The sequence below is a fragment of the Streptomyces sp. NPDC028991 genome, from assembly GCF_055564775.1.
On record NZ_JBVHVP010000003.1, the window covers coordinates 502,992 to 549,437 of the forward strand.

Below are 46,446 nucleotides of genomic sequence, written 5' to 3' on the forward strand. Positions count from 1 at the left end.
ACGTTGATGTCCTTGATCCGGTCTATCGAGTGCTTGACGGCCTGGGCGTCCAGCGCGTCCCCGTTGGAGAAGGTCAGGCCCTCGCGCAGCTCGCAGCGGTACACCTGGTTCGTGGAATCGGTGAACGCGCACTGCTCCGCGGCGTCGGGCTCGGGCGCGGTCGCGCCGTTGGGGTAGCTGAGCAGCGTCTGGTAGACGTTGCGGAACAGCTCCCACGAACCGTCCCAGGAAGCGGCGGGATCCAGCGTGCTGGGAGGGCTGGTCGTCCCCACCACGATCGGCCCCTCGTCGTCCGAACTGTCGGACGACAGGATGCCGCATCCGGTGACCAGCGACGATATGGACACGATGGCCGCCACCCGCCGCAGGCCTCGGTTCCGGTTGAACACGCGCACGCTCCTCGATCCGCCGTACCAAGGGTCGGCAGACCATACCGCAGCGCCACGCCACCTGAACCCCCTTCTGAACAGGGGTTTTGATCATTTGGCGATGACTACGTTGTCATCACCCCGTGGTCTCGAAACGCGGACACGGGTGCCGATTTCGTGGGCGGCACCCGTGCCCGGGATCGGCCTCGAGGGCCGGCGACAGGCGGTATCAGGCCACGCCGGCGTTCAGGAAGATGCCGCCGTCGACGACGAGCGTCTGACCGGTGACCCAGCCGGACTGCTCCGAGGTGAGGAACGCGGCGGCGCCGCCGATGTCGGAGGGCACGCCGAGCCGGCCCAGCGGGTAGGCCGCGGCGGCCTCCTCCTCGCGGCCCTCGTACAGGGCGGCGGCGAACTTTGTCTTCACGACGGCCGGGGCGATCGCGTTGACCCGCACCCCCGGCGCGAACTCGTGCGCCAGCTGCGCGGTCAGGTTGATCAGTGCGGCCTTGCTGACGCCGTAGGCGGCGATGAAGGGCGAGGGCGACAGGCCCGCGACGGAGGCGATGTTGACGATCGCGCCGCCGTTGTCCTTCTGCCAGGCGTGCCAGGTGCGCTGGGCGAAACCGAGCGCCGAGATCACGTTGGTCTCGAAGACCTTGCGCGCGACGTTCAGGTCGAGGTCGGCGATCGGCCCGAACACCGGGTTGGTGCCGGCGTTGTTCACCAGGAAGTCGACGCGGCCGAAGGCCTCCATCGTGCGCTCGACGGCGACGGCCTGGTGGGCCTCGTCGTGCGCCTTGCCGGCGACACCGATGACCCGGTCGGCGCCGAGCTTGTCGACGGCCTCCTTCAGGGCGTCCTCGTTGCGGCCGGTGATGCAGACGCGGTCGCCGCGCGCGACGAGCGCCTCGGCGACGCCGTAGCCGATGCCCCGGCTGGCGCCCGTGACGAGCGCGACCTTGCCGGAGAGTCCGGGGAGTTCAGTCATTTCAGTGGTCCCTAGTCCCAGTGTTCCCTAGTCTCCGTGTTCCCTAGTCTCCGTGTCCCCTAGTCGAGCGGTCCGCCGGCCACGTACAGCACCTGGCCGGAGACGAAGCCGGCCGCCTCGCCGGTGAAGAAGGCGATGGCGTTGGCGATGTCGTCGGGCTCGCCGACGCGTGCGACCGGGATCTGGGTGGCGGCGGCGGCCTTGAAGTCGTCGAAGCCCATGCCCACGCGGTCGGCGGTGGCCTTGGTCATCTCGGTGGCGATGAAGCCGGGGGCGACGGAGTTGGCGGTGACGCCGAACTTCCCGAGCTCCTTGGCGAGGGTCTTGGTGAAGCCCTGCAGACCGGCCTTGGCGGCGGAGTAGTTGACCTGGCCGCGGTTGCCGAGCGCGGAGGACGAGGACAGGTTGACGATACGGCCGAAGCCGGCGTCCACCATGTGCTTCTGGCAGGCCTTCGACATCAGGAAGGCGCCGCGCAGGTGCACGTTCATGACCGTGTCCCAGTCGGCGGCGCTCATCTTGAACAGCAGGTTGTCGCGCAGCACGCCCGCGTTGTTGACGAGGATCGTCGGCGCGCCCAGTTCCTCGGCGATCCGGGCGATCGCCGCCTCGACCTGCGCCTCGTCGGAGACGTCGCAGCCGACCGCGAGCGCCTTGCCGCCGGCCGCGGTGATCTTCTCGACGGTGTCCTTGCAGGCCGCCTCGTCGAGGTCGATGACGGCGACGGCACGGCCCTCGGCGGCCAGTCGTACGGCGGTGGCGGCACCGATGCCGCGCGCGGCTCCGGTGACTACGGCGACCCGCTGCTCAGTGGTGGACATTGCTGCTTCTCCTCGTCCTGGGGATGCGGCCCATGCGGAGCGACGCGGGGCGCCCGGTGGTGAGCGACCGCTTAGTACCTTCCGCAGACGTGACGCTAGAAGCCCTGGCACCCGGTGTCAACGGGACACCGGGCCGGTGTGATCCATTACCCGGGCCCCGTGGTGCGTCACCACGCCCGGCCCACCCGATCGGCCCAGCGCTGCGGGCCCCCGGGCCACCGGCGCCCTAGCGTTCGAAGCGCGAGCCACTCGTGGCCGGAGAGGAGGCGTCCATGCGCCGTCGTACCGGTGCCGCAGGCATAGCCGTCGCGATCGCCGCGATCGTGCCGCTGGCCTACCCCGCACATCCCCAGGAACCGGGCTCCTGGAATCTCACCCACCCGAAGGCGTCCCAGTCCGTCTTCGACAGCGAACCGGTCGACCCGGACCCGTTCGCACCTGACTACCTCGCCCCTGATCCGGACGCACCGGACTATCTCGCCCCTGATCTGGACGCACTTGCCGAAGACGTGTCGGACGGGGGCCGCCCCGAAGACGGCCTCGCCGAGGAAGGCAGGCTGGAACAGGGTGCAGTCGACGCGGGCCGACTCGACGAGTTCCGGCCTGACGAGGGCGGAGTCGACTCGGGTCGACCCGAACAGGGCGGAATCGGCCAGGGCCGGCCCGACGAGGGCCGACTCGACGAGGGCCGGCTCGATCAGGGCCGGCTCGACCAGGGCGGCCTCGGCCACGGCGGGATCGACGCCGCCGGGAAGGCGGACGGAGTCGCCGTCGGCGGGGCGCCGCCGAGGGGGGACTCGCTCCCGACCATCTCCGCGACTTCCATGCCGCGTCCCACCTCGACCCCGCCGGCCACGCCGGCCCCGGTCGCCACCACCCCGGTTCCCGCCGCCTCCCCCACCGTCGCGCCGACGCGTGGCACTCAGGGCGGCCTGGGCGGCGCCTCGGGTACCGGGCCGAGCGGCTGGGACATCGGCATCGGGCTGAGCTGCGTGACGAGTGCCGTGCTCGCGGCGGGCTACGCGATCAGGCGCCGCCGGCGCGCCTGAGGCGAGGGCAGGCGGGCACCGCTACCGCACCAGAGGGCACGCGGGCACCGCTACCGCACCAGCAGATCGAGGAGCCGTTCCGTCTCGGCCGCCGGGTCGGCCGTGAGTCCGGTGTGGACGGGGCCGGGCTGGACGATCGTGGAGCGGGGGGCGATCAGCCAGCGGAAACGCCGGCCGGGGTCGTCGCCGGCCGCCTGGCCCGCCGCCTCGCCGCCCGCACAGACGCCCTCCACGGCACCGAGGGCCGCACGCACGCCGGGCAGGTCCACGTGTGGGTCCAGGGCCAGCAGCCTGCTCTCGTCGAGGTGGGTGCGGGCGCCTACGTAGGACTTGCCCCGGCAGTACACGAGCACCCCCGCGTTGACGCACTCCCCGCGCTCGACGCGGGGTACGACGCGCAGCAGCGCGTACTCGAAGACGTGGCGGTCGCTCACCGGCCCCCCTCGATGCGGTCGTGGATCGTCGCGGCCCGCGCGAGCAGCGGCCGGGCGTAGGCGCGCCGGAGGTCGTCCGGTGTGGCGAAGCCGGGCTCGTCCAGCAGCCAGGCGTCCGGGATCTCGGCGGTGACCTCGGCGAGGAGTTCCTCGGTGACCAGGGGCGCGAGTGCGGCGGCGGCCGCGCGGACGTCCGGCGCGAAGCGCACGAGGGCGTGGTCGGAGGCGTCGTAGGAGCGGGCGGCGGAAGTCTCGGCGCCGGGCCAGTTGTGGTGCCAGATCATGGTCGCGCCGTGGTCGATGAGCCACACCTCGCCCCGCCACCGCAGCAGGTTGGGGTTGCGCCAGGACCGGTCGACGTTGTTCACCAGCGCGTCGAACCACACGATCCGCCCGGCCTCCTCGGGGCTCACCTCGAAGGCGAGCGGGTCGAAGCCGAGCGCGCCGGAGAGGAAGTCCATGCCGAGGTTGGTGCCGCCGCTCGACTTGAGCAGTACCTGCACCTGCTGGTCGGGCTCACCGAGCCCGAGCACCGGATCGAGGCCGACCGTCACCAGGCGCGGCACCCGGAAACCCAGCCGGCGGGCGAGTTCGCCGCAGACCACCTCGGCGACGAGCGTCTTGCGCCCCTGTCCCGCGCCGGTGAACTTCAGCACGTAGGTCCCGAGGTCGTCTGCCTCGATCAGTCCCGGCAGCGAACCGCCTTCGTACAGGGGGGTGCTGTAGCGGGTGGCGGTGACATGTTTCAGCATTCCCGAAGTCAACCTGCTTGTTTGCCCTTGTTTTCCATGGTCGCCCGCTGGGGAGTTCGGACCGGCATGCTGACCTCCCTGCCTCCCTGCCTCCCTGCCTCCCAGCAGCACATCGATGGCGGTCCGCCCCTTGCTTCCGGCTTCTGGCTTCTGGCTTCTGGCTTCTGGCTTCTGGCTTCTGGCACGAAGTGTGCATAGTAACCGAGTGTGATCGTCGGTGAGGCGCGTCCAGGCCACCGGCCACGGCGGGACTCGGCCCCGACACGGCACCCCGCCGGAGACCACGGCCGGGACCGAGCACGACGCCTGTCCGGTTCCGCGGGCCGATGACGTCGGGAGGCGGACACCCCGGCATCCATGGACACGGCCTCGGTCGCCGAGGAGGCGCGGTCGGCACCGGCCGCCGGTCATCAACTGCTGCGTGTCGAGGCCCGGTGCCCGTTCAGGATCTCGATGACCTCGTCGTCGCCGACTTGGTCGAAGTCGTCGTACCAGAGGCCGACCGCCTGGAAGGGCGAGGGCTGCCGGAGGCAAACGACGTCGTCGGCTTCCGAGCGCATCTCCGCGGCGGTCTCCGGGGCGCCGACGGGAACAGCGAGGATGAGCCGGGCAGGCCGCAGTCGCCGCAGATGGCGGAGGGCGGCGCGTGCGGTGGCACCGGTGGCCAGCCCGTCGTCGACGAGGACCACGGTGCGGTCCTCGACGTCGGGTGCGGAACGGTCGCCCCGGTAGAGCAGGGCGCGGCGTTTGAGTTCCTCGCGTTCCCGGGCCACGTCCTGGACGAGGCGGTCCTCGCTCAGGCCCAGCATCTGAAGGGCCCGTTGGTCGAACAGCGGCGGATCGTCGCCCACGACTGCGCCGATGCCTGTCTCCGGCCTGCCGGGGAGCCCGATCTTCCGTGCCACCAGCACGTCCAGGGGGGCGCTGAGAGCCAAGGCGACTTCGGCGGCCACCGGCACGCCGCCGCGGGGCAGCGCGAGGACGGCAGGGTGGGGAAGCCGGCCGTCGGCTGCCCACTCGGTGAGTCGCAGACCGAGTTCCTGCCCGGCTGCCCGGCGGTTGTGGAATCGCATGATGTCGTGTCCGCCTCTCTGCGTCGCCGATCCGTTCCGGCAACGGGCCGAGCGACCTGGGGGCGGTCGGCTCGGGGGCCGTCCTCGCGCACGGCTCGCTGCTCGTCCGGGCCCGGCGTGCTCTCAGCCCGGACGCTCATCGTCCGCTCCCTCCCTGACATGGTCGCGGAACCAGTCGGCAGCGGCTTCGGTGACGTTTTCCAGGGCCCCGGGTTCGGAGAAGAGATGCGTGGCGCCCGGTACGACGTGGATCCGGTGGAAGGCCGAGAGCCGTCCTGCGGCCTCACGGTTGAGACCGAGGACCGGCAGGTCGCCGCCCCCGACGACGAGCAGGACCGGTGCGGCGACCAACGGGAGCGCGTCGCCCGCCAGGTCCGGTCTGCCTCCCCGGGACACCACCGCGGACACCCTTGCGGGTCGTCGCGCCGCCGCGATCAGGGCGGCCCCCGCTCCCGTGCTCGCCCCGAACAGGCCCACGGGCAGGTCGGCGGTGTCCGGGCGCCGCTCCAGCCAGTCGACGACGTCCACCAGACGCCGGGCCAGCAAGGCGATGTCGAAGCGAAGTCGCCCCGTGACGGTGTCCTCGCGTGCCTCGTCCTCGGTCAGCAGGTCCAGCAGCAGCGTTCCCATTCCGGCCCGGCGCAGGCCGGCGGCGACAGCCCGGTTGCGTGGGCTGAGACGTGAGCTGCCGCTGCCGTGCGCGAACAGAACCATGCCGCGCGGCCCGGCGGGAGTGTCCAGGTCCCCCGTCAGGGCCACGTCTCCCGAGGGGACACGTACGGTTTCGCAGACCATGGGCGCTCACTTCCCTGAGCCTGTCCGCTGCCTGGGTCGGGTACCCGGGCGGACGACTCGACACGCCCCACTGGTCCGCCCGGGGGTTCTGGCTCGTGGCCGGCCTGGGATTCCTGTCATGAGCACGAAAGCGCCCGGGCGCCGCCGGAGAAGGCCCACCCCGCTGCCCGGGCCCGACTTCCGGGCCGGGGCGGGCAGTGGCACCACGACGCCGACGAGGAGTTCACCGACGGCACCGGATACCGGAGCTCTCCGTGCGTGGAACCGTGGCCGGTGCCCGGCCGACAGCGAAACGACAGGCGTGTTTTACGCCCGCCCGACCGGCGGCACGACAGCATCACGGCACGGTCTGAACAGCACGTGCCCCGGGGCCGTACCTCTCGGCAGATCATCACGCATCCACCCCGGAAGGGAACCCCAGCATGACCAGCGCATCGTTTCACCCCGCAGCGGGACCGGCCCGTCGTACCGTCATGGCGGCGGCCGGAGCGGCGGGGCTCACCGTCGCGCTGACCGCGTGCGGCGGCTCGGACGACGACGCGTCGAGCGACACCGGCGCCGCCGGCTCGGCTCCCGCCTCCGAATCGGCGGGCGGCGACGGTTCGGACGGCGGTGAGAACGCCGGAGCGGCGCTCGCGGCGACCGCCGACATCCCCGAGGGCGGCGGGAAGGTCTTCGCCGACCAGAAGGTGGTGGTCACCCAGCCCGCGGCGGGCGAGTTCAAGGCGTTCTCCGCCACCTGCACCCACCAGGGGTGCGCGGTGAAGAGCGTGTCCGACGGTGTCATCAACTGCCCCTGTCACAACAGCAACTTCTCGATCACCGACGGCAGCGTGCAGAGCGGTCCGGCACCCAAGCCGCTGCCCGCCGTGCAGATCACGGTCAGCGGGGACTCGATCCAGTTGGCCGGATGACCGTCACCCAGCGCCGGGGCCGGAAGATCATGATGACGTCCGGCGAACTGGACGCGTTCCTCACCACCCAGCGCACCTGCCGGGTCGCCACCGTCTCGGCCGACGGCGCACCGCACGTGAGCACGCTCTGGTTCGCCTGGGACGGCTCCTCGATGTGGCTCTACTCGGTCGTGCGCAGCCGGCGCTGGACGGACCTGCGGCGCGACCCCCGGTTGGCGATCGTGGTGGACACCGGTGAGGAGTACGACGAGTTGCGGGGCGCGGAGCTGTCCGGCCGGGTGGAGTTCGTGGGCGAGGCACCACGCACCGGCGAGCTGTACGCCGAACTCGACTTCCCGGAGACACTGTTCGCCCGGAAGAACTTCGGCCTGGAGGAGATGCCGCACGACGGCCGGCACGCCTGGCTGCGGCTGACGCCCGAGAAGGTCGTCTCCTGGGACTTCCGCAAGCTGGCGCCGCCGCAACCGGATCAGCCCACCCGACCGCCCACCCGACCGCTCACCTGACCCACCTCCTCGACCTCCCTCGCCGTCGCCCGCAACGCCTCCACCGCCGCCCGGATCGACGGGCGGCGGTCGGCGTCCGCGCGCCAGACGACGTACACGTGCCGACGCACCCGCTGCCTCAGCGGGGCGGTGACGACCCCTTCGGGCATCGGATGGCGCCCGAGCAGCGGCGCGATGCACACGCCGAGCCCCGCGGCCACCAGGCCGAGCTGGGTATGGGTCTCGGCGGCGCGATGGCCGATGATGGGCTCGACGCCCTTCGAGCGCAGGGTGAACATCAGCCACTCGTGGCAGAACTCGCCCTCGCCCCACGTGATCCACTCGTCCTCGGCGAACTCGGCGAGGTCCACCTCGTCCCGGCCCGCGAGCCGGTGGCCGACCGGCAGGGCCACGTCGGCGGGGTCGTCCAGGAGTCTCGCCTTGACCAGGCCGTCGGGCAGCGGCATGGGCTTGTTGTACCAGTCGAGTACGACGGCCACGTCGAGGTCGCCGCGCACCACGCCGTTGACGCCGCGTTCCGGCTCCAGCTCGCAGGAGCGGATGCGCAGCGCGGGATGCTCGGCGCGCAGAGCGGCCAGCGCGGCGGGGAAGAGCCCGCGGGCGGCCGTCGGGAACGCCGACAGCCTCAGTTCGCCCGCCACCTGCCCGCGCTGCGCCTCCAGTTCGGCCTGGGCCAGCTCGACCTGGGAGAGGATGCGGGCCGCGTGTTCGGCGAGCAGCCGGCCCGCGTCCGTGAGCCGCACCCCCCGCCCGTTCTTGGCCAGCAGCCGCTGCCCCGCCTCCCGCTCCAGCTTGGCCATCTGCTGGGAGACGGCCGAGGTGGTGATGTGCAGGCCGGCGGCGGCACCGCTCACCGACCCGTGCCGGGCGAGGGCGTCGAGGGTGCGCAGGCGCTCCAGATTCAACATGTAAGCAATACTACGAGATATTGCTTGCAGAATTTCGATTGTGCTACGAGGACGACTCCCTCATCGTTGCCTGCATGAGCAGCAGCGTCACGTCCTCCCCCGCAGCCCGCCGTGTCTTCGACTGGCGGCTCCGCTTCGGGCTCCTCTCCCTCGTCTGGGGTTTCAGTTTCCTCTTCATGAAGGTGGGGACGGAGAGTTTCGCCCCGTTCCAGGTCACGCTGGGACGGCTGGTGTTCGGTACGGCCGTGGTCGCCGTGGCGATGGCGGTGAAGCGGGAGCGGCTGCCGCGCGGGGCGTGGACCTGGGTGCATCTGGCCGTCGCCGGGTTCCTCCTCAACGCGCTGCCGTTCTCCCTGTTCGCCTTCTCCGAGCTGACGATCCCGTCGTCGCTCGCGGGCATCTGCAACGCGACCTCGCCGCTGTGGGGCATGGCCCTGTCGCTGGTCGCCCTGTCCGAGGACCGGCCCACGCGCCGACGAGTGGCCGGCCTCGGCATCGGCTTCCTCGGTGTCCTGACGGTGCTGGGTGTCTGGCAGGGCTTCCACGGCCTGGACGTCACGGGCACGGCACTGGCCCTGCTGGCCTCGCTCAGCTATCCGATCGGCTGGATCTACGTCCGCCGCACACTGGCCGGCTCCAGCCACTCCCACCTCTCGCTCACCGGCGCCCAGCTGGGGCTCGCCACGCTGCAACTGGCCGTCGTGACGCCGCTCTTCACCTCGATGCCGACCGGTTTCCCGGCCGTGCCCCTGCTGGCGGTCGCGGCGCTGGGCACCCTCGGCACCGGACTCGCCTTCCTGATCCAGTACGACCTGGTGGCCGAGGTCGGCCCGACGACGGCCCAGATGGTCACGTACTTCACCCCGGTCATCGCCACCGCCGCGGGCGTCGCGCTGCTCGGCGAGTCGCTGTCCTGGTCGACGCCGGTCGGCGCGGTGATCGTCCTCGCCGGTGCGGCACTGACCCAGTCCCGGCCCGGCGCGGCCAAGGGCACCGCGGAGCCGGCCCGGCGGACACGAGAGAGCGAGAAGGCCACGACGTAGGCGGGACCACCCGCCAGGCAACGACGCGGACCCGCCCCACACGCCCGGCCCACGACACAGACCGACCCACCCGTCAGACATAGCGCCGGTGCGCCCCCGCCCCCGCCCCGACCACCGCCGCGACCGCGTCCGCCAGTGGGCCGGTGTCCTGGTCCGTAAGCGTCGAGACGGTGATCCGGATGCCGGGCGGGGCGCTCACGCGGAAGCGCGCGCCGGGGGCCACGGCCCACCCGGCGTGCAGCAGCCGGGCGACGGCGCCGGTCTCGTCCGGCACCGGGACCCACACGTTCATGCCGCTGCGCCCGTGGGCGGCGATCCCGCGTTCCGCGAGGGCGCCGAGCAGCCGGTTCCGGCGCCGCCCGTACTCCGTGGCCACCGCGTGCGCGTCCACGGAGCCGTCCGCCCACAGCCGGGCCACGGCCCGCTGGGTGACCCGGCTGACCCAGCCGGGACCGAGCCGCTGCCGCCCGCGCACCCGGTCGAGGGTGACGGCGTCCCCGGTGAGGACGGCGAGCCTGAGGTCGGGGCCGTACGCCTTGGCGGCCGAGCGGACGAAGGCCCAGCTGTGCGTCGTACCGGCCAGTGGGTGCAGGGGCAGGTCGACGATGCGGTAGCCGTGGTCGTCCTCGATCAGCAGCGTCTCCGGGTGGTCGCGCAGTACCGACCGAAGGGCACGCGCGCGCGTGGCGCTCACCGCGGCGCCCGTCGGGTTCTGCGCGCGGTCCGTGACGACGAGGGCGCGGGCGCCGGCCGTGAGGACTCGCCGCACGTCGTCGGGCAACGGCCCCTCGTCGTCCACGGCGACGGCGACGGTACGCAGGCCGAGCGCGGGGACGAGGTCGAGGAGGCTGCCCCACCCCGGGTCCTCGACGGCGACGGCGTCGCCCGGCCTGAGGTGGGTCGCGAGCACTCGTTCCATGGCGTCGAGGGAGCCGGACGTGACGGCCACGGGCCCGTCCGGCACTCCGTCGGCGTCGAGTTCGGCCCGTGCGAGGTGCACCAGTTCCGGATCCTCGGGCGCGTGCCCGTACAGCACGGGCTCCCGGTCGCCCTGTTCGGCCGCCGCGGCGAAGACCGGCCCCAACGCGGGCAGCAGCGCCGGGGCGGGGTTCCCGGCGGACACGTCGCGCACACCCTCGGGCACCTCGACCCGGATGAACTCGCGCCCCGTGGTGGCCGGTTTCGAGCGCACCCGGCTGCCCCGGCGCCCGGCCGTCTCGATGACTCCGCGCTCGCGCAGGGTGCGGTAGGCGGCGGCCACGGTGTTCGGGTTCACCCCGAGCCGCTGCGCGAGCTCCCGCATCGGCGGCAGCGCCTGCCCGGGCTCCAGCTCCCCCGAGGCCACCGCACGCTCGACGCTCGCGGAGATCTCCGCTGCGCCCCGTCCCGTGATCATATACTCTCCTAGCACAAAGCCAATTATGCACTAGTGCAATGGAGAGCGCCATGCAGGAGACCACGCGGACGCAGCCGCCGTCGCCCGCCACCGCCTACACGCCCACCGACCGCACCGTCCCGACCCGCTCCTCCGACCGGGCCTCCTACGACAAGGAGCTGGTGCACTCGATACTCGACGAGGGCTACGTCTGCCATCTCGGCTTCGTCCGCGACGGCTCCCCGGTGGTGCTGCCGACGCTCTACGGCCGGGTCGGCGAGCGGCTCTACGTGCACGGGTCGACGGGTTCCCGCCCGCTGCGGATGACGGGCGCGGCCGACCCGGGCCTGCCGGTGTGCCTGACGGTGACCCACGTGGACGCGCTGGTGCTGGCCCGCTCGGCCTTCCACCACTCGATCAACTACCGGTCGGTGGTCGTGCACGGCACCGCGTACGAAGTGACGGACCCGGAGGAGAAGCGCACGGCCCTGGACGCCCTGGTCGACCACGTCGTACCCGGCCGCTCCGCCGACTCCCGGCCGGCCGACAAGAAGGAGCTGGCGGCCACGGCCGTGATCCGCCTCGACCTGGACGAGGTGTCCGCCAAGCTGCGCACCGGCGGGGTGAACGACGAGCCCGAAGACCTCGCCCTCCCCCACTGGGCGGGCCTCGTCCCGCTGCGCAAGGGGTACGGCACCCCGGTCGCCGACCCGGGTCTGGACGCCGGCACGGCGCTGCCCGACTACCTTTCTGCCCCGTGATGCTGGTCCATCCCCGGGACGCGCCGTACGGCGACGCCGAATGGCGGCAGTGGCTGTCCGTACACGACTTCGGCCAACTCGCCGTGAGCGGCCCACCCGTACGCCAGGCTGCTGTCCGCGATCCGCGATCCACGGGCTGCGGGCTGCGGGCTGCGGGCTGCGGGCTGCGGCTGGAGGTGACCGGCGTGCGGGCGAAGTTCAGGTACGCCGGCAAGCGGTCCGATGAGGTCCGGAACCGGATCGCGGCCGGGCTCGCCGAGCGTGCGGCCCGCGTGACGCCGCGGCGCGCGAGCACCTGGTGCGCCGCGGCACGGTCTGACCGGAGCCGGCCCTCGTGCGCGGCCGGGTAGGGGCCTCCCCTGTCGAGAGGCCCCCCGCCGTCACGCCGGCGCCGGTCGCGTCCGTGCCTCCCGCGTCTCCGCGACCGCGAGCCCCGCGACCGAGCCGAGCATCAGCAGCGTTCCCGCCAAGGTCGCCGCGGTGAGGTGCTCGCCCAGCAGCAGGACGGCCAGCGCCGCCGCGCTGACCGGCTCGAGCAGCATGATCACGGAGACGGTGGCGGACCGGACGACGGCCGCGCCGGCGAAGTAGAGCCCGTAGGCGAGGGCGGTCGGGACCGCGGCGACGTACGCCAGCAGCCACACGAGCCGGACCGGCTCGGCGGTGTACGGCACCAGGCCCTCGGCGAGGGCGAACGGCAGCAGGCACAGGCTGGTGACCGCGAACGCCCCGGCCGACGTACTGGCGGCGTCCGTCCCGCCGTCCCGCCCCCACCAGCGGGTGAGCAGCGTCATCACCGAGTACCCGGCCGCGGACAGCAGCGCGAGCAGTACGCCCGGCAGGCGGACCGTCGTGCTTCCGTCACCGAGGACGAGCACCACGAGCCCGGCGAGCGCCCCGACCACGGCGGCGGCCCCGCCCCGGCCCAGGTGCTCCCCGAGGGCGAGGCGCGCGCCGAGCGCGATCAGCACCGGGCCGGCGCCGAGCGTGACCACGGTGGCCACGGCGAGTCCGGTGGACTGCACCGCGGCGAAGTAGGCGGTCTGGAACACCGCGAGGCCGAGGCCGGTGACGACCGCCCGCAGTGCCTTGCGGGCGAACGGCTCGCGCACGGCCGTCCGTCCGCTGCGCCCGCGCGGGCGCAGCGGACGGACGGCGAGCAGCAGGGCGAGCCCGGCCGCGCAGCGCCAGAAGGACAGGGCGACGGGCCCCATGTCGCTGGCCCGGTAGACCAGCGAGGCGGCGGCACCGGCGGTGCCCCAGGCGACACCGGCGACGATCAGATAGAGGAGGCCACGCCCGACGGGCAGGCCTGAGACGGCATTCGACACGAGTTCTCTCCGCAGACGCGCACAGGGCGCGGAAGTTCGAAGCGGCCCCGGAACGGCCGGGGGCGCGGGGACTTGCGTCTGCGGGCAGCATCGTCCGGCCCGGCGACAGCGCGCCGGGCTGATCGGAGGGCCCGCCTCAGGCGGCCGGAGGCGGGAGGACGAGTGCGTCGGAATGCATGATCCGCACCTTAGGTCGCCGTTCCCCTGCTGGACAACTCCCTTTCGGGTCCGCCGCTCGCCACCGGATCCGCGGAGCCCTTCGCGGGCGTCGACGACTGGGCGATGAAGGCGCCCACCAGGACCACCACGCCGCCGATGATCTGCGGGGCGGACAGGTGCTCGCCGAGCAGCACCCACGCCAGGACCGTCGCGATGACCGCTTCGAGGCAGGCCACGACACCCGCGACCTGCGGCGAGAGGCGGCGCACGGCGACGATGCCGGTGACGTAGGCGAGAACCGTGGCGATGAGCACGATCCAGGCCAGCAGCAGGGCGGCGGCGACGGGTGTGCCGTCCATGGGGACGGAGCGGGCGAGGACGGACCAGTCCATCGACCAGGGGCGGGCGACGACCGTGAGCACGGCGGCCCCGACGAGCAGACCGTAGGCGATGACGCCGAGCGGGTCGGGCGCCGCGTCGCCGGCGTCGCTGCCCTGGTCGGACAGGACGAAGTAGCCGACCTGGCAGCAGGCGGCACCGAGCGCGAGGAGCAGTCCGAGGGCGTCGAAGCCCAGTCCCGACCAGACCTCCACGACGCAGGCGAGTCCGCCGACCGCGAGGACCACGCCGAGCGCCGCGGCCCGCGTCACCGGCCGCCGCTGCACGAACCGCACCCAGCCCAGGACCAGCGCGGGCGCCAGGTACTCGACGAGCAGCGCGACGCCGACGGGGATGCGGGAGATCGCGGCGAAGTAGCAGGCCTGGACACCGGCCACGGCCAGCAGCCCGAAGCCGGCCAGCAGCCCGGGCCGACGGCGCAGCAGCGCGCGGTGGCGCACGGCGAGCGGCAGCATCACCAGAGCGGCGCCGGCCACGCGCAGCCACACCACGTGGAGCGGGTCGAGTCCCGCCTCGATCAGCGGCTTGGCCGCTACCCCGGACCCTCCGAAGGCGACCGCGGACGCGAGCGCCAGGCCGAGCCCGGCGCCCCTGCCGCGGCGGCCGCCGGCGCTTTCAGACGTATGCACCGGCACATGATGGCAGGGGACGACATGACCGTCACCCCCAATGACCCCTGTCTCACCGACTGGACGTCCACGAGGACCACGCCCACGGGAACGAGCCGGTGACGACACCGGAGGACAAGCCCCCGATCAGCCGATGCGAGCCGGTCCCGACCCGGTGCGAGCCGCTGCCGGGCCGATCCCGAACCGGTGCGAGCGGGTGCCGAGTCGTTGCGAGCCGCTGGTGATCCACCGCGCGGCCACCGTTCGGCCGGGACGGGCTCAGGGCGTCGGCTCGCAGCGGTTCTCCACGCGGGCGAGCACCGTGCGTGCGTCGATGGCGGCGCGGCCGAGCACCTCGACGGCCCGCGCCTGCGGGTCCGAGACGAGGGCGGCGAGGAGGTCGACGCCGCCGGGACGGTCCGCTCCGCGCCGGACGGCGCGTGCGCGGGCGCCCTCCATGGCCGCCGCGGCCAGTGGCGAGAAACCGGCGACCCCGGTCACCACGGGTACGGCGCCGGAGTCCTCCACGGTGCTCTGCCAGCGCAGGCCGTACCCGATGCTGCGCTGCACGAGGTAGCCGAGCAGCCGGGCGACCTGGGGTCCGTCGCCGAGGACAGCGCGGGCCTCGGGGTCGCACTCGAGGAGGGAGTGCAGCAGATGGGCCGTGTCGATCTGCCGGTCCCCGTCCCGCACCGCTCTGCGGCGGGCGCCGGAGACCACCGATGCCAGTTCTTCGCTGGACCGGGCGTCGAGGTCGGTGCCGTCCGAGCGCCGGCCGCCTTGCTCGCCGGCCGACTGCCGGGGGATACGGGATTGCACATCCCCTAGCTCATCAGCCCTTCGAGAGCGGGTCATCCCCGGCGGGAAGCATTTTCCCGTCCCACGCAGAGTGGACGCGGCGGGCCGGAATCTCCTCCTTGGGGAGGAGATCAAGCCGTTTCGCCCTGCCGGGCGCGTGCCGCCTTGCAGTGCGCCCCGGGGGGCAACCGAAGCGTGCCGCCGCGGGTCCAACAGGGGCATGAGGAGCAGGTGCTGGCTCGTGGCCCTGCCTGCGGTCGACGGCAGGCAGTACGTGTACCGGGTGGACGCCCCGGCGGAGGCGCTGCTCGCCGACCTGTTCTGGGAGGCGTGGCACTGCCATGACGAGAGCCCCTTCCCGCGCGCGTGGGATCTCTTCGACGCGGCGGTGATACGGCGGGTCGACTGAACGCCCCCACACACACGAGGGTGCCCCGCGGAGCGATCCGCGGGGCACCCTCGCGACGACGGCCGTACCGGGTCAGTCCTCGTCGGCGAGGATCAGGTACAGCTTCTTGCGGGCGTCACCGATGACGGCGAGCGCCTTCTCCCGCTGCTCCTTGCTGCCGGTCTTCCAGACCTGGCCGAAGGCCTCCATCAGCCCGAACCCGGCCTGCCTGACGTCGTTCAGGGCTTCCCAGTCGACGCCCCGCGAGGCCTCCTCCCAAGGAGCGTCCGGGCCTTCCTCGGCCGCGGTGCGGCCCGCCTCGGTGAGCGCGAAGAGCTTCTTGCCGCCCTCGCTCTCGCTGGCGATCAGGCCCTCGTCCTCGAGCAACTGAAGGGTGGGGTACACCGAGCCGGGGCTCGGCTTCCACGCCCCGCCGCTACGCTCGGCGATCTCCTGGATCATCTCGTAGCCGTGCATCGGCCGTTCCTTCAGAAGGGCCAGGATCGACGCCCGTACGTCGCCGCGCCGTGCCCTCCCCCGGGGACCGCCGCGCCCTCGGCCGCCCCAGGGCCCGCCGTGGCCGAATCCGGGCCCGAAGGGACCGCCGGGGCCACGGCCACCACCGGGGCCACCCGGCCCGAACGGGCCGAAGGCCGCGCGCCGGCCGTCGGAGCCACCGTGGCCGAAGGGGCCACCCTCTCCCCGGCCGTGCCCACCGTGTCCACCCTCGTATCCGTGGTTACGCATCGCCATCACTCCATCCAGTCGTTGATCTGTCGCGATGCTTCAACGATATATCGGTATGCCGCAGGCGGCAAGCCCTCCCCGATGGACCCGGGATCGCGACCCGGTCTTCGCCGCCTGTTGCGGGACCCGGTCCACGCAGCCCTTCCCCGCCCGGGAAGCAGTCCAGGAATCGTGAATTGGCCTTGGTCCGCGGCTTCGCGGAGCGTCTAGCTTCGGGCCATGCGCATCCGAATCGTCGACGCCTTCACCGACCGGCCGTTCGCCGGCAACCCCGCCGGGGTCCTGATCCTCGACTCCTTCCCGGACGAGGACCGGCTCCAGCAAGTCGCCTTGGAGGTCAACCACGCCGAGACCGCGTTCGCCCACCGCCTGCCCGAGGGCGGCGAGGCCGACTGGGCGCTGCGCTGGTTCACGCCGGCCACCGAGGTCGCCATGTGCGGCCACGCGACGCTCGCCACGGCCCACGTCCTGCGCACCACCGGCGCCCACGAGGGCGCGGTGCGGTTCGCCACCCGCAGTGGCGTCCTCGTCGCGACGCCCCGCGAGGACGGCTCGATCACCCTGGATTTCCCGACCGCGCCGCTCACCGCCGTCGAGGCCCCGAAGGGTGTCGCCGAGGCCTTGGGGGCCGAGCCCCTCGCGGTCCTCGACACCGGTCCGAACATCGGGGACCTGCTGGTCGAGGTCGCCGACGAGCGAACGGTCCGCGGCCTGACCCCGGACCACAAGGCGCTGGCCGCCCACTCCGAGCGCGGCATCATCGCCACCGCACGCGCGGAGGACCCCGCCCGTGGCTACGACTACGTCTCCCGGTGCTTCTTCCCGAACGTCGGCATCGACGAGGACCCGGTCACCGGCAGCGCCCACACGGCCCTCGCCCCCTTCTGGTCCGAGCGCCTCGGCCGCCCCTGCCTCACGGGACTGCAGGCCTCACCCCGCTCCGGCCGCGTCCGCACGGAGCTGCACGGCGAGCGCACACTGCTGAACGGGCACGCGGTGACGGTGATCGAGGGCGAGCTGCTGGCCTGGCCGGGCGGAGGCCGGCCTGACCGCGCCGAGGGGACACGGGGAGAGGCTCCCCCGGCCTCCCCTCCGCATCACGCCGTCGGCAGCCAGTCCACCTTCCCGGCCAGCAGCGCGTAGCCCACGAAGGCCCCGATGTCGAGGAGCGAGTGCGCCACGACCAGCGGGCCCACTCGCCCCCAGCGGCGGTACAGGTACACGAACACGACGCCCATCACCATGTTGCCGATGAAGCCGCCGATGCCCTGGTAGAGGTGGTAGGACCCGCGCAGTACCGAACTGGCCGCCAGGGACGCCCCGGGGCTCCAGCCGAGCTGGTCGAGCCGGCGCAGCAGGTAGCCGACGACGATGACCTCCTCCAGGACGGAGTTCTGCACCGCCGAGAGGATCAGTACGGGGTACTTCCACCACACCTCGGGCAGCGCCTCGGGCACCACGGTGAGGTTGAAGCCGAGGCCCCGGGCGGCCAGGTAGAAAGCGATACCGGTGCTGCCGATGACGGCAGCGACGGCCGCCCCGCGGCCGAGGTCCGGCCACGGACGGGTGCGGTCGAAGCCGAGGGTGCGCAGGCCGCGCCCCTCCCGCAGCAGGAAGTGCGCGACGAGGGCGACCGGGACGAGCGCCGTGGTGATCCCGAACAGCTGCCAGGCCAGGTCCAGCCAGGGACGGCCGGGCGCGGCGGAGGCGTTGAGGGTGGCCGCCTGGTCCTTGAGTCCGCCGGGCCGGGTGACCGAACCGATGAAGCTGATGAGGGCGGACACGCCACTGGCACCGAGCGACAGCGCCAGGACGAGCAGCGTCTCGTCACGCAGGATCCGCCGCGAGAGCCGCTCGTCGGTGACCGGCCCCCCGTCCACCGGCTTGTGAGGGAACGAATCGTCCACCGGGCCCGCCTCCGCCATGCACACCTGCCTCCAGCTGGGACGTCACAGCTTGCCCGATCAGTATGAGGCGACGCACGGCGGGGGCGGCCCCGCCGGCCACGGCGGGGCCGGCGCAGTGCCCTCGGGCCTTGGCGCTCTCCGGGCGCCCGGGCCCGAGGGCACGGGCGCTCTACGGGCGCCCGGGCGGTTCCCCGGGCCCCGGCGCTCTCAAGCCCCAGCGCGCCCCGGGCGTCTCAGCCCAGCGGTGCCGGCTCCGGCAGGCCCACCGGCCACAGGTGTACGGGGTCGCCCTCGCGCATGAGCTCGACGTAGCGGCGGGTCGTGGCGGCCAGGGCGGCCTCGCGGGACAGGCCGGCCTCCAGTGCCCGGTGGAAGGTGGCCGCCTGCCATGACGCGCCGTTCACCCGGCGCCGGCAGCGCTCCTCGATCACGCCGAGGTACAGGTCCCGGTCGGCGGGCTCCACGCCCCACGCGTCCAGCCCGGCCTCGGCGAGCGGCAGCAGTTCGTCGCGCACCAGGACGGCGGCGTCGACCTCTGTGGTGCCGCCCAGCCGGCCGCGCCGGGGCCACTCGAAGCGGGCGTCGATGCCGTGGCGGCACGCGGCCTCGAAGTTGGCGGCGGCGGCCTCGAACGGCAGCCGGGTCCACAGCGGCCTGGGCTCCTCGGCGAGCGCCCGTACGACGCCGTAGTAGAAGGCCGCGTTGGCGATGACGTCGGTGACGGTGGGGCCCGCGGGCAGGACGCGGTTCTCCACGCGCAGGTGCGGGACGCCGTCGGCGATGTCGTAGACCGGGCGGTTCCAGCGGTAGACGGTGCCGTTGTGCAGGACGAGTTCGGAGAGCGAGGGCACGCCGCCCGCGTCCAGCACCTCCAGCGGGTCCTCGTCGTCGCAGATCGGCAGCAGCGCGGGGAAATAGCGCCGGTTCTCCTCGAACAGGTCGTACGCCGAGGTCACCCACCGCTCACCGAACCAGGTGCGCGGCCGGACGCCCTGCGCCTGGAGCTCGGGCGGACGGGTGTCGGTGGACTGCTGGAACAGCGGGGGCCGCGACTCGCGCCACAGCTCCCGGCCGAACAGGAAAGGCGCGTTGGCGCCGACCGCGATCTGCGCGGCGGTGACCGCCTGGGCCGCGTTCCACACGGCCGCGAAGCGGTCCGGGGTCACCTGGAGGTGCAACTGCACCGAGGTGCAGGCGGCCTCGGGGGCGATGGACTTGGAGGTGCAGGTCAGACGCTCGACGCCCTCGATGTCGAGGGTGAAGTCCTCGCCGCGTGCGGCCACGATCTGCTCGTTGAGGAGGGCGTAGCGGTCGACCGCGGAGAGATTGGAGGAGACCAGGTCGTCCCGGTCCAGTGTCGGCAGAATGCCGATCATCGCGATACCGGCGTCGACCTCCCCCGCCTTGCGGTCCGCATACGCCAAAGACGTACGGATCTCCTCGGCGAGACGATCGAAAACGCGGCCGCCCAGCCGATGTGGAGCGATGTTGACTTCCAGGTTGAACATGGCGAGTTCTGTCTGGAAGTCGCGGCTCGCGATGCGCTCCAGGACTTGCGCATTCAACATTTTCGGCATCCCGTCGGCACCGACGAGATTCAATTCGATCTCCAGCCCCATCAGGTTCTTCGGACGATCGAACCGCTTCTCCGCCAGAAGTCGCTCCAAGCCCGTCAGGCACCGCTGGAGCTTCTCGCGGTAGCGCTGGCGATCGGACAGGTCGAACTGACCTGCCGCGACCTTCTCCCCCATGGAAGAGTCCCTTCTCGGAGCGATGAGTCGGAGATCCGGCCGCCGGTGGCCGGACAGGTGGGATGATGCCCAGCCGAAGCGATCGATAACGTCCCCGCACCGGCCCGGCAGCCGCTACGCTGTGCCGATGTGACCGGTGGCACATTCACGCGGCATGACGCGTCGAGCAGTTTCCACGGCCGGGAAGTCGTGAAAAACGCCGACGACAATTGGCCGACCGCTCGGTGAGCATTCCCCGAGGTCACCGTCGCACACCCGGCGCGAAATCCGGAGGATTCCCGCATATCGACGACCGAATGCAGCCTTGTACGGCTTACCGGAATCCGCTAGTTGAAACACAGTCTGAACACATGTCGTATAAACTCCGCAGACAAGGCGGATGACCGGCGCCCACGGTCGATGGATCCTGCCGTGGAGCTGACGCGGCAGGCCTCACCCCCTTCTCGGTTCCCGGACCCCGGCCTCCGCCTTCCCAGCCCCGTGAGCTGACAGCGTCGTCCGCCCCGCTCCGCCCTCGCGCCACCGTGCCTTCGAATGAGAGGCGACCCATCATGCCCCTGCACGTCTCCCCGGCCCCCGCGCCCGCCCTGCGCTCCGTCCTCACCGCCCTGTCTTCTCCCACGGCGGTCCGTGACGCCCGGACCCCCTCCCTGCTCGGCGCCCAGGGGCCCGGCACGCCCGAACTCCCGCTTCCCGTGCACGTCCTGGACCGGATCACGGCGGAAGGCGTGGCGGCGACGCGGCTGACCGGTTGGCGCTTCCTCATCCGCTGCGGCGACCGCGCGGTGGCGGCGGCGGAGACCATGCTGACCCCCGACGGATGGGCGTTCTCGCACTTCTTCGAGGGACCCTACGTCGCCTCGACCGAGCAGGCGCTGCGCCAGGCCGAGTCGGTGCCCCAGGCCTACCAGCCGCGTCTGCTGTCGGTTCCCGGGCTCTACATGCTCACGCTGTGGCTGCACGGCGACCGCACGGCGGACGCCGCCGCCGGACACCCCGCGGCCACCGACCTGCTGGTGCCGCTGGCGCCGGCCCCTCCCGGCATCGCGGCCCACCGGCCGCACCAGGTCGCCGATCTGCTGCCGGTCCTCACCCTCCGGGTGACGCCGGCCCGACGGCTGCGCTCCCCCGCCTGACCGCCCGTTCCGTCGGCCGCCTCCCGACCCGTGCGGACTAGCCCCAGAGGGCCATACCGAACCATCCGAAGTGACAGTGCAGTTGAGATGAACCGTCCGCGCGGGTGACGCGTCATCAACCTGTGAGAAGCGGTGCTGCGAAATACCTGCGGATCGAGGCCCGTGGGGCAACACTGGGTTCGGACCGACTTACACAACGGGGGGCGGCCATGAACGAAGCTTCACGCCGCGGGACAGACAAGACAGCGACCTCACCCGACTCAACAGACCGAGAGACCCCACTCATGTGCCAGCACCAGCCACCGTGCCCTTCAGTCGACTCCGCCGACCGGGAATCCGCCCGCCTCGTGGCGCACCACCCGGAGCAGGGTTGGAGCCTGCTGTGCAACGGCGTCGTCCTCTTCGAGGACACCGGTGAGCTCCTGCCGGACGGCCAGGTCATCGCTCCGCACCGTCCTGTCGGTGCGGGTTTGACGACCGCCGCCTGAGCACGGACCGGGCGGTGTGACGCCACTCCGCCCGGTGACCCATGGGGCCGGCCCGCAGGCATCGTCTGCGAACCGGCCCCGACGTGTGTCCGGGGCCGGTCACCCCGCGTGATCCCCCGTGCTGTCGCGGTCATGGTGTCCTTTTGCGCTCCGGAGCGCCTTCCCCCGCACGCCCGGTTTCCGGAAGACTCCTGGAAGTTTCACGGTGCGCGTCGACGGAGGTGGGGGAAGTGGCAGCAGACGAGGCCGGTGCCGGGGCGGCTTCCGGCAGCCGGAGCAGGGTCACGATCACGGACATCGCCCGGCGCGCGGGCGTCTCGGTGCCGACCGTGTCCCGGGTGGTGAACGGCAGGTCGGACGTGTCACCGGGGACCCGGGCACGGGTGGAGGACCTGCTGCGTCGCCACGGTTACCGCAAACGCGCCGCCGCCCCCGGCCGCGGTGCCGCCCTGATCGACCTGGTCTTCAACGACCTCGACAGCCCCTGGGCGGTGGAGATCGTCCGCGGGGTGGAGGAGGTCGCCCACTCGGCCGGGATCGGCACCGTGGTGTCGGCGATCCACGGACGCTCCGGCGACGCCCGGCAATGGATGCGGAACCTGCGTGCCCGGGCCTCGGGCGGCGTCGTGCTCGTCACCTCGGACCTGGAGCCGGTCCTCCACGAGGAGCTGCGGATTCTCGGCGTCCCGCTGGTGGTCGTCGACCCGGCGGGCTCCCCCGCCCTGGACGTGCCCACCGTCGGCGCCGCCAACTGGTCGGGCGGCATGGCGGCCACCGAGCACCTGCTGGCCCTGGGACACCGCAGGATAGGCCTGATCGCCGGCCCGCCCCGGCTGCTGTGCTCTCGGGCCCGCCTCGACGGCTACCGCACCGCCCTCGAAGGCGCCGGTGTCACCGTGGACGAGTCCCTGATCGCGCCCGGTGACTTCCGCCCCGAGTCCGGCTTCGCGGGGTGCGACGCCCTGCTGGGGCTGCCCGAGCCGCCGACGGCCGTGTTCGCGGCCAGTGACCAGATGGCGCTCGGCGCGATCGAGGCGCTGCGCCGACGTGGGCTGAGGGTGCCGGAGGACGTGAGCGTCGTCGGCTTCGACGACCTCCCCGAGGTCCGCTGGTCGTCCCCGCCCCTGACGACCGTGCGCCAGCCGCTCGCCGACATGGGCAAGCTCGCCGCCCGTACGGTGCTCCGCCTGACCCGCGACCAGCAGCCGGACTCCCCGCGGGTGGAACTGGGCACGGAACTCGTACTCCGCTCGAGCACGGCACCCCCGCCGAAGACCGGCTGACGGCACCCCGCCCAGGACCGGCTGACGGCACCCACGCCCGGGACCGGCTGAACGGGCCGCAGGCCCGCCACCCCCTCACCGGCCTGAGCACCGGCCTGAGCACCGGGTCGCCCCCGAGCCGCCGGCTCCCGCTCGCCCGTGCCGCGCCGACGCGGCCCGGCGTTCCCGCTCAGCCCTTCGCCGTGAGCTTCTTGAGGGCGAGGTTCAGTTCGAGGACGTTCACCCGAGGCTCGCCGATGAAGCCGAGGGTGCGGCCCTCGGTGTGCCGGTCGACGAGCCCCCGTACCTTCGCGACGGGCAGGCCGTTCTCGTGGGCGACCCGGGGAACCTGCAGTTCGGCGTAGTCCGGGGAGATGTCCGGGTCCAGCCCCGAACCGGACGAGGTCACCGCGTCGGCGGGGATGTCGGACCGGTCGACGCGGTGGCCGGGCACCGAGTTGTCCTCGACCACGGCGGCCTGCGCCGCCCTCACCCGCTCGACGAGTTCCGGGTTGTCGGCGGCCAGGTTGGTGGCGCCGGACAGGATCAGCCGGTACCGGGTGTTGACGGTGTTCTCCCCCAGGCCGTTGGCGGGGCGGCCCTGGAACCACTTCAGATCGGGTTCCGGCGTCTCCTGCCCCGGTTTCAGGGGCAGGTCGTACGACTGCCCGATCAGCGAGGAGCCCACCACGCGGCCGTCCGCCGAGACTTCCGAGCCGTTCGCCTTGCCGTTGAACAGCGCCTGGGCGATGCCCGTGACCGCCAGTGGGTAGATGACGCCCGTCACCAGGGTCAGCACGAGGAGGGCGCGCAGGCCGGCCCCGAGCAACCGCGCGGTGTTCGATACCGAGTTGTTCATGGCGTTCAACCGATTCCGGGGATGAGGGACAGGAGCAGGTCGATGATCTTGATGCCGGCGAAGGGCGCGACCAGTCCGCCGAGGCCGTAGACCGCGAGGTTGCGCCGGAGCATCCGGTCGGCGCTCATCGGCTTGTACCGCACGCCCCGCAGGGCGAGCGGCACCAGCACGACGATGATCAGCGCGTTGAAGACGACCGCCGACAGGATCGCCGAGTCCGGCGAGGACAGGCGCATGACGTTGAGCTTGTCCAGACCGGGGTAGACGGCCGCGAACAGTGCCGGGATGATCGCGAAGTACTTGGCGACGTCGTTGGCGATGGAGAACGTGGTGAGCGCGCCCCGTGTGATGAGGAGCTGCTTGCCGATCTCGACGATCTCGATGAGCTTGGTCGGGTCGGAGTCGAGGTCGACCATGTTGCCGGCCTCCTTGGCGGCCGACGTGCCGGTGTTCATCGCCACCCCGACGTCGGCCTGTGCGAGCGCGGGCGCGTCGTTCGTGCCGTCGCCGGTCATCGCGACCAGCTTTCCCCCGGCCTGCTCGCGCTTGATCAGGGCCATCTTGTCCTCGGGCGTGGCCTCGGCGAGGAAGTCGTCGACTCCCGCCTCGTCGGCGATCGCCTTGGCCGTCAGCGGGTTGTCACCCGTGATCATGACGGTCTTGATGCCCATGCCCCGCAGTTCCTCGAACCGCTCCCGCATACCGTGCTTGACGACGTCCTTCAGGTGGATCACCCCCAGGACGCGGGCCCCGTCGCCGTCCTCGACAGCGACCAGCAGCGGCGTGCCGCCCGCCTCGGAGATGCCGTCGGCCAGCCGCTCCGTGTCCTCGGCGACCTCGCCGCCGCGCCCGCGCACCCAGGCGGTCACCGAACCGGCCGCGCCCTTGCGAATCCTCCGGCCGTCGACGTCCACGCCGGACATGCGGGTCTGCGCGGTGAACTCGATCCATTCGGCGCCGGTCAGCTCGCCCTGGTGCCGCTCACGCAACCCGTACCGCTCCTTGGCGAGGACGACGACCGAGCGGCCCTCGGGCGTCTCGTCGGCCAGCGAGGAGAGCTGGGCTGCGTCCGCCACCTGGGCCTCGGTGGTGCCGCGCACCGGCACGAACTCGGCCGCCTGCCGGTTGCCCAGCGTGATCGTGCCGGTCTTGTCCAGCAGCAGCGTGGAGACGTCACCGGCGGCCTCGACGGCGCGGCCCGACATGGCCAGCACGTTGCGCTGGACCAGGCGGTCCATGCCCGCGATGCCGATCGCGGAGAGCAGGGCGCCGATCGTGGTCGGGATCAGGCAGACCAGCAGGGCCACGAGGACGACCAGCGTCAGTTCGGCGCCCGCGTAGTCGGCGAGCGGTGTCAGCGTCGCGCAGGCCAGCAGGAAGACGATGGTCAGTGAGGCGAGCAGGATGTTCAGAGCGATCTCGTTCGGCGTCTTCTGCCGAGCCGCACCCTCCACCAGGTTGATCATCCGGTCGACGAAGGTCTCACCCGGCTTGCTGGTGATCCTGACGACGATGCGGTCGGAGAGGACCTTGGTCCCGCCGGTGACGGCGCTGCGGTCACCGCCCGACTCGCGGATGACGGGCGCCGACTCACCGGTGACGGCCGACTCGTCGACCGCCGCGACACCCTCGACGACGTCACCGTCGCCCGGGATGACGTCACCGGCCTCGCAGACCACCAGGTCGCCGACGCCCAGGTCGGTACCCGGGACGGTACTCCCGTCCACCCGGCGGGCGACCGTGCCGGTCCTGGCCCTGCGCAGCGTGTCGGCCTGCGCCTTGCCCCTGCCCTCGGCCACGGCCTCCGCCAGGTTGGCGAAGAGCACGGTCAGCCAGAGCCAGGCGCTGACCGTCCAGCCGAACCAGTCCCCGGGGTCCGTGACGGAGAAGGCGGTGGTCAGCACCGAGCCGATCCACACCACGAACATCACGGGCGACTTGGCCATCACCCTCGGATCGAGCTTGCGGAACGCCTCGGGCAGCGATGCCATCAGCTGCGCGGGTTCGAAGCTCCCCCCGCCGACACGGCTCTCGGCGGACGGCCGGCCGGTGGGTACGTCGCTGTACGGCGGCCGGGTCTGAGTGGCTGTGGACATGGAGTCCTCGTGCTTCTGTATGAGGGACTTCTGTGTGAAGGGCTTCTGTGTGAGGGGCTTCCGCGAGCCGGGATCACGCGAGCCGGGATCGGACGAGCCGGGCTTCGGTGCGCCGGGCTTCGGTGCGCCGGGATCGGACGAGCCGGGCTCCGGTGCGCCGGGCTTCGGTGCGCGAGTGGTCATCACGCCAGCCCCTCGGCCAGCGGGCCCAGCGCCAGCACCGGGAAGTAGGTGAGACCGACGATGATCAGGATCGCGCCCACCAGCAGACCGGTGAACATCGGCTGCTCGGTGCGCAGGGTGCCCGAGGTGGCCGGCACCGGCTGCTGCGCGGCCAGCGAGCCGGCCAGGGCCAGGACGAACACCATCGGCAGGAAGCGGCCGAGCAGCATCGCGAGGCCGGTCGTGGTGTTGAACCAGTCGGTGTTCGCGTTCAGACCGGCGAAGGCCGAGCCGTTGTTGTTGGAGGCGGAGGTATAGGCGTACAGCACCTCGGAGAAGCCGTGGGCGCCGGGATTGAGTATCGAGTTCGGCGGGGTCGGCAGGGCCATCGACAGCGAGGTGAACACGAGCACCAGCGCCGGGGTGACGAGGATGTAGACGGCCGCCAGCTTGATCTCGCGGGGGCCGGTCTTCTTGCCGAGGTACTCCGGCGTGCGGCCGACCATGAGCCCCGCGATGAACACCGCGATGATCGCCATGATCAGCATGCCGTAGAGCCCGGAGCCGACGCCGCCGGGCGCGATCTCGCCCAGCATCATGCCCAGCATCGCGATGCCGCCGCCGAGCCCGGTGTACGACGAGTGGAAGGAGTCGACGGCACCGGTGGAGGTGAGCGTCGTGGTCACCGCGAAGATCGACGAGCCGCCGGCCCCGAAGCGCAGTTCCTTGCCCTCCAAGGCGCCGCCCGCGATCCGCAGCGCGCCCTCGTGGTGGGCGAACTCCGTCCACATCATCAGGGCGACGAAGCCGACCCAGATGGTGGCCATGGCCGCGAGGATCGCGTACCCCTGGCGGACCGAGCCGACCATGACACCGAAGGTCCGGGTCAGGGAGACCGGGATGAGCAGGATCAGGAAGATCTCGAACAGGTTGGTGAACGGCGTCGGGTTCTCGAAGGGGTGGGCGCTGTTGGCGTTGAAGTAGCCGCCGCCGTTGGTGCCCAGCTCCTTGATGGCCTCCTGTGAGGCGACCGCACCGCCGTTCCACTGCCGCGATCCGCCCGTGAACTGGCCGACCTCGTGGATACCGGAGAAGTTCTGGATGACCCCGCGGGCGGCCAGGACCAGCGCGCCGACGACGGCCAGCGGCACCAGCACCCGGACGACCCCGCGCACCAGATCCGACCAGAAGTTGCCCAGTTCGCCGGTGCGAGCGCGGGCGAAGCCCCGGACGAGGGCCACGGCCACGGCCATGCCGACCGCCGCGGAGACGAAGTTCTGCACGGCGAGACCGGCGGTCTGCACGACGTGCCCCATCGTCTGCTCGCCGCTGTACGACTGCCAGTTGGTGTTGGCCACGAAGGACGCGGCCGTGTTGAAGGCCTGCGCCGGCTCCACCGAGTCGAAACCGAGCGAGCCAGGCAGGACACCCTGGACGCGCTGGAACAGGTAGAGGAAGAGGACCCCGGCGAAGGAGAAGGCGAGCACACCGCGCAGGTACGCGGTCCAGCGCATCTCCGTGTCGGGGTCGGCGCCGATGCCCTTGTAGATCCACTTCTCGACCCGCAGGTGCTTGTCGGAGGAGTAGACGCGGGCCATGTGGTTGCCCAGTGGGACGTGCACGACAGCCAGTGCGCCGATGAGGGCGAGCAGCTGGAGCACGCCGGCGGTTACGGAACCCATGGGCACTCTCAGAACCTCTCCGGGAAGATCAGGGCGAGGACGAGATAGCCCAGCAGGGCGACGGCCACGAGCAGGCCGATGATGTGCTCGGGGGTCACAGCTTCGTCACCCCCTTGGCGACGAGGGCCACCAGCGCGAAGACCGCGATCGTGGTGACGACGAAGGCCAGGTCGGCCATCGTGAGCTCCTGGAATGAGATTCGGTTGCGACTAGGACGCTTCGAGCAAAGCCCCTGTTCGACCGGATACGGCCACCGTTGACGGGTCCCATACGGTGGCCTGTGCCGCTTTGACGGATCTCTTACGGCACCCGGGCCGGGCACCAGCTGCATCGCGTTATGGCATACGGCCGACCCCGCGTCCGCGGTCCCCCTACCGCGCCCTATCGTGACCGGCATGCAGTCCTACACCATCGGCCAGGCGGCGCGGCTGCTCGGCGTCAGCCCGGACACCGCCCGCCGCTGGGCCGACGCGGGCCGGCTCGCCACGCACCGCGACGAGGGTGGGCGGCGGCTCGTCGACGGACGCGGCCTGGCCGCGTTCTCGGTCGAACTCGCCCGCTCCGGCGGCACCGACGAGGAGACCCCGTACACCTCGGCTCGCAACGCGTTCCCCGGCATCGTGACCGCGATCAAGCTCGGTGACGTCGCCGCCCAGGTGGAGATCCAGGCCGGCCCGCACCGGCTCGTCTCACTCCTGACCCGTGAGGCGGTGGAGGAACTCGGCCTGGAGGTCGGCATGGAGGCCACCGCCCGCGTGAAGTCGACGAACGTGCATATCGACAAGGCGTGACGACCGCATCGCATCCCGTACGAACGCACATGCAAGACGTTCGACGACTCCAGCTCGCTTATGCGATGCGACAGGAGACTTATCCCTGGCAGATGCGGAAGTATGATCGGCGCAACGGGGAGCCCGCCGTGCGCCCGGTCACCGGGCCTGTCGGACTCCTGCCAGAGAACGCAGAGGGAGTGGCCCGTGATGACCCGTTCCGTGTGCAGGTCCCGCCGCATCCGCCGGAGCCTGCGGGCGACCGGTGCGGGGGCCGCCATGCTGCTCGCCCTGAGCGCCTGCTCGTCCTCCACCGGCTCGCGGGAGGAACCGGGCTCCGCCGGCTCCTCCGCGAAGGTCTCCGGCCAGGTCACCGTCTTCGCCGCAGCCTCGCTCAAGGAGAGCTTCACGGCGCTCGGCGAGAAGTTCGAGAAGGAGCACCCGGGCACCGAGGTCACCTTCAACTTCGGCGGCAGCGACTCCCTCGCCGCGGGCATCACCAGCGGTGCCCCGGCGGACGTCTTCGCCTCCGCCAGCCCGAAGACGATGGCCGCCGTCACCGACGCCGGTGCCACGGCGGGCGAACCATCCGTCTTCGTCCGCAACCAGCTGGAGATCGCCACCCTGCCGGGCAACCCCGAGGGGGTCTCCTCCCTGAAGGACCTCACCGCGTCCGGCCTCAAGGTCGTGCTGTGCGACGAGACCGTGCCATGCGGCGCCGCGGCACGCAAGGCACTCGAAGCCGGCGGCCTGGAACTCACCCCGGTCTCCTACGAGCAGGACGTCAAGGCCGCCCTGACCAAGGTGGAGCTGAAGGAGGCCGACGCCGCCCTCGTCTACCGGACCGACGTGCAGGCCGCCGGTGACAAGGTGACGGGCGTGGACTTCCGCGAGGCCGCCGAGGCCGTCAACGACTACCCGATCGCCGTCCTCGAGGACGCGCCCAACGCCGGCGCGGCGAAGGCCTTCGTCGCGCTGGTGAAATCCGCCGCGGGGCAGCGCGTACTGACGGACTCCGGGTTCCGCACGCCATGAGGAAGTCCGGCCCCGCCAGGACCGGCGGCCGCATGGTTCCGGTCCCCTTGCTGGTCCCCGCCCTCGCCGGCCTGGCGTTCCTGCTGCTGCCCCTGCTCGCCCTGCTGGCACGGGCACCCTGGCGCAGCCTCCCGGACCAGCTGACCAGCCCCGAGGTGTGGGAGGCCCTGCGGCTGTCACTGCTGTGCGCCACGTCGGCCACCGCGCTGAGCCTGGTCGTCGGTGTGCCGCTGGCCTGGCTGCTGGCCCGCACGGACTTCCCCGGCCGCGGCCTCGTCCGCGCGCTGGTGACGCTGCCGCTCGTACTCCCTCCGGTGGTGGGCGGCGTGGCACTCCTGCTGGCGTTCGGGCGCAACGGCGTCATCGGGCAGTGGCTGGACGCGTGGTTCGGACTCACGCTGCCGTTCACGACGACGGGCGTCATCCTCGCGGAGACGTTCGTGGCCATGCCGTTCCTGGTCATCAGCGTGGAGGGCACCCTGCGCGCCGCCGACCCGCGCTTCGAGGAGGCCGCCACCACGTTGGGGGCCTCCCGCTTCACCGCGTTCCGCCGGGTCACGCTGCCGCTGATCGCGCCGGGCATCGCGGCGGGCGCCGTCCTGGCGTGGGCGCGGGCGCTGGGTGAGTTCGGGGCGACGATCACGTTCGCGGGCAACTTCCCGGGACAGACCCAGACCATGCCCCTGGCGGTCTATCTCGCCCTTCAGAACGACCCGGCGGCGGCGATCGCCCTCAGCCTGGTGCTGCTGGCCGTCTCCATCGCCGTACTGGCCGGTCTCCGGGACCGCTGGATGAGGGCATCGTGACGGGCCGGACGAGGCCACCGCGACCAGTCACACGAAGGTTGGCCGAAGGCGCCACGACCAACCAGGCAAGGCCACCGCGACCAGTCACACGAAGGTCGGACGAGGGCATCGTGACGGGCCGGACGAGGCGTCCGGCCCAGTGGACGAGGACGACATGACCGACACCGACGAACCGACCGCGGCCACGGACCCCACCGGCGGCCACGCGCCCGGCGGCGGCCTCGACGCGCGGCTCGTCGTGGACCGCGGCGCCTTCCGACTGGACGTCGCGCTGACCGCCGCCCCCGGCGACGTCGTCGCCCTCCTCGGCCCCAACGGCGCCGGAAAGACCACCGCCCTGCGCGCGCTCGCCGGCCTGGAACCGCTGACGGACGGCCGTCTGCGCCTCGACGGCACCGCGCTGGACCGGATACCGCCCGAGTCCCGCCCGGTCGGCGTCGTCTTCCAGGACTACCTGCTCTTCCCGCACCTGACCGCGCTCGACAACGTGGCCTTCGGGCCGCGCTGCCGGGGCGCGAGCAAGGCGGTGGCCCGGGCCCGGGCCACCGCGTGGCTGGACCGCATGGGGCTCGCCGACCACGCCGGCGCCAAGCCGCGCCGGCTCTCCGGCGGCCAGGCCCAGCGCGTCGCCCTCGCCCGCGCGCTGGCCACCAACCCCCGGCTGCTCCTGCTGGACGAGCCCCTCGCCGCACTCGACGCCCGCACGCGGCTGGAGGTCCGGGCCCAGCTCCGCCGTCACCTGGCCGAGTTCGAGGCCGTGGCCGTACTGGTCACGCACGACCCGCTGGACGCCATGGTGCTGGCCGACCGGCTGGTGGTGGTCGAGAACGGCAGGGTCGTCCAGGAGGGCGGGCCCGCCGACATCGCCCGCCGGCCGCGTACGGACTACATCGCGCAGCTGGTCGGCCTCAACCTCTACCGCGGCCGGGCAGACGGCCACACCGTGCGGCTCGACACCGGTCCCGCCATCACCACCACCGAGGACCTGTCCGGTCCGGTCTTCGTGGCGTTCCCGCCGGGCGCCGTGACCCTGTACGGGGAACGCCCCGCCGGCTCCAGCGCCCGCAACCTGTGGCACTGCGAGGTCGCGGGCCTGGAGACCCACGGCGACCAGATCCGCGTGGACCTCACCGGCGAACTCCCGCTCGCCGCCGACCTCACCACGGTCGCGGCGGCCGAGCTGGGCCTGCACCCGGGCGCACCGGTGTGGGCGACGGTCAAGGCGACGCAGACCCACGCATACCCGGCATGACACCATCCGCGGGCTACGGTGCCCCCATGAGCCTGAGCATCCGCAACCAGCTCCCCGGCACCGTCACCGCCGTCACCCCGGGCGAGGCAATGGCGACGGTCAGGGTCCGCCTCTCCGGCGGCCAGGACCTCACCGCGGCGATCACCAGGGACGCGGCCGAAGACCTGTCCCTCGCCGCCGGTAGCGCCGTCCGCGCCCTGGTGAAGTCGACCGAGGTCTCCCTGGCCACCGCGCGCGTCCAGGGGCTGTCCATCCGCAACCAGTTGCCCGGTACGGTCACCGCCCTCGCCGCCGGCGACGCGATGGCCTCCGTCAGGGTCGCCGTCGAGGGCGCCGAGCTGACCGCCGCGATCACCCGGGAGGCCGCCGACGACCTCGGGCTGTCCGTCGGCGTCCCCGTCGTCGCGCTCGTCAAGTCGACCGAGGTGTCACTCGCGACCGCCTGACCCGATGCCGGAGAGGGCGCACGGCACGACCCGGCACGACGGCACGACGGCACGACGGCACGACGGCACGACGGCACGACAAGAGGCTCCGTACGGCCCCTGGGGGCGCGCGCGAAGCCTCTCGTCGTATACGGGGCTCAGTCCTCGTAGGCGTCCAGCGGCGGGCAGGAGCAGACGAGGTTCCGGTCACCGAAGGCCTGGTCGACGCGGCGCACCGGCGGCCAGTACTTGTCGGCGGCGGACACCCCGGCCGGGAACACGGCCTCCTCGCGCGAGTACGCGTGGTCCCAGTCGCCGGCCAGCGCACCGGCGGTGTGCGGCGCGCCCCGCAGGGGGTTGTCGTCGGCCGGCCAGGCGCCGGAGCCGACCTTCTCGATCTCCGCGCGGATGGCGATCATCGCGTCGCAGAACCGGTCCAGCTCGGCCAGGTCCTCGGACTCGGTCGGCTCGATCATCAGCGTGCCGGCCACCGGGAAGGACATCGTCGGCGCGTGGAAGCCGTAGTCGATCAGCCGCTTGGCGACGTCGTCGACGCTCACGCCGGTCGCCTTGGCCAGCGGGCGCAGGTCGATGATGCACTCGTGCGCGACCAGCCCGCCGGGGCCGTTGTACAGCACGGGGAAGTGCGGCTCCAGGCGCTTGGCGATGTAGTTGGCGGACAGCACGGCCACCTGTGTGGCGCGCTTGAGTCCCTCGCCGCCCATCAGCCGGACGTAGGACCACGAGATCGGCAGGATGCCGGCCGATCCCCACGGCGCCGCCGAGATCGGGCCGACGCCCGTCTGCGGACCGGCCGCGGGCTGCATCGGGTGGTTGGGCAGGTACGGCGCCAGGTGCGACCGTACGGCCACGGGGCCGACGCCGGGACCGCCGCCACCGTGCGGGATGCAGAAGGTCTTGTGCAGGTTCAGGTGCGAGACGTCGCCGCCGAAGTGGCCCGGCTTGGCGAGGCCGACCAGGGCGTTGAGGTTGGCGCCGTCGACGTAGACCTGGCCGCCGGCGTCGTGCACCCGGGCGCAGATGTCGGCGACGTGCTCCTCGAAGACGCCGTGCGTGGAGGGGTAGGTGATCATCAGCACGGAGAGCTCGTCGCGGTGCTTCTCGATCTTGGCGCGCAGGTCGTCGACGTCGATCTCGCCGTCCTCGGCGGTCTTGACGACGACGACCTTCATGCCGGCCATGACGGCGCTCGCGGCGTTGGTGCCGTGGGCGGAGGACGGGATGAGGCAGACGGTGCGCTGGTCGTCGCCGTTGGCGCGGTGGTAGGCGCGCACGGCGAGGAGGCCGGCGAACTCGCCCTGCGACCCGGCGTTCGGCTGCAGCGAGACCTTGTCGTACCCGGTGACCTCGGCGAGCCGCTCCTCCAGCTCACGGATGAGGGTGAGGTAGCCCTGCGCCTGCTCGGCGGGCGCGAAGGGGTGCAGCTGCCCGAACTCGGACCAGGTGACCGGCTCCATCTCGGTGGTCGCGTTGAGCTTCATGGTGCAGGAGCCCAGCGGGATCATGCCGCGGTCCAGCGCGTAGTCCCGGTCGGCGAGGCGGCGCAGGTAGCGCAGCATCGCGGTCTCGGAGCGGTACTGGTGGAAGACGGGGTGGGTGAGGAAGTCGTCGGTGCGCAGCAGCGCTTCGGGCAGCGTCTCCTCGGTCGCCGCGTCCAGCGCCTCGATGTCGCCCTCGACGCCGAAGGCGTTCCACACGCCGCCGACCTGGGCACGCGTGGTGGTCTCGTCGCAGGCGAACGACAGGTGGTCGGAGTCGACGAGCCGCAGGTTGACGCCGTTCTCGCGAGCGGCGTGGACGACCTCGGCGGCCCGGCCGGGCACCCGGGCGGTGACGGTGTCGAAGTAGGCGCCGTGGACGATCTCGACGCCGCCGGCCGCGAGACCCGCGGCGGTGACCGTGGCGTACCGGTGGGTGCGCCGTGCGATGGCCCGCAGCCCCTCGGGCCCGTGGTACACGGCGTACATGCCGGCCATGACGGCGAGCAGCACCTGCGCGGTGCAGATGTTGCTGGTGGCCTTCTCACGGCGGATGTGCTGCTCGCGGGTCTGCAGGGCGAGGCGGTAGGCCTTGTTGCCGTCCGCGTCCACGGAGACACCCACCAGGCGGCCGGGCAGGCTGCGCGCGAACTTCTCGTGCACCGCCATGTAGCCGGCGTGCGGCCCGCCGAAGCCCATCGGCACGCCGAAGCGCTGCGTGGTGCCGATCGCGATGTCGGCGCCCAGCTCGCCGGGCGAGGTGAGCAGGGTGAGCGCGAGCAGATCGGCGGCGACGGTGACGAGGGCGCCGAGTTCGTGCGCCCGGTCGACGACCGGCCTGATGTCGCGGACGGCACCGGAGGCACCCGGGTACTGGATCAGGACGCCGTTGATCTCCCGCTCCGCGACCTCGGCGGGAATGCCCTCGCTCAGGTCGGCGACGACGACCTCGACGCCGGTCGGCTCCGCGCGGGTCTGTATCACGGCGATGGTCTGCGGCAGGGCGTCCGCGTCGACCAGGAAGAGGCCCTTCTTGTTCTTGCCCATGCGCCGGGAGAGTGCCATGGCCTCGGCGGCCGCGGTGCCCTCGTCGAGCAGCGAGGCGCCGGAGGTCGGCAGACCGGTGAGCTCGGCGACCATCGTCTGGAAGTTCAGCAGGGCCTCGAGACGGCCCTGGGAGATCTCCGGCTGGTACGGCGTGTAGGCGGTGTACCAGGCCGGGTTCTCCATGACGTTGCGCAGGATCACCGGCGGGGTGAAGGTGCCGTAGTAGCCGAGGCCGATCATGGAGTCGAGGACCTGGTTGCGGTCGGCGAGCGAGCGCAGCTCGGCCAGCACCTCGGCCTCGGATCGCGCGCCGGGCAGGTCGAGCGCGTCGGCGTTCTTGATCACATCCGGCACCGCGGCGGCCGTCAGCTCGTCGAGCGAACCGTAACCGACCTGCGCGAGCATCTTGGCCCGTGCCTCGTGGTCGGGGCCGATGTGGCGCTGCTCGAAAGGCATTGCCTGTTCGAGCTCGGAGAGCGGAGTGCGATGGGTGGTCATTGCGGAGGCCTCCTGGTCTGACGACCTTCGAGGGGCACCACGGCGCGGGTACCCGTACGGCCTCCCCCTCTGTCATCTCGACCTGAGAGCTTCACCGGGCGGGCCCGAAGGCTCTCCCGGCTTTCACCGTCGGTGAGAGCGGAAGCCGTCGACACCCGCCCTGCTTTCCAGAGTGACCTCGTCCGTGCGGTACGTGAGCCTGAGAGATTCCGGGGAGGATTTGCTCCTTCGGCGCCTCCGGTGGTGTCCGGAGGACTCTCCCGCGCGGGGTCAGCAGCCGTTTGCCAGGGTACCAGCGAGGTCGCCGACGGACCTCGAGTGGCCGACCGGCCCTATGTGCTCTTTTGTAGTACTACGGATGATTTCGGCGGCTGGTTGGTCGGCTGGTGCGCGACCCCAGTGCGATCAAGTGGAGGGCCTCGTGCGTACCGACATCGACCCGCGCAACCTGATCGGCCGAAAAGCGTTCGACCGCAACGGCACCCGGATCGGCACCGTCGACGAGGTCTATCTCGACGACGCCACCGGCGACCCCGAATGGGCGGCCATACGCACCGGGCTGTTCAGCCGGGACGCCTTCGTGCCCCTGGAGCCGAGCGAGCTGGTCGACGGCACCTTGCGCGTGCCCTTCGACCGGGCCTTGATCAAGGAGGCTCCCGACTTCGGTGTCGGCCGCCACCTCTCGCCGGAACAGGAACTCCAGCTCTACCACCACTACGGCCTCGACGTGGCCGCTCCTCCCCCGGCCCCCGACCACGACTTCGGCAAACTGGCGGGCCAGGGCAAGGAGGAGAGCTGACGGCCTGGGCGGCGCTCTCGTCGGTGCCCTCCTTCCCGCCCGCGCGTCCCGGATGCGGCGGACCCCGCTCGGCCGGCCTCGCCGATCAGGCGCCACCGGCCTCCGGCGCCCCTGTACGCCGGACGACGCCCTGACCGGGGGCCGCATGCTCCCGCCCTGCCGGGCCGGCCCCCGCATGGGGCCCCGTGCCGTTCCCCATGCCGATCCCCATGCCGGTGTCCATGCCCGTCTCCATACCGATCCCCGTTTCGATTCCCACTCCGACCCCCATGCCGGTCTCCGCGTCGGGCTTGGTGCCGGTCTCCGCGTCAGGCCCCGTACCGTGGCCCGGGCCGGCCTCCGGGCCGAGGCCCGTGTCGATGCCCGTGTCGATGCCCGTGTCGAGGCCCCGGTCGGCCCCGGCGGTCGCGGGCCCGGTGTCCCCAGGTCTTCGCGGCACGGGCGGCGGGACCAGCGGCAGCGGATCCGCCGGTGTCAGATCCGGGTCGTCCACCGGGAAGGTCCGCACCCGGCCGGTCTCCGAGTACGGCGTCTCGAACCGCACGGTGACCCGCCCCAGCCCGCTGCCCTGCACCCACCCGTGTCCGTACTCCGCGTGCCGCACGTCGTGACCCGACGGCCAGCGGCGCTCGACGGGGACCGGCCGGTCCTCGGGAACGGGCTCGGCGTCGGGCTCCTCGGTGACTTCGTCGGCGCGGTCCCCCGCCGCCTGCGCGAACAGGTCCTCCTGCGTGTAGTCGGCGAGCCCGCTGACGCCGACCCCGAGCAGCCGCACGCCCCCGGTGGTGTCCACGGAGTCCAGCAGCCGGGCCGCGGCCTCCCGCACCACCGCCGGGTCGTCCGTGGGCCCGCGCAGCGTCTCGGAGCGGGTCAGCGTGGAGAAGTCGTACCGGCGCACCTTGAGCACGATGGTCCGCCCGGACAGCCCGGACCCGCGCAGCCGCCGCACGCACCGGTCGGCCAGCCGCCCGACCTCCACGCCGACCCGCACCCGGTCGTGGATGTCCACGTCGTAGGTGTCCTCGACGGACACCGACTTGGTCTCCCGCTCGGCCACCACGGGCCGCTCGTCGCGGGCCAGTGCCATGGCGTAGAGGGCGTGCCCGTGCGCCTTGCCCAGCAGCCGTACGAGCTCGTCCTCGCCCGCCTCGGCGATTTCCCCGACCGTGGTGATCCCGGCCCGCCGCAGGTGGTCTCCGGTGGCCGGCCCCACCCCGGGCAGCGTCCGCACGGTCATCGGCTCGAGCATGGCCCGCTCCGTCCCCGGCGGGATGAGGACCAGCCCGTCGGGTTTGGCCTGTTCCGAAGCGATCTTGGCGAGCATCTTGGAGGCGGCCAGTCCCACGGACCCGGCGACGCCGGTGACGGCGCGGATGTCCGCGCGGAGCCTCGCCCCGGCCAGCCGCGCCGATTCGGCGTCCCGGGCCGTCCCACCGGCCTCCAGGTCCACGAAGGCCTCGTCCAGGCTCAGCGGCTCCACCAGCGGTGACAGCTCGCGCAACAGCCGCATCACCTGCTCGCTGATCGACCGGTAGAGCTCGAAGCGCGGGACGAGGTACGCGGCGTTGGGTGCGAGCCGCCGCGCCTGGCCCATGGGCATCGCCGAGTGGACGCCGAAGACCCGCGCCTCGTAGGAGCAGGTGGCGACCACGCCGCGCGGCCCGAGCCCGCCCACGACGACCGCCTTCCCGCGCAGACTCGGCTTGGACGCCTGCTCCACCGAGGCGAAGAAGGCATCCATGTCGAGATGCAGGATCGTGGGCGCGGTTCTCACATCTCCGATGCTGCCCTACGCCACTGACAATGCCCCGCTCGCGCCGCTGTGGTGTTCAGGGCGCGTGTGCAGACCGCGGTTCAGCCCGCGTGTGTCAGACCGCCCGGTTGCGCCGCCGCGCCAGTTCGTCGGCCGGATTGTGCCCGACCAGGGTCTCCCCCGTGTCGATCCGTTCCCCGTGCAGCTGTGAGAGGGCGCTCTCCACGTCGCGCCAGACCACGCCGACGGCGATACCGAAGATGCCTTGCCCGCCCTGGAGCAGGGCGTGCACCTCGTCGGGCGAGGTGCACTCGTAGACCGTGGCTCCGTCACTCATCAGCGTCACGCGCTCCAGGTCACGGAAGTCGCGCTCCCTGAGGTGCTGGACGGCGGAGCGGATGTTCTGCAGCGACACCCCGGTGTCCAGGAAGCGCTTAACGATCTTCAACACGACCACGTCGCGGAAGCCGTACAGACGCTGCGTGCCGGATCCGTGCGCGGGTCTCACGCTGGGCTCGACCAGAGCCGTACGGGCCCAGTAGTCGAGCTGCCGGTAGGTGATACCGGCGGCCGCGCAGGCCGTCGGCCCGCGGTAGCCGATCTGCTCGGACGCCATGGACGTAGCCCCTCCGCTGCTCGGCACGGCAGCCGGTCGCTGCGGAGCGGGGTCGGCCGCCCCGCCGTGCCGGGGATGCCCCCCGCCGGCGCGGAGCCGAGAGCTCGTGGGAGGGTACGGACCGCTTGCCCCGAGGCTCTGCCCGGGGCCACCCCCAGCCGTACCGTCGCCGCTGATTCTCACGCCGACCTCCGTCCTTGACCTGCCTCCTCGACGGTAGGCAGTCACCAAGGGTGCGTCAACGATCGCCACACTCGGCACGCCGAGTGATAATCACCCTACGAGTGGTTTCGCGTGCCCAACCGCGGGGAAAGGCTAGCCGAATGTGCCCGGAGGAGGGTCCGCGCGGCGCCTTGGAGGATCTTGCCCCGCGCGCCTCACTGATTGCTGGTCCCGAAGTCCTCCGGCGAGATCTGGTCGAGGAACTCGCGGAACTTCTCCACCTCGTCCTCCTGCTCGTCCGGGATGGCGATGCCTGCGTCGTCGAGCACCGTGTCGCTGCCGTAGATCGGCGTTCCGGTGCGCAGGGCCAGCGCTATGGCGTCGGACGGCCTGGCGCTCACCTCGACGCCGCTCGCGAAGACCAGCTCGGCGTAGAAGACCCCGTCACGCAGGTCCGTGATGCGTACTTCCGTGAGCTCCTGGCCGACGGCTTCCAGCACGTCCTTGAACAGGTCGTGGGTCAGCGGCCGTGCGGGAGCCATGCCCTGCTGGGCGAAGGCGATCGCCGTCGCCTCCCCCGGCCCGATCCAGATGGGGAGGTAGCGGTCGCCTCCCACCTCGCGCAGCAGCACGATCGGTTGGTTGGAGGGCATCTCGACCCGGACACCTACGACATCGAGCTCGTTCACACAGCAACCCTAGGCCGTGCCCGGGACATTTGGGTAGTCGGGCCGGGGCCGGGTGGACGTTCCGGGTCCGCGAACGCGCCCGTTTCAGGGCAGCCGTACCCCGAGGGCGGTCTGCACGAGCGCCGCGTGCAGCTTCACCGCCAGCCCCGCCAGTTCCTTGGCACGGGCTTCCGCGTGGGCCCTGGTCTGGGGGTTGCGGTGGCGCTTCAGAGGGGCCACCACCTGGTCCACGAGCCCGGCCTCCCGGTCCGCGGCGGCCTTCATCACCCGCAGGTGCCGCGGTTCGATGCCGAACCGTCCCAGCTCCACCACCAGTGACGCCACGGTGACCGCCTCGGCGTCATAGGCCCCGTCGGGCAGCGGAGTGAGGAGCCCGTAGGACTCCCACTCCTTCAGCTCCTGCTCGCCGACGCCCGCCGCGGCGAGCAGCTCGTCCCGCCCGATCCGGGCCACCGTGGGCCCCTCGGCGAGGTCCGGGAAGGTCTCCCCGTCCCGTTGCCGGCCCAGCGTCGGCAACGGCACGGCCTCGCCGCGTTCCATCGCGTCCAGGTGCTCGCGGATCACCTTGAGCGGCAGGTAGTGGTCCCGCTGCATGCGCAGCACCTGGCCGAGACGCTCGACGTCGTGCGCGCTGAACTTGCGGTACCCGGCCGGGGTCCGCCGCGGCTCGACGAGGCCTTCCGACTCCAGAAAGCGGATCTTGGAGATGGTGACGTCGGGGAACTCGTCACGCAGCGCGTTCAGCACGGCGCCGATGCTCATCAGCCCACTGTCCGTGGCGACGGCGCCGTGCCCGGCACCGTCGCTCGGTGTTTGAAGCATGGACCTTCCCTGAGGTACCTGTACCCCGGGCGGGTGCCCGGGGGCGGGTCAGTAACCCCGCTGGCTCGCGTAGAAGACCAGTCGGTACTTGCCGATCTGCACCTCGTCACCGTTCGACAGGGCGACCTGGTCGATGCGCTCGCGGTTGACGTAGGTGCCGTTCAGGCTGCCGACGTCGGCAACCGTGAACGAGCCGTCGGGACTGCGGCGGAACTCCACGTGCCGACGCGAGACCGTCACGTCGTCCAGGAAGATGTCACTCTGCGGATGACGTCCGGCGGTGGTCAGCTCACCGTCCAGCAGGAAGCGGCTGCCGGAGTTGGGACCGCGGCGCACGACCAGGAGCGCGGAGCCGAGCGGCAGCGCGTCGACGGCCGCCTGCGCCTCGGGAGAGAGCGCCGGCATCGCCGTCTGGCCGGTGACCTCGGCGTCGTACGCCTCCAGGCCGGAGATGGAGATCGTGGAGGTCGTCTCGGACGCACGCTCCGGAACCGCCCCGGCACGCAGCGGCGCGCCGCAGTTGGAGCAGAAGCGACTGTTCTCCGCGTTGCGGTTACCGCACCTCGTACACACCAGGGCCGACATGGACGGATCCTCCTGCCGCGGCTGCCCCGACGGGGCGTTCGACGCGTACGGACCGGGGGCAAAACCTCCACCCGTACCTGAGGTCGACGGTTGCCCGAAACCTATGTCGCCGGACTGCGCAGGGTCAACAGACGCGCCCTGACCACCGGAAATGTCACCGCCCGGACCAGCCACCTGGTCCCGGAACATCGGGCGCCCGCCCTCCGCGTCAGGCTGTGCCCGATGGCGAGCGGTCGCGTTCTCGCGCCCCTCTCGCGCACTCTTGCCGAACAACTTCGCAAACAACTTCACGGGCGATTCCCCTTGACCGAAACAGACCCGCCCGTGGGGCAGGACGAACCCTGACTGACCGTACTGACCGACCCGGACACCTTCACAACGTCCGTCTCCACCAGACAGTTTCCACCACGCACCACCCAATCGGTGCGCCGACCCCCCGCAACCTCATGCCCTCGCCTGTCGTCCCCCATGCACCGCCGGTTCACTGGGAGGACGACCGAGCGTAGTCAGGCCGCTTCGCCGCTCGCAAGGCGTCCACAACGATCTTGCTCGACCGCTCAACAGTAACGGTGGCCTGTTCCTTCTCCAGAGTCTGCACCACGCCTCCAGGAATGTTGAGAGCCGGTTCGAGGTCCTGCGGCTTGCCGATGACCTGGAAACGATAGGGCGCGTTGATCTTGTTCCCGTCGACGCTCACGGTCTTGTCGGAGTCCGTGAGGTACGTGCCGGCGACCACCCGTACGCCGTTCACCTGGAGCGCCTCCGCGCCTGCCGCGCGCAGCTCCTGTATCGCGTCGAGCAGCATGTCCGCCTCGACCGCCCCCTTCGTGTCCTCGATCGTCACCGTGATGCCGGGCCCCTGCGCAGCCACGGTGCCCGCGAGAATGCCGAGTTGCCGCTCCTTCTCGAGCGTCTGCTTGCGGGCCTCTTCTGCCTGGTCGGAGCTGTTCTCCAGCTCGTCGCGCTGCTTTTCGAGGCCCTGCTTCTCGTCTTCAAGACGCTGAGTGCGGTCGTCCAGTTCATCGAGGATGCGGACCAGATCCTCCTGCCGGGCGCCGCGCAGCGCGCTGTCGCCCTCACTGTTCGAGGCCACCTGGACGGCAAGGCCGAATCCGAGGCCGAACAGGAGGAGGGCGACGATGAGTTGGGCCCGGGTGAGACGCGGCGGCCACAGCCCCTTGACGAGCCGCTGCCTGCCGGTCGGTCCGGGCACCGGCCCGGGCCGCCGCTCCGTCCGCTCCTCGCTCGGTGCGTCTCCGGCCGGTGTCTCCTCCGCCGGGGGCGCCGCCGAGGACGCCGCCGGCGGCACCTCGTCGGGCAGTTCCTTGCGCAGCCGGTCCGCGTTCCGCTCGTCGTGGTCGCTCATCGGCCTCACGCCCGGAAGACGTGGCGTCGGATCGCCGCGGCGTTGGAGAAGATCCGGATACCGAGCACGACCACGACACCGGTGGACAGCTGGGCCCCGACGCCCAACTTGTCGCCCAGGAACACGATCAGCGCGGCCACGACCACGTTCGACAGGAACGACACCACGAAGACCTTGTCGTCGAAGATGCCGTCGAGCATGGCCCGCAGACCGCCGAAGACGGCGTCGAGCGCCGCCACGACGGCGATCGGCAGATAAGGCTCGACGGCCGCCGGCACCTCGGGCCGGACCAAGAGGCCGGCCACGACTCCCACGACGAGGCCCAGTACGGCGATCACGATGTGCCCTTCTCGGTTATCGGCTGTGCTGTACGTACGATCACGCTCGTCGCGGCCGGCAGCTCGAGGTCGTCCGCGACGGAGATGGCGGTCCGGATGCCGTAGTTCTCCTGCAAGGCGTGCAGGTAGAGCCCGTCGGCACTGTCCTGGAACCTGGTGCTGAGCCGCTCGCCGTCCCCCACCGCGAGCACCGTGTACGGCGGCACCAGCGGCCTGTTGTCGACCAGTATCGCGTCACCGGCGGCCCTGATCGCGGACAGCGCCGTCAGCCGCTGTCCGTTGATGGAGACCGCCTCGGCCCCCGACTCCCACAGTCCGTTGACCACGCGCTGCATGTCCCGGTCCCGCACCCGGCCCGTGTCGGAGAACCCGGAGGTGCCACGCGGCTGCCCGTCACCGCCCGTGCCCGTGTCCTTGGCGTCGTTCACCACGAGCTTCACGCCCGGGCCGTGCACCTCGACCGCGCCCGACAGGATGCCCATCAGATCGGAGCGGCCACCCTCGCCGTTCTTCTCGAGGGCCTCGCGCTGCCGCGCGTGCACGTCGTCGCGCAGCTTGTCGACGCTCTCCTCGAGCCTGTCGGCCGCCGAGGTCTCCCCTTCGATGCGGTCGATGAGCTCTTCGCGCTCCTTGGCCACGGCGGGAGCCGCGACCCGCGCCTGGGCCGCGCCGACCGTCACGACCAGGGCGGCCAGCACGAGACCGGCGGCCAGTCCCAGCTTGGCGCGGAGGGTCTTGGGCATTCCACCGGTGCCGTCGGCCTTCTTCCGCGCGGCGGCCTCGGCGTATCCGTCGTCGAGGCTGTGGTCCATGACGTTGGTGAGCAAAGACATGGACGCGTCCGGGCGTGCGGGCCGCGTGAATGTGCTCCGAACGGGGGGTTGCTGCGGCATGCCGCACATCGTCGCACGCCACGGCCACTACCTCCGAACGGCCCCACCGGCGTGCCGGACAGGCCCCCTTGGGGACACTTGTCCGGCACGCACGCGTGCGGGTGTTCTAACGGCCCGCGCTGTCCACCACCGCGGACCACTCGTCGAGAAGCGCCTGCGCGGAGGCGTCGTCGGGGCCCTCGGCCCACAGATGCGTGACCGCCTCGGCCGGGTCGGGCAGCACCATCACCCAGCGCCCGTCGGTCTCCACCACGCGCACACCGTCCGTGGTGTCCACGAAGCGGTCTCCGGCCGCCTCGACGACCCGCCGCATCACCAAACCCTTGACCGCCCAGGGAGTGGCCAGATCACGCTTCAGGACGTGCGCACGCGGGATCCGCGCATCGATCTGGCTCAGCGTGAGCTGTGTCCGCGCCACCAGCCCGATCAGCCGCACGAAGGCCGCCGTACCGTCGTAGACACTGCTGAACTCCGGGACGATGAAGCCGCCCTTGCCGTCGCCACCGAAGATCGCGCCTTCCTCACCGCCGACCCGCGTCAGGTCGTCGGGAGAGGTGGTCGTCCACTCGACCTGGGTCCCGTGGTACGCGGCCACCTGCTCGGCGATCCGGGTCGTCGTCACCGGCAGCGCCACCCGCCCGCTGCGCCGCTCGGCCGCGATCAGGTCGAGCATCACCAGCAGCGCCCGGTCGTCCTCGATGATGCGGCCCTTCTCGTCGACGAGCGACAGCCGCTCCCCGACCGGGTCGAACCGCACACCGAACGCCGCCCGCGAGGACGCCACGATCTCCCCGAGGCGCACCAGCCCCGAGCGCCGTATGTCGGCCGACTCGGTCGGCCTGGACTCGTCGAGGCCGGGATTGATGGTGAGCGAGTCCACGCCCAGCTTCCCGAGGAGACTGGGCAGGACCAGCCCCGAGCTGCCGTTGGACGCGTCCACGACCACCTTGAGCCCGGATTCGGCGATCCCCGTGATGTCGATGTTGCGCAGCAGCGACCCGGTGTACGAGTCGAAGACGCTGGACGGGAAGTGCAGGTCCCCGATCTCTCCGGGGAACGCACGCCGGTACTCCTGCCGAGCGAACACCCGGTCCAGCTTCCGCTGGCTTCCCTGAGACAGGTCGGCGCCCTGTCCGTCGAAGAACATGATGTCCACGGAGTCCGGCACCCCGGGGGTGGTCCGGATCATGATCCCGCCGGCGCTGCCCCGCGCGGTCTGCTGCCGCGCCACGGGCAGCGGTACGTTCTCCAGGTCCCGTACGTCGATGGCGCTGGCCTGCAGGGCGGAGATCACCGCCCGCTTCAGCGCGCGTGCACCACGGGAGTGGTCGCGGGCCGTGGTGACGGTGGAACCCTTCTTCAACGTGGTCGCGTAGGCGCCGGCCAGCCGTACCGCCAGCTCCGGCGTGATCTCCACGTTCAGGATGCCGGACACTCCGCGAGCTCCGAAGAGATGCGCCTGGCCCCGGGACTCCCAGATGACCGAAGTGTTGACGAAGGCACCGGCCTCGATGGTCTTGAAGGGGTAGACCCGGACGTTGCCCTGGATGATCGATTCTTCACCGACCAGGCACTCGTCGCCGATGACCGCGCCGTCCTCGATCCGCGCGGCGCGCATGATGTCGGTGTTCTTGCCGACGACGCAGCCCCGCAGATTGCTGTGCGGTCCGACGTACACGTTGTCCGCCACGACGGCCTTGTGCAGGAAGGCACCGCTCTTGACGACGACGTTGGAGCCGACGACCGTGTGCTCCCGGATCTCGGCACCGGCCTCCACCTTGGCGTAGTCACCGATGTAGAGGGGCCCGCGGAGCACGGCGTCGGGATGCACCTCGGCGCCCTCGGCCACCCAGACGCCGGGCGAGATCTCGAAGCCGTCGATGTCGACGTCGACCTTGCGCTCCAGTACGTCCGCCTGGGCCTTCACATAGCTCTCGTGCGTGCCGACGTCCTCCCAGTAGCCCTCGGCGATGTAGCCGTAGACGGGCTTGCCTTCCTTCATCAGCTGCGGGAAGACATCGCCGGACCAGTCCACGGGCACGTCGGGATCGACGTAGTCGAACACCTCGGGCTCCATGACGTAGATACCCGTGTTCACGGTGTCCGAGAAGACCTGGCCCCAGGTCGGCTTCTCCAGGAAGCGCTCGACCTTGCCCTCTTCGTCGACGATCGTGATGCCGAATTCCAGCGGGTTGGGCACACGCGTCAGACAGACGGTGACGAGCGCGCCCTTTTCCTTGTGGAAATTGATCAGGTCGGTGAGGTCGAAGTCGGTCAGGGCATCGCCGGAAATAACGAGGAAGGCATCGTCCTTCAACGCCTCCTCGGCGTTCTTGACGCTCCCGGCGGTACCGAGTGGCTTCTCCTCATTGGCATAGGTGAGCTCCATTCCGAGCTCCTCGCCGTCACCGAAGTAGTTCTTGACCAGCGAGGCCAGGAACTGCACGGTAACGACGGTCTCGTTGAGCCCATGCCTTTTGAGCAGCCGCAGAACGTGCTCCATGATCGGCCGGTTGGCCACCGGCAGGAGCGGCTTGGGCATGCTCGAGGTCATGGGACGAAGGCGTGTGCCTTCGCCTCCAGCCATCACGACGGCCTTCATGTCGGAAGCGTCCTCCTCTAAGAGACGACGGATTGACCGACTTCCCCCGTCCAGCCTCCCGCACTTTTGCAGCGGGGGCCATCCGGCCGCTGGGGCCGGTCAATCGGCGAGTTCAATCGGCCATGGTGTCCGCACGGACCAAGCGGCGGACCTGCACCACGTAGAGAACACCTGCCCACCAGTACAGGGTTGTACCCCATCCGGCGAACGCCCATCCGAAAACAGCGGCCAGTGACGCGATCCACCCGCTCCCGTCACTGAGCAGAAGCAGCGGGAAGGCGTACATGAGGTTGAAGGTGGCGGCCTTCCCCAGGAAGTTCACCTGCGGCGGCGGATAGCCGTAGCGGCGCAGGATGCCCACCATCACGAGCAGGACGGCTTCTCGGGCCAGCAGTACAAGCGTCAACCAAAGCGGGAGAATCTCGCGCCAGGTGAGGCCCACCAGAGTGGACAGAATGTAAAGCCGGTCAGCCGCGGGGTCCAGGAGCCGGCCGAGGCGGCTGATCTGGTTCCAGCGCCGCGCGAGCTTCCCGTCCAGGTAGTCACTGACTCCGCTCAGGGCCAGCACCAACAGCGCCCAGCCGTCACTCTGCGGGCCGCCGAACTCCGGCCGGAGGATCAACCACAGGAAGAGCGGTACGCCGGCCAGGCGCGCCATGCTGAGGATGTTCGGGATGGTGAGGACCCGGTCGGTCTGCACGCGGGTCTCCTGGACCTCCACGCGGGGGCCTCCTGGGGGGAAACGAGCCAATGATGCTCACTGACCTTACCTCAACGCAAAAAAGCTCTGGCTCTCGGGCTGCATGCCCAAGAGCCAGAGCTCTAAAAGGAGTTCGGCGGCGTCCTACTCTCCCACAGGGTCCCCCCTGCAGTACCATCGGCGCTGTAAGGCTTAGCTTCCGGGTTCGAAATGTAACCGGGCGTTT

The 46,446-nt window shown here is 71.5% G+C and carries 44 protein-coding genes, 1 rRNA gene, 3 pseudogenes and 1 riboswitch (1 of these 49 cut by a window edge); of the genes and pseudogenes, 17 read left to right on the forward strand and 31 right to left on the reverse strand.

From position 1 onward, the window contains the following. The 3 genes from ACZ4V1_RS09985 to fabG all read right to left on the reverse strand — a co-directional run. Nucleotides 1-389: the beginning of an ABC transporter substrate-binding protein gene (locus ACZ4V1_RS09985; RefSeq protein WP_468332165.1), read on the reverse strand. 1,198 nt of this gene lie to the left of the window's left edge; the window shows 389 of its 1,587 coding nt (coding positions 1-389); the start codon lies at nucleotides 387-389; the stop codon falls past the left edge of the window. 208 nt (nucleotides 390-597) lie between these two features. After that, nucleotides 598-1,359 carry an SDR family oxidoreductase gene (locus ACZ4V1_RS09990; RefSeq protein WP_468332168.1) on the reverse strand — a complete coding sequence of 254 codons (762 nt, stop codon included), beginning with the start codon at nucleotides 1,357-1,359 and terminating at the stop codon, nucleotides 598-600. A 59-nt stretch (nucleotides 1,360-1,418) separates the two neighbouring features. Continuing rightward, the gene (gene fabG, locus ACZ4V1_RS09995) at nucleotides 1,419-2,180 is read right to left on the reverse strand and encodes a 3-oxoacyl-ACP reductase FabG (protein WP_468332171.1); all 762 of its coding nucleotides are present in this window, start codon (nucleotides 2,178-2,180) and stop codon (nucleotides 1,419-1,421) included. A gap of 272 nt (nucleotides 2,181-2,452) precedes the next feature. Between fabG and ACZ4V1_RS10000 the strand changes: the two genes are divergently transcribed. Then, nucleotides 2,453-3,229, forward strand: coding sequence for a hypothetical protein (locus ACZ4V1_RS10000; protein WP_468332174.1), 777 nt, complete (start codon nucleotides 2,453-2,455; stop codon nucleotides 3,227-3,229). Nucleotides 3,230-3,279: 50 nt separating this feature from the next. Here the strand turns inward: ACZ4V1_RS10000 and ACZ4V1_RS10005 are convergent, their stop codons facing one another. The 4 genes from ACZ4V1_RS10005 to ACZ4V1_RS10020 form a co-directional block, all read right to left on the reverse strand. After that, the gene (locus tag ACZ4V1_RS10005; protein ID WP_468332177.1) at nucleotides 3,280-3,663 is read right to left on the reverse strand and encodes a DUF3037 domain-containing protein; all 384 of its coding nucleotides are present in this window, start codon (nucleotides 3,661-3,663) and stop codon (nucleotides 3,280-3,282) included. Beyond that, the gene (locus ACZ4V1_RS10010; protein ID WP_468332180.1) at nucleotides 3,660-4,415 is read right to left on the reverse strand and encodes a HipA family kinase; all 756 of its coding nucleotides are present in this window, start codon (nucleotides 4,413-4,415) and stop codon (nucleotides 3,660-3,662) included. Before ACZ4V1_RS10010 ends, ACZ4V1_RS10005 begins: the two co-directional genes overlap by 4 nt. A 410-nt stretch (nucleotides 4,416-4,825) precedes the next feature. Then, a complete protein-coding gene (locus ACZ4V1_RS10015) occupies nucleotides 4,826-5,488 on the reverse strand; it encodes a phosphoribosyltransferase (protein ID WP_468332183.1) in 663 nt (220 codons plus the stop codon). A 123-nt stretch (nucleotides 5,489-5,611) separates the two neighbouring features. After that, a complete protein-coding gene (locus tag ACZ4V1_RS10020) occupies nucleotides 5,612-6,283 on the reverse strand; it encodes a dienelactone hydrolase family protein (RefSeq protein WP_468332186.1) in 672 nt (223 codons plus the stop codon). Between the two features lie 422 nt (nucleotides 6,284-6,705). Here ACZ4V1_RS10020 and ACZ4V1_RS10025 point away from each other — a divergent pair, with 422 nt between their 5' ends. Together ACZ4V1_RS10025 and ACZ4V1_RS10030 are read left to right on the forward strand one after the other, a co-directional pair. Further along, nucleotides 6,706-7,197, forward strand: a complete 492-nt coding sequence (locus tag ACZ4V1_RS10025; protein WP_468332189.1) for a Rieske (2Fe-2S) protein — start codon at nucleotides 6,706-6,708, stop codon at nucleotides 7,195-7,197. Then, nucleotides 7,194-7,703, forward strand: a complete 510-nt coding sequence (locus ACZ4V1_RS10030; RefSeq protein ID WP_468332191.1) for a pyridoxamine 5'-phosphate oxidase family protein — start codon at nucleotides 7,194-7,196, stop codon at nucleotides 7,701-7,703. Before ACZ4V1_RS10025 ends, ACZ4V1_RS10030 begins: the two co-directional genes overlap by 4 nt. On the opposite strand, the gene ACZ4V1_RS10035 is transcribed toward ACZ4V1_RS10030, so the two are convergent. Further along, a complete protein-coding gene (locus ACZ4V1_RS10035) occupies nucleotides 7,667-8,611 on the reverse strand; it encodes a LysR family transcriptional regulator (RefSeq protein ID WP_468332194.1) in 945 nt (314 codons plus the stop codon). The two genes, ACZ4V1_RS10030 and ACZ4V1_RS10035, sit on opposite strands and share 37 nt — an antisense overlap. 74 nt (nucleotides 8,612-8,685) lie before the next feature. Here ACZ4V1_RS10035 and ACZ4V1_RS10040 point away from each other — a divergent pair, with 74 nt between their 5' ends. Beyond that, on the forward strand, nucleotides 8,686-9,654 hold the full coding sequence (locus ACZ4V1_RS10040) for a DMT family transporter (protein ID WP_468332197.1): 969 nt from the start codon (nucleotides 8,686-8,688) through the stop codon (nucleotides 9,652-9,654). A 73-nt stretch (nucleotides 9,655-9,727) separates the two neighbouring features. Here ACZ4V1_RS10040 and ACZ4V1_RS10045 read toward each other — a convergent pair whose 3' ends face one another. Next, the gene (locus tag ACZ4V1_RS10045) at nucleotides 9,728-11,065 is read right to left on the reverse strand and encodes an aminotransferase class I/II-fold pyridoxal phosphate-dependent enzyme (RefSeq protein ID WP_468332200.1); all 1,338 of its coding nucleotides are present in this window, start codon (nucleotides 11,063-11,065) and stop codon (nucleotides 9,728-9,730) included. 35 nt (nucleotides 11,066-11,100) lie between these two features. Here ACZ4V1_RS10045 and ACZ4V1_RS10050 point away from each other — a divergent pair, with 35 nt between their 5' ends. Together ACZ4V1_RS10050 and ACZ4V1_RS10055 are read left to right on the forward strand one after the other, a co-directional pair. Next, nucleotides 11,101-11,790 (forward strand): pyridoxamine 5'-phosphate oxidase family protein, encoded by a 690-nt coding sequence (locus tag ACZ4V1_RS10050; RefSeq protein ID WP_468332203.1) that lies wholly within the window; start codon nucleotides 11,101-11,103, stop codon nucleotides 11,788-11,790. Further along, nucleotides 11,790-12,109: pseudogene (locus ACZ4V1_RS10055) on the forward strand (hypothetical protein). The gene ACZ4V1_RS10050 and the pseudogene ACZ4V1_RS10055 overlap by 1 nt, the downstream one beginning before the upstream one ends. A gap of 61 nt (nucleotides 12,110-12,170) precedes the next feature. Here the strand turns inward: ACZ4V1_RS10055 and ACZ4V1_RS10060 are convergent. The 3 genes from ACZ4V1_RS10060 to ACZ4V1_RS10070 form a co-directional block, all read right to left on the reverse strand. Beyond that, nucleotides 12,171-13,121 carry a DMT family transporter gene (locus tag ACZ4V1_RS10060; RefSeq protein ID WP_468332206.1) on the reverse strand — a complete coding sequence of 317 codons (951 nt, stop codon included), beginning with the start codon at nucleotides 13,119-13,121 and terminating at the stop codon, nucleotides 12,171-12,173. Nucleotides 13,122-13,309: 188 nt separating this feature from the next. Then, nucleotides 13,310-14,314, reverse strand: coding sequence for an EamA family transporter (locus ACZ4V1_RS10065; protein WP_468332209.1), 1,005 nt, complete (start codon nucleotides 14,312-14,314; stop codon nucleotides 13,310-13,312). Between the two features lie 252 nt (nucleotides 14,315-14,566). After that, complete coding sequence (locus ACZ4V1_RS10070) at nucleotides 14,567-15,106, reverse strand: Clp protease N-terminal domain-containing protein (protein WP_468332212.1); 540 nt, start codon at nucleotides 15,104-15,106, stop codon at nucleotides 14,567-14,569. 220 nt (nucleotides 15,107-15,326) lie between these two features. Between ACZ4V1_RS10070 and ACZ4V1_RS10075 the strand changes: the two genes are divergently transcribed. After that, entirely contained in the window at nucleotides 15,327-15,494 is a 168-nt protein-coding gene (locus tag ACZ4V1_RS10075; RefSeq protein ID WP_468332214.1) for a hypothetical protein, read from the forward strand. Between the two features lie 72 nt (nucleotides 15,495-15,566). On the opposite strand, the gene ACZ4V1_RS10080 is transcribed toward ACZ4V1_RS10075, so the two are convergent. After that, nucleotides 15,567-16,220 (reverse strand): PadR family transcriptional regulator, encoded by a 654-nt coding sequence (locus ACZ4V1_RS10080; protein ID WP_468332217.1) that lies wholly within the window; start codon nucleotides 16,218-16,220, stop codon nucleotides 15,567-15,569. 219 nt (nucleotides 16,221-16,439) lie between these two features. On the opposite strand from ACZ4V1_RS10080, the pseudogene ACZ4V1_RS10085 reads away from it, so the two are divergent. Continuing rightward, a pseudogene (locus ACZ4V1_RS10085) lies at nucleotides 16,440-17,246 on the forward strand (PhzF family phenazine biosynthesis protein); the annotation flags it as partial. Nucleotides 17,247-17,317: 71 nt separating this feature from the next. Here the strand turns inward: ACZ4V1_RS10085 and ACZ4V1_RS10090 are convergent. Continuing rightward, nucleotides 17,318-18,145 (reverse strand): CPBP family intramembrane glutamic endopeptidase, encoded by an 828-nt coding sequence (locus tag ACZ4V1_RS10090; protein WP_468332220.1) that lies wholly within the window; start codon nucleotides 18,143-18,145, stop codon nucleotides 17,318-17,320. A 215-nt stretch (nucleotides 18,146-18,360) separates the two neighbouring features. Then, nucleotides 18,361-19,878: a glutamate-cysteine ligase family protein gene (locus tag ACZ4V1_RS10095; RefSeq protein ID WP_468332223.1), complete on the reverse strand. Its 1,518-nt coding sequence runs from the start codon at nucleotides 19,876-19,878 to the stop codon at nucleotides 18,361-18,363. Between the two features lie 551 nt (nucleotides 19,879-20,429). Here ACZ4V1_RS10095 and ACZ4V1_RS10100 point away from each other — a divergent pair. The 3 genes from ACZ4V1_RS10100 (at nucleotide 20,430) to ACZ4V1_RS10110 (ending at nucleotide 22,785) form a co-directional block, all read left to right on the forward strand. After that, complete coding sequence (locus ACZ4V1_RS10100) at nucleotides 20,430-21,014, forward strand: hypothetical protein (protein ID WP_468332226.1); 585 nt, start codon at nucleotides 20,430-20,432, stop codon at nucleotides 21,012-21,014. Between the two features lie 284 nt (nucleotides 21,015-21,298). After that, entirely contained in the window at nucleotides 21,299-21,502 is a 204-nt protein-coding gene (locus ACZ4V1_RS10105; protein WP_468332229.1) for a DUF5999 family protein, read from the forward strand. A gap of 230 nt (nucleotides 21,503-21,732) precedes the next feature. Next, nucleotides 21,733-22,785, forward strand: a complete 1,053-nt coding sequence (locus ACZ4V1_RS10110; protein WP_468332232.1) for a LacI family DNA-binding transcriptional regulator — start codon at nucleotides 21,733-21,735, stop codon at nucleotides 22,783-22,785. A gap of 169 nt (nucleotides 22,786-22,954) precedes the next feature. Here ACZ4V1_RS10110 and ACZ4V1_RS10115 read toward each other — a convergent pair whose 3' ends face one another. The 4 genes from ACZ4V1_RS10115 to kdpF form a co-directional block, all read right to left on the reverse strand. Further along, nucleotides 22,955-23,623, reverse strand: a complete 669-nt coding sequence (locus tag ACZ4V1_RS10115; RefSeq protein ID WP_468332234.1) for a potassium-transporting ATPase subunit C — start codon at nucleotides 23,621-23,623, stop codon at nucleotides 22,955-22,957. A 5-nt stretch (nucleotides 23,624-23,628) separates the two neighbouring features. Next, a complete protein-coding gene (gene kdpB, locus ACZ4V1_RS10120; protein WP_468332237.1) occupies nucleotides 23,629-25,719 on the reverse strand; it encodes a potassium-transporting ATPase subunit KdpB in 2,091 nt (696 codons plus the stop codon). A 182-nt stretch (nucleotides 25,720-25,901) separates the two neighbouring features. Continuing rightward, nucleotides 25,902-27,563 carry a potassium-transporting ATPase subunit KdpA gene (gene kdpA / locus ACZ4V1_RS10125; protein WP_468332240.1) on the reverse strand — a complete coding sequence of 554 codons (1,662 nt, stop codon included), beginning with the start codon at nucleotides 27,561-27,563 and terminating at the stop codon, nucleotides 25,902-25,904. An 8-nt stretch (nucleotides 27,564-27,571) separates the two neighbouring features. Continuing rightward, nucleotides 27,572-27,661 carry a K(+)-transporting ATPase subunit F gene (gene kdpF, locus ACZ4V1_RS10130; protein ID WP_468332243.1) on the reverse strand — a complete coding sequence of 30 codons (90 nt, stop codon included), beginning with the start codon at nucleotides 27,659-27,661 and terminating at the stop codon, nucleotides 27,572-27,574. A gap of 297 nt (nucleotides 27,662-27,958) precedes the next feature. On the opposite strand from kdpF, the gene ACZ4V1_RS10135 reads away from it, so the two are divergent. From ACZ4V1_RS10135 to ACZ4V1_RS10155, 5 genes are all read left to right on the forward strand, one after another. Continuing rightward, nucleotides 27,959-28,354: a TOBE domain-containing protein gene (locus ACZ4V1_RS10135; RefSeq protein ID WP_468332246.1), complete on the forward strand. Its 396-nt coding sequence runs from the start codon at nucleotides 27,959-27,961 to the stop codon at nucleotides 28,352-28,354. Nucleotides 28,355-28,543: 189 nt separating this feature from the next. After that, entirely contained in the window at nucleotides 28,544-29,368 is an 825-nt protein-coding gene (gene modA, locus ACZ4V1_RS10140) for a molybdate ABC transporter substrate-binding protein (protein ID WP_468332249.1), read from the forward strand. Then, complete coding sequence (locus ACZ4V1_RS10145; RefSeq protein ID WP_468332252.1) at nucleotides 29,365-30,174, forward strand: ABC transporter permease; 810 nt, start codon at nucleotides 29,365-29,367, stop codon at nucleotides 30,172-30,174. Before modA ends, ACZ4V1_RS10145 begins: the two co-directional genes overlap by 4 nt. Nucleotides 30,175-30,328: 154 nt before the next feature. Then, complete coding sequence (locus ACZ4V1_RS10150) at nucleotides 30,329-31,426, forward strand: ABC transporter ATP-binding protein (RefSeq protein ID WP_468332255.1); 1,098 nt, start codon at nucleotides 30,329-30,331, stop codon at nucleotides 31,424-31,426. 26 nt (nucleotides 31,427-31,452) lie between these two features. Then, a complete protein-coding gene (locus tag ACZ4V1_RS10155) occupies nucleotides 31,453-31,872 on the forward strand; it encodes a TOBE domain-containing protein (protein ID WP_468332258.1) in 420 nt (139 codons plus the stop codon). Nucleotides 31,873-32,009: 137 nt separating this feature from the next. Here ACZ4V1_RS10155 and gcvP read toward each other — a convergent pair whose 3' ends face one another. Next, a complete protein-coding gene (gcvP, locus tag ACZ4V1_RS10160) occupies nucleotides 32,010-34,895 on the reverse strand; it encodes an aminomethyl-transferring glycine dehydrogenase (protein ID WP_468332261.1) in 2,886 nt (961 codons plus the stop codon). A 177-nt stretch (nucleotides 34,896-35,072) separates the two neighbouring features. Beyond that, nucleotides 35,073-35,168: riboswitch (glycine riboswitch) on the reverse strand. Between the two features lie 148 nt (nucleotides 35,169-35,316). Between gcvP and ACZ4V1_RS10165 the strand changes: the two genes are divergently transcribed. Beyond that, nucleotides 35,317-35,694 carry a PRC-barrel domain-containing protein gene (locus tag ACZ4V1_RS10165; RefSeq protein ID WP_468332264.1) on the forward strand — a complete coding sequence of 126 codons (378 nt, stop codon included), beginning with the start codon at nucleotides 35,317-35,319 and terminating at the stop codon, nucleotides 35,692-35,694. A 448-nt stretch (nucleotides 35,695-36,142) separates the two neighbouring features. On the opposite strand, the pseudogene ACZ4V1_RS10170 reads toward ACZ4V1_RS10165, so the two are convergent. The 11 genes and pseudogenes from ACZ4V1_RS10170 to rrf form a co-directional block, all read right to left on the reverse strand. Next, nucleotides 36,143-37,468 (reverse strand): annotated as a pseudogene (locus tag ACZ4V1_RS10170) (DNA polymerase IV); the annotation flags it as partial. 94 nt (nucleotides 37,469-37,562) lie between these two features. Further along, complete coding sequence (locus ACZ4V1_RS10175; protein ID WP_468332267.1) at nucleotides 37,563-38,246, reverse strand: MerR family transcriptional regulator; 684 nt, start codon at nucleotides 38,244-38,246, stop codon at nucleotides 37,563-37,565. Nucleotides 38,247-38,440: 194 nt separating this feature from the next. Then, nucleotides 38,441-38,914 carry a bifunctional nuclease family protein gene (locus ACZ4V1_RS10180; RefSeq protein ID WP_030189411.1) on the reverse strand — a complete coding sequence of 158 codons (474 nt, stop codon included), beginning with the start codon at nucleotides 38,912-38,914 and terminating at the stop codon, nucleotides 38,441-38,443. A gap of 84 nt (nucleotides 38,915-38,998) precedes the next feature. Continuing rightward, complete coding sequence (ftsR, locus tag ACZ4V1_RS10185; protein ID WP_468332270.1) at nucleotides 38,999-39,736, reverse strand: transcriptional regulator FtsR; 738 nt, start codon at nucleotides 39,734-39,736, stop codon at nucleotides 38,999-39,001. A 48-nt stretch (nucleotides 39,737-39,784) separates the two neighbouring features. Beyond that, entirely contained in the window at nucleotides 39,785-40,741 is a 957-nt protein-coding gene (locus ACZ4V1_RS10190) for an FHA domain-containing protein (protein WP_468332273.1), read from the reverse strand. 61 nt (nucleotides 40,742-40,802) lie between these two features. Then, nucleotides 40,803-41,687 (reverse strand): DUF881 domain-containing protein, encoded by an 885-nt coding sequence (locus tag ACZ4V1_RS10195; RefSeq protein WP_468332276.1) that lies wholly within the window; start codon nucleotides 41,685-41,687, stop codon nucleotides 40,803-40,805. A gap of 5 nt (nucleotides 41,688-41,692) precedes the next feature. Next, nucleotides 41,693-42,025, reverse strand: a complete 333-nt coding sequence (locus ACZ4V1_RS10200; protein WP_003977440.1) for a small basic family protein — start codon at nucleotides 42,023-42,025, stop codon at nucleotides 41,693-41,695. Next, nucleotides 42,022-42,858, reverse strand: a complete 837-nt coding sequence (locus ACZ4V1_RS10205) for a DUF881 domain-containing protein (RefSeq protein WP_468332279.1) — start codon at nucleotides 42,856-42,858, stop codon at nucleotides 42,022-42,024. The genes ACZ4V1_RS10200 and ACZ4V1_RS10205 overlap by 4 nt, the downstream gene beginning before the upstream one ends. 166 nt (nucleotides 42,859-43,024) lie before the next feature. Further along, nucleotides 43,025-45,520 (reverse strand): sugar phosphate nucleotidyltransferase, encoded by a 2,496-nt coding sequence (locus tag ACZ4V1_RS10210; protein ID WP_468332282.1) that lies wholly within the window; start codon nucleotides 45,518-45,520, stop codon nucleotides 43,025-43,027. Nucleotides 45,521-45,632: 112 nt separating this feature from the next. Continuing rightward, nucleotides 45,633-46,241 (reverse strand): CDP-alcohol phosphatidyltransferase family protein, encoded by a 609-nt coding sequence (locus tag ACZ4V1_RS10215; protein ID WP_468332285.1) that lies wholly within the window; start codon nucleotides 46,239-46,241, stop codon nucleotides 45,633-45,635. Between the two features lie 110 nt (nucleotides 46,242-46,351). Then, nucleotides 46,352-46,446: ribosomal RNA gene (gene rrf / locus ACZ4V1_RS10220) — 5S ribosomal RNA — on the reverse strand; the annotation flags it as partial.

Excerpts from the sequence above, each read along its gene's own strand:
- ACZ4V1_RS09990 (WP_468332168.1), bottom strand. The coding sequence starts at position 1,359 with ATGACTGAACTCCCCGGACTCTCCGGCAAGGTCGCGCTCGTCACGGGC.
- fabG (WP_468332171.1), bottom strand. The coding sequence starts at position 2,180 with ATGTCCACCACTGAGCAGCGGGTCGCCGTAGTCACCGGAGCCGCGCGC.
- ACZ4V1_RS10000 (WP_468332174.1), top strand. The coding sequence starts at position 2,453 with ATGCGCCGTCGTACCGGTGCCGCAGGCATAGCCGTCGCGATCGCCGCG.
- ACZ4V1_RS10010 (WP_468332180.1), bottom strand. The coding sequence starts at position 4,415 with ATGCTGAAACATGTCACCGCCACCCGCTACAGCACCCCCCTGTACGAA.
- ACZ4V1_RS10015 (WP_468332183.1), bottom strand. The coding sequence starts at position 5,488 with ATGCGATTCCACAACCGCCGGGCAGCCGGGCAGGAACTCGGTCTGCGA.
- ACZ4V1_RS10020 (WP_468332186.1), bottom strand. The coding sequence starts at position 6,283 with ATGGTCTGCGAAACCGTACGTGTCCCCTCGGGAGACGTGGCCCTGACG.
- ACZ4V1_RS10025 (WP_468332189.1), top strand. The coding sequence starts at position 6,706 with ATGACCAGCGCATCGTTTCACCCCGCAGCGGGACCGGCCCGTCGTACC.
- ACZ4V1_RS10030 (WP_468332191.1), top strand. The coding sequence starts at position 7,194 with ATGACCGTCACCCAGCGCCGGGGCCGGAAGATCATGATGACGTCCGGC.
- ACZ4V1_RS10035 (WP_468332194.1), bottom strand. The coding sequence starts at position 8,611 with ATGTTGAATCTGGAGCGCCTGCGCACCCTCGACGCCCTCGCCCGGCAC.
- ACZ4V1_RS10040 (WP_468332197.1), top strand. The coding sequence starts at position 8,686 with ATGAGCAGCAGCGTCACGTCCTCCCCCGCAGCCCGCCGTGTCTTCGAC.
- ACZ4V1_RS10050 (WP_468332203.1), top strand. The coding sequence starts at position 11,101 with ATGCAGGAGACCACGCGGACGCAGCCGCCGTCGCCCGCCACCGCCTAC.
- ACZ4V1_RS10080 (WP_468332217.1), bottom strand. The coding sequence starts at position 16,220 with ATGCGTAACCACGGATACGAGGGTGGACACGGTGGGCACGGCCGGGGA.
- ACZ4V1_RS10090 (WP_468332220.1), bottom strand. The coding sequence starts at position 18,145 with ATGGCGGAGGCGGGCCCGGTGGACGATTCGTTCCCTCACAAGCCGGTG.
- ACZ4V1_RS10095 (WP_468332223.1), bottom strand. The coding sequence starts at position 19,878 with ATGGGGGAGAAGGTCGCGGCAGGTCAGTTCGACCTGTCCGATCGCCAG.
- ACZ4V1_RS10100 (WP_468332226.1), top strand. The coding sequence starts at position 20,430 with ATGCCCCTGCACGTCTCCCCGGCCCCCGCGCCCGCCCTGCGCTCCGTC.
- ACZ4V1_RS10105 (WP_468332229.1), top strand. The coding sequence starts at position 21,299 with ATGTGCCAGCACCAGCCACCGTGCCCTTCAGTCGACTCCGCCGACCGG.
- ACZ4V1_RS10115 (WP_468332234.1), bottom strand. The coding sequence starts at position 23,623 with ATGAACAACTCGGTATCGAACACCGCGCGGTTGCTCGGGGCCGGCCTG.
- kdpB (WP_468332237.1), bottom strand. The coding sequence starts at position 25,719 with ATGTCCACAGCCACTCAGACCCGGCCGCCGTACAGCGACGTACCCACC.
- kdpA (WP_468332240.1), bottom strand. The coding sequence starts at position 27,563 with ATGGGTTCCGTAACCGCCGGCGTGCTCCAGCTGCTCGCCCTCATCGGC.
- ACZ4V1_RS10135 (WP_468332246.1), top strand. The coding sequence starts at position 27,959 with ATGCAGTCCTACACCATCGGCCAGGCGGCGCGGCTGCTCGGCGTCAGC.
- modA (WP_468332249.1), top strand. The coding sequence starts at position 28,544 with ATGACCCGTTCCGTGTGCAGGTCCCGCCGCATCCGCCGGAGCCTGCGG.
- ACZ4V1_RS10145 (WP_468332252.1), top strand. The coding sequence starts at position 29,365 with ATGAGGAAGTCCGGCCCCGCCAGGACCGGCGGCCGCATGGTTCCGGTC.
- ACZ4V1_RS10150 (WP_468332255.1), top strand. The coding sequence starts at position 30,329 with ATGACCGACACCGACGAACCGACCGCGGCCACGGACCCCACCGGCGGC.
- ACZ4V1_RS10155 (WP_468332258.1), top strand. The coding sequence starts at position 31,453 with ATGAGCCTGAGCATCCGCAACCAGCTCCCCGGCACCGTCACCGCCGTC.
- gcvP (WP_468332261.1), bottom strand. The coding sequence starts at position 34,895 with ATGACCACCCATCGCACTCCGCTCTCCGAGCTCGAACAGGCAATGCCT.
- ftsR (WP_468332270.1), bottom strand. The coding sequence starts at position 39,736 with ATGCTTCAAACACCGAGCGACGGTGCCGGGCACGGCGCCGTCGCCACG.
- ACZ4V1_RS10195 (WP_468332276.1), bottom strand. The coding sequence starts at position 41,687 with ATGAGCGACCACGACGAGCGGAACGCGGACCGGCTGCGCAAGGAACTG.
- ACZ4V1_RS10205 (WP_468332279.1), bottom strand. The coding sequence starts at position 42,858 with ATGTCTTTGCTCACCAACGTCATGGACCACAGCCTCGACGACGGATAC.
- ACZ4V1_RS10210 (WP_468332282.1), bottom strand. The coding sequence starts at position 45,520 with ATGAAGGCCGTCGTGATGGCTGGAGGCGAAGGCACACGCCTTCGTCCC.